We start from the raw sequence: 55,938 nt of genomic DNA, 5'->3' as shown, positions 1-55,938 counted from the left end.
GGCGTCTGGTGCCTGGCATTCGCACGCTGATCTCAGTGCCGGCCGGCATTGAAATGATGCGGATGGCGCCGTTCCTGGTCTGGACAACCGCCGGCAGCTTGATCTGGACTGTTCTGCTCACCGTGGCCGGCATGGTTCTCGGAGAGGGCTACAGCAACGTTGAGGTCTGGATTGACCCTGTCTCCAAAGCAGTGAAGGTGCTGCTGGTGGTGTCGGTGCTGGCTGGTGCGATTTGGTTGGGCCTGCGCATCTGGCGCCGGCGTCAGTCGTCCGACTGATTACCGGCGCTGGGGCCTCCCTCAGGTCTGGGGCTCAGAAGGGGATGTCCTCATCCGAGGCCTGGCCGCCAAAGCTGCCGGCGGCCTCCTGGCTGTCGCGTTTGGAGCCGAGCAGTTCGAGCCGGTCAACACGGACCACAGGCTTGCTGCGCTCTTCACCGCTGGCACGGTCGGTCCAGCGATCCAGCTTGAAGCTGCCGATGATGCCGAGCAGGGATCCCTTCTTCACGTAGTCCGCGGCGACCTGGGCCTGCTTGCCCCAGATCTCAAGGTTGAACCAGTCGGGCTCATCGTCGCGGCTGCGACGGTTCACCGCCATGGTGAGATTGGCCACCATGCTGCCTGATTCGAAGTAACGCACTTCGGGATCGCGGCCGGCACGGCCGACGAGGGTGACGGAATTAACGCCCATAGACAATTCATCTCCGGAATTTGGATTCATGATGCGGCACCGGTTGGGTGACTGCTTTTAAGGAGTTCCACCCAAGCCGCTGGGTGTAACAGGCAACTGTGGAGAACGCCCCTATGATCCGGCGGTCTTGACTGCGGTGTCTGTGTTCTTTCGTCGTTTCCAGCTGTCGCGCGACATCGGCATCGACCTGGGCACCGCCAACACCCTGATCTACGTTTCAGGCCGCGGCATCGTGCTGCAGGAGCCCTCCGTGGTGGCTCTTGACCTCGAGCGAGGCACAACCATGGCCGTGGGCGATGAAGCCAAGTTGATGCTTGGGCGTACCCCCGGAAATATCCGGGCCGTCCGTCCGCTGCGCGACGGGGTGATTGCCGATTTTGATGCCGCTGAGCAGATGCTCAAAACCTTCATCACCAAAGGCAATGAGGGGCGCGGCATCATGGCGCCCCGTCTGGTGGTGGGCATTCCCAGTGGCGTGACTGGCGTGGAGCGGCGCGCTGTGCGGGAAGCAGGTATGGCTGGTGCCCGTGAGGTACACCTGATCGATGAACCGGTGGCAGCCGCCATTGGCGCGGGCCTTCCGGTCACCGAGCCCGTCGGAACAATGATTGTCGACATCGGTGGCGGCACCACCGAGGTGGCGGTGTTGAGCCTTGGCGGAACGGTGTTGAGTGAATCCGTGCGTGTTGCCGGCGATGAAATCAGCGACTCCATCGGTGTGTACCTCAAAAAGGTGCACAACATGGTGGTGGGCGAGCGGACTGCCGAGGAGATCAAGATCCGCATTGGCTCCGCCTTCCCGGACGACGAATTCGATCAGCAGTCCATGGATGTGCGGGGTCTGCATCTACTTTCCGGTTTGCCCCGCACCATCAATCTCAAGGCTGGTGACCTGCGCGAAGCGATCGCCGAACCGCTCAACGTGATCGTCGAAGCGGTGAAGCGAACGCTGGAGCGCACCCCCCCCGAGCTGGCAGCCGACATAGTGGATCGCGGCATAATGCTGGCCGGTGGTGGTGCATTGGTGCGGGGCATCAGCGACCTGATCAGCCACGAGACCGGCATCTTTGTGCACATCGCCGAAGATCCACTGCTCTGCGTGGTGAATGGTTGCGGCCAGGTACTGGAAGACTGGAAGCGTCTGCAGCGGGTGGTCGACACCCCGGAATTCGTCCGCTCCGCCGCAGGCGCCTGAAGCCATGGCCCCAACGCTCCGTCCCGGCAAGAGCCGCTGGCGTGGATTGGGGCAACTCACCCCCTGGCTGCTGTTGGTGGTGGGACTGTTGTTGGTGCGCTTGAGCAAGGGCGCTGGTTTCAGCGATGCCTACGCCCTTCTCAGCCGACCCTTCTGGCCTGGCTCTGCCCAGCGGGAATGGGTCACGGCCGCGGCGGATCTGGAGGAGCGCTCCCGTCTGCAGCTTTTGGCAGACGACAACCGCCGCTTGCGCGGTCTGCTGGAGCTTCAGCAAAAGGGATCGGCCGAGGGCGAGGTGCCAGCTGCTGTGATTTCCCGCTCACCGCGGGGATGGTGGCAGCAACTGGAGTTGGGCAAGGGTTCGCTGCAGGGGTTGGGCCAGGGCGATGCTGTTCTGGGCCCTGGAGGCTTGGTGGGTCGTATCGCCAGCGTCACCCCGGCGACGGCTCGGGTGAAGTTGCTCACCGCGCCCGGCCACGAGATCGGCGTTTGGCTGCCCCGCAGCCGTCGCCATGGATTGCTGGTGGGCCGCGGCAGCAGTCGCCTCTCGCTCCGTTTCATTGATAAAGACCCCGACGTGCGCCCGGGTGACTTAGTCGCTACTTCGCCGGCCAGCACCCTGTTGCCCCCCAACGTGCCGGTGGGCGTCATCCAGTCAGTGGATGAGCAAGCTGTTCCCGCACCCACAGCGGTGGTGCAGTTGATCGCAGCACCGGAAGCGATCGACTGGGTGCAAGTGCAAACCCGCTGACATGGCTCGTCTGCACCGACAACCGATGTGTGTGGCTTCAGCCCTGGTTGTGCCGTTGCTGGCCTTGGCATCGCCGCCTTGGTTGGCCATTGATGGGGTCGGTCCTGCCTGGGCCGTGCTTTGGCTGTTGCCCTGGGCTCTCGTGGATGGTCCGGTGTCGGGGGCGTTGGCGGGTGTGACTTTGGGGCTGGTGCTGGATGGTCTCAACCTCGGAGGTTTGAGTCAGGTGCCGGCGTTGCTGCTTCTGGGTCTGTGGTGGGGAAGGCTGGGGCGGCGTGCAGCACCGATTCAACGCAGCCTGAATCTGGGCTTGTTGGCCTGGCTTGGCTCGGTGGGTCTTGGTTTGTCGTTGATCCTTCAGCTTTGGTTGCGTCAAGGTGGCGCATTGGATCCCCTCACCCAGAGCTGGGGTCTGCAGACCCTTTGGTGCCAGGCCCTGGTGACGGGTTTGTTGGCACCGCTGTTGGTGTCGTTGCAGTTGTTGCTTTGGCGAAGGAGGGTTCCCTCATGAGGCTCACCCGACGGGATCTGCTGCTAGGGGCAGCGGCCCTAGGACTTGCGGCCTGCGGTCCCAAGAACCCACAGGCCAGGGCCATGGAGTTGTGGACCCTGCAATTGGCACCCAAGTTCAATCCCTATTTCGCGGATGTTCTGGGGGACTGGAGCCGCCTCCATCCGGGCGCACCTGTGCGCTGGACGGATTTGCCCTGGGGGTCGGTGGAACGCAAGTTGCTGGCGGCGGTGTTTGCCCGCACGGCTCCAGATGTGGTGAACCTCAATCCGCCCTTCGCAGCCAATCTGGCCAGCAAGGGTGGCTTGGCCGACTTAACTCCGCTGCTGCCGGCTGCCGCTGCTGGCCGCTATCTGCCATCCGTGTGGCAGGCCTGCCAAGATCCCGATGCCGGGCAGATTGCCGTGCCCTGGTATCTCACGGTGCGGCTGAGTCTGGTCAACCGGGCCCTGTTGGATCAAGCCGGCATCCCAGCGCCGCCCACCCGCTGGGATCAGGTTCCGGCCTTTGCCCGTCGCATTCGCGAGCGCACGGGCCGCTATGGCCTGTTCCTCACCACCGTTCCGGATGACTCGGCCGAGCTCCTGGAAACCCTGGTGCAGATGGGGGTGACCCTGTTGGATTCCCGACGCCGGGCTGTTTTCGATAGCCCTGCGGGTCGTCGGGCCTTCCGCTTCTGGAGTGATCTCTACCGGGAGGGGCTGTTGCCCCGCGAGGTGGTGAGCCAGGGGCAACGCCGGGCGATCGAGTTGTTCCAGAGCGGCGATCTGGCCCTGGCGGCCACGGGGGCGGAGTTCCTGCGCAGCATTCAAACCAATGCGCCAGGGGTGGCCGCGGTGACGGAGTCCCATCCCCCGGTGACCGGTGCTGATGGCAATGCCAATGTGGCCTTGATGACCTTGGCGGTGCCGCGTCAGAGCCAGCGCGCCCAAGAGGCCGTGGATCTTGCGCTGTTTCTGACCAATGCTGATCAGCAGGCGCGCTTTGCCGCCGAGGCCCGGGTGTTGCCGTCGTCACTGGAGGCCCTGGCCCGGGTGCGTGCCGCGTTGGAGCAGGAGGTTCCCGGTTCAGCCGCGGAGCGTCAGATTCGCCAGGCCCGTTTGTTGTCGGCTAGCACGTTGGAGCGGGCGCGGGTGTTGGTACCGGCGCTGCCGGGTATCAAGCGCCTGCAGAAGATCCTCTATACCCAGATGCAGCGGGCGATGTTGGCCCAGGTCAGCCCTGAGCAGGCATTAACAGCTGCGGCGTCGGAATGGAACAGATATGCCCATTCTCGTTGGCCTGAGGTCGCCGGCAATTCTTAAGATAATCGGTAAACCAGCTGCGCGCCAGGGTGTTTGCGTCGATCTCCATGTCCTGACAGGTAAGGTTGCAGCTCGTTAAGGGTTTGATTCGGATGACGGGCAACCTGCCCTCACAACCGAAAGCCACCATTCTTGTCGTTGATGACGAGGCAGCTGTAAGGCGTGTTCTGGTGATGCGCCTCCAGTTGTCGGGTTACCGCGTCGTCTGCGCTGAGGATGGTGAGCAAGCCCTGGAGATGTTCCACAACGAGTCGCCCGATCTGGTGGTGCTCGATGTGATGTTGCCCAAGCTTGATGGCTTTGCGGTGTGTCGCCGCTTGCGGGCTGAATCATGCGTGCCGATCATTTTCCTTTCTGCCGTTGAAGCGATCTCCGAGCGAGTCGCTGGATTGGATCTGGGCGCTGATGACTATTTGCCCAAACCTTTCAGCCCCAAGGAACTCGAAGCTCGTATTTCAACAATTTTGCGTCGGGTGGGCCGGGGTAATGCTGTCGTTGAAAGCCGTGAATTGCCCACGGGGCAAGGAGTTTTGCGGCTCGGCGATCTGGTGGTGGACACCAACAGACGCCAAGTCACTCGCGGGTCTGAGCGAATCAACCTCACTTATACGGAATTCAGCCTTTTGGAGTTGCTTTTCCGCGATCCCGGCCACGTTGTGCCGCGGGCGGAAATTCTTGAGCAGCTTTGGGGCTATCCGCCCCGTCGAGCGGCAGATCTTCGCGTGGTGGATGTCTACGTGGCGCGGTTGCGCGGAAAACTGGAGCCTGATCCCCGTAATCCCGAGTTGATCCTGACGGTCCGGGGCATTGGCTACGCCTCTCAACGTATGGGCGAGGCCTCTGCTGCCGGTTGATCAACCCGCGAGCGGGCAGGATGGCGCCCGACCGACCTGCTGCTGTGTCTGAGCTGCGCGACACCCGTCTGGAAAAGGCGAAGACATTGGAGGAGCTGGGGCAGGGTCCCTATGCCCTCACCTTCAGTCCCAGCCACCGCATGGCTGAACTGCAGGAGACCCATGCGGATCTGCCCAAGGGGGAAGAGCGGGACGTGAGTGTTTCCGTGGCGGGACGGGTGATGACCCGCCGGGTGATGGGAAAGCTGGCTTTTTTCACCCTGGCCGATGAGACGGGATCCATCCAGCTGTTCCTTGAGAAAGCGGGTCTGGAGGCCCAGCAGGAGGGCTGGTTCAAACAGATCACCTCGCTGGTCGACAGCGGCGACTGGTTGGGGGTGAGCGGAACCCTGCGCCGCACCGACCGCGGTGAACTGTCGGTAAAGGTGAACGACTGGCGCATGCTCACCAAGGCGCTGCAGCCTCTGCCGGACAAGTGGCATGGTCTGGCTGACGTGGAGAAGCGCTACCGCCAGCGTTACTTGGATCTGGTGGTGTCTCCCGACAGCCGGGAGACGTTCCGGCGCCGTGCTCGCTTGGTGAGTGGTATTCGCCGTTGGCTCGATCAGCGCGATTTCCTCGAGATCGAGACCCCGGTGCTTCAGAGCGAACCTGGTGGTGCTGACGCTCGACCGTTCGAGACCCATCACAATGCCCTCGACCTGCCCCTCACCCTGCGGATTGCCACCGAGTTGCACCTGAAGCGCTTGGTGGTCGGTGGCTTTGAGCGGGTGTATGAACTGGGCCGGATTTTCCGCAATGAAGGGGTCAGCACGCGCCACAACCCTGAGTTCACCTCGGTGGAGGTTTACCAGGCCTACAGCGATTACCTCGGAATGATGGAGCTCACCGAGCAGATGGTCAGCGCGGTGTGCCAGGAGGTCTGCGGCACGACCACCATCACCTACCAGGGCACCGCGATCGATCTGGCACCGCCGTGGCGGCGCGCCACGATGCACGAGCTCGTGCAGGACGCGACGGGGCTTGATTTCAACAGTTTCAGCAGTCGGGAGGAGGCAGCTGCGGCGATGACCGCTAAGGGTTTGCATGCTCCTGAACTGGCCGACTCGGTGGGCCGTCTGCTCAATGAAGCCTTCGAGCAGGCGGTGGAGACGACCCTGATTCAGCCCACCTTCGTCACCGATTACCCGGTGGAGATTTCGCCCCTGGCCAGGCCCCATCGCAGCAAGCCTGGCCTGGTGGAACGCTTCGAGTTGTTCATCGTCGGCCGCGAGCACGCCAATGCCTTCAGTGAACTCACTGATCCTGTGGATCAACGCCAGCGCCTCGAGGCTCAGCAGGAGCGCAAGGCGGCGGGTGATCTTGAGGCCCAGGGCTTGGACGAGGATTTCGTCACGGCCCTGGAGGTGGGCATGCCCCCCACGGGCGGTCTCGGCATCGGTATCGACCGGTTGGTGATGCTGCTCACCGACAGCCCCTCGATTCGGGATGTGATCGCCTTCCCGCTGCTGCGGCCGGAGTCCCGCAAGGGAGAGCCACCCTCAGTGGAATAATGGGAGTAGTGGCATGGTCCTATCCCCATGAGTGGAGAACGCGTCGGGTTTCGCTTCAAGCACGCTGATGCCGTGGTCAAGCGGAATCCCCAGGGCCGTTCCCGCCGGGGATGGGTGATGGAGCCGGTGGAGCAGACCACCAGTCGCGGTACCAAGATGCCCGCCTATCGCATTCGCTGGCGCGACAGTGAGCGTCCTGAAATCGTGCTTCAGCACATGCTGATCGCTGATCCTGACCCCACCCCTCCGCCCGAGGGTGTCAGCCTGGAGCCCCCCGCTCCCAAGGCCTGATCTAACTCAGCCCTGCGTTGCGGCGCAGCTGTTCCAATTCCTGTTCCGCTTCAAACAACGCCCAGTCCTTTTCCAGTGTTGAGGGGCTGGGCGTTTGCTGTTGCTGGTGAAGCTCCTGCAGCTGTCGCTCCACCTCGTTAAAGCGGCGTCCCAGATCCTCCAGGTCGGTCCAGAGGGCACGTCCCTGGTTCATCAGGCTGTTGAGATGTTGTTCGGCACGGGCGGTCAGATCAGTTGCTCCGGCTGCTCCGGCGCGGTCCACCCGGCTTCGCCAAGCCCGCACGTCCTCAGCCAGTCGCAGCAGCTGTTGGCGTTGCTGCTTCGCTTCGCTTTGCAGTTGCTCGCGTTGCCGTTGCAGGGCAACGGCCCGATCCTTGAGGTGCTGCTCGCTGAACAGGTTGTCCTGGACGGGGTTGTTGCGCAGAAAAGCAGAGAGCCTGGCGTCCAGCTCCCGCTCCAACTGCTCCAGCCAGCTGTTCATGCTTCGCCGGGGGTGGTGATCACCGGTTTTTCGATCTCTTTTTCCAAGGGCTCGATCGCAGCTGTTTTGGAGTTGAGGATCATCTGGGTGAGCTGCGCGGCTTTTACTTCGCCCACTTCACCTTCCAGTTCCCCCAGCCGATCGAAGGCCGCCATGTACACCGCTTCCAGGTCTTGGATTAGCTGCTCACGCTGCCGCTTGATCGCCTGACGCCGTTCGTCTGTTTTCATGCCGCCTGAGCTCCTGGGCTCCGTCTATGGGCTCAGTTTGCCGGCAAAAGCAGATGCAGAGCCATTTGCTGGTGCGGATCGGTCCAGCGGCGTTCGATCCGCCAGCCGGCCTTGGCCGCGAGGGCGGCTGCGGCGTCTGGGGAGTATTTGACGCTGTGTTCGGTGATCCAGGCTTCGTCCTGGCGGAAGAACCAGGCCTCGCCGCCCAGGAGCACGGTTTGGTCCTGCCTGCTCACCAGCGCCATTTCGATGCGCTGCTGCGCCGCCTGCCAGTGGGCCCTGTAGCGGAACTGCGTCGGATCGGCATCACCCTGGAGGTCGCGGTTGAGCCGCTGCAGCAGGTTGCGGGCGAAGGCGGCGGACACGCCGGCGGCATCGTCGTAGGCGGCCTCCATCAGGGCCGGCTCGCGGGGTTGATCCAGACCCAGCAGCAGCGGCCCGCCGGCCAGCAGCTGCCGGGCATTGCGCAGAAAGTCCACAGCCTCCTCTGGGGTGAAGTTGCCCAGGGAGCTTCCGGGGAAGAAGCCGATGCGCCGTTGTCTCTCCAGGGCTGGATGTTGAGGCAGCTGCTCCAGGCGGGTGTGGTCACAGCAGATGCCCACCATGGCGGTGTTGGGGTGCCGGGTGGCGAGGCCAGAGAGGGCCTCCTCCAGGGCGCTGAGGCTGATGTCCAAGGCTGCGAAGACGCTGCTGCCGAGGGCTGTGAGTAGCGGATCGACTTTGCGGGCGTTGCCAATACCGAATTCCACCACCAGCCCGGGGCCCGTGGCGGCGGCGATGGCGGGTGCGTTGTCTTCCAACAGAGCGATTTCCCGTTGGGTGAGGGTGTATTCCGGTTGCCGACAGATCTCGGCGAACAGTCGTGATCCCTCGGCGTCGTAGAGCATCCAGGCCGGCAGCTGGCGAGGGCTGCGCCGCAAGCCATCCCTCACCAGGCGCTGAAGGTCCGCTGGGGCTGGGTGGAGGTTGAGCAGGGTGATGCTCATCGGGCCAGACGGATGCCAGCGGCCATCCAGCGGCTCGCTGGCGCAAAGAAGTTGCGGTAGCTGTCGCGTTCGTGGCCCGAGGGTGTGAGCCAACTGCTTCCGCGGAGCACCATCTGGGAGCTCATAAATTTGCCGTTGTATTCGCCGATGGCCCCCTCCACCGGCCGAAACCCGGGATAGGGGCTGTAGGCACTGGCGGTCCACTGCCACAGCACCCGGTGGGCGTGCTGCATGGCGCTGCCATGCATGCCACAGGCGTGCTCCCATTCCGCTTCGGTGGGGAGCCGGGCCCCGCTCCAGCGGGCATAGGCATCCGCCTCGAACCAGCTCAGATGCCGCACCGGTAACTGGGGGTTGAGCTTGCGGCGGCCCGCCAGGGTGAATTCCTCGTTGTCTTCCCGCCAGTAGCGCGGTGCCTGCCAATGGTGCTTTTGCACCAGCGCCCAGCCTTCACTCATCCACAGCTCGGGGCGCTCATAGCCCCCGTCAGCGATGAAGGAGGCGTAGGCGGCGTTGCTCACCAGGCTGCTGCTCAGCTCAAACGGCTCTAACCACACCCGGTGCCGCGGCGTCTCGTTGTCGAAGTGAAAACCCTCGCCCTGGTGGCCGATCTCCGTCAACCCGCCGGAACAGGCCAGCCACTGCTCCTCCTCCAGGGTCAGGGTCAGCTCGGCCTCGGAGTTGTAGATCGGTTCCAGCGGCTGGTGATGGAAGCCATCCAAGAGGTCCATCAGCAGCAGTTCCTGGTGCTGTTGCTCGTGCTGCAGGCCGAGTTGCACCAGGGCCTCAACTCCCTCAGGCGGATCCTGCAGCAGCGCTTCCAGCCCAGCATCCACCCGTTGCCGCCAGGCCAGCACGTCGGCGATGGCCGGGCGGCTGAGCAGGCCCCGCTGCGGCCGGGGATGTCGTGCGCCGACGGCCTCGTAATAGGAGTTGAACTGATAGCTCCAGAGCGGGTCGCAGGCCTGGTGCTCAGGCGCGTGGGGCTGCAGGACGAAGGTGTCGAAGAACCATGTGGTGTGGCCCAGATGCCATTTGGGTGGGCTGGCATCGGCCATCCCTTGGAGCATCAGGTCTTCCGGTACCAGTGGTCCGATCAGGGCTTCGCTGTGGCTCCGCACCGCCAGCAGAGTGTCCACCAGCACAGGCTCTGTCCATACTTTGCGGACCCTAGGGGGGCTGGATGCCATTGTGGCGAAGACTTATTAACGTGGGTTAGTTGCTTTTGCTAGGGCTGTATCTGCAGCTAGAGATGATTCGCTTGACCTATTAAATTGTTTGTTCTTGTTAAATATTTTTTGGAGAGAGAGTTTGTATTTTTGAGTGCATTTTTGGTAGTTGGAGTCTCGTTGGCGACGTAAGCTTGCATGGATGAATATTGCTCAAGGCTAAAGAAAGACTTTTTATGTGCTTGCTAGTTTTTGTGTCTCTTCGCAGGCTTAAACTATGTTTCTAGAATCTTATTAGCAGAAATTCATCGACTTTGGATTGCAATACTCTGCTTTAGGTCATTTGTGAAAAATAGTGTTGCTCGAAACACTGTTTGGATAGATGAGCAAAAAATAAAACGTTGCCTCAGATCGCTAAGACTGTCGGTGCCTTGCATGGATTGTTGTATCAAGCTTTTAGCCGCATGATGCTAATTGCTATCTTTTTATTACAGTAATTCTAAGGTGCTTTGCTTTTCTAGATAGAGGACATGTCTTGAATGGCATTTCTCCATTTTTTGAGATTCTCTGCAGGAGAAAATCTGCTCAAGAGTGTTTCTCTATGGCGAGAGTGTTTGGTACTAATTCTTTTGTAATCTGACATTAATTCGTAAATTGCTTGAGGAAAGTCATGAGTAATGATGCATACTTTGCTTAACTCTTGATAGCTTTCCATTGGGCTGGCTATCGGCACGCAGCCTGACTTAATCGAATCTACAAGGCGATTATGACTGACACCCATTTTGACAGGATCCTTAGGGTCTGAGGGAATTAACACCACGTCGGCTTGCCGTAGTGCATTTTCAAATTGGTGAGGTTGCAAGTCATTTCTCCAGTTCACTAAATTGAAGGTTAGATTGCCATTTTTTTGATTGCTAAGATATCTATCGAGCTCAGATCTTACTTCGTCCAATTTGTTAGATAAAATAGTAAGATTAGCGCCTCTTCCGGGATATCTTTTTTCTGCAATACCTGGAAGAATTCGAAAAAGATATTTTAAATTTTTTGCTTGTCCGAACCATAAAAGTTCGAACTTGTCGTCGGCATTTTTAAAGTTGTATGGTAAATAGTCTTTTACTTGCCATGGATCTTCGATTATGTATTTCTTGGTATCATTTGAAATTGCATTATCGGCCATGGCCGCTAGCTTTTTAGTTGGAAAAACCACTCCATCGGCAATTTTAAATAGATCAAGGTGCAAATTACGAATTCGTTCAACACGATGTATCAAGTGATGGTCACTGTAAACAGCTAAAATCGGTATTTTTTTATTCTTAAGTCGAGTTAGGGCTGCTAAGTTTGCCATGGCCATGCTTCGTTGGAGCTTGATTGTTGGCGCAGAAAGTTTCCCTACGATGCACAGCTTTGCGTCTTGCATTTCTTCAAGATGCTCTGGAAATTCACTATGAAGGCTCCATATTTCAGGGTTAATGCCTAGGGATCGTGCGGCTTCTAGTGCTGGAAATTGTTGCAGCCTGCAAGAAGCAAGACTTGAATATGACATGTTTTCCGATGTGCCAAGTATTTTTTCGGTTTCATTGCCTGCAACGTTTGCATAGAAGTTAAGATTAATAAGTCTATTTGTACTCATAGTGCTGAGTTGCTATTGAAGATCGAGCATGGTTGACTCATACTTTAACTGATGGGGATTCAAGGTGCTGTCTGTATACGAGTTTTGGGTTGCATTTGTGCTCTAATCTGGCCACGTCTTTTCCTTTGCAGTTTCTTTGCTTCTATTCGTGTGAATCAAATGTTGTTCAATTTTTAGTATTTACTTGCTACGTATCATCAGGGTCGTAAGGTTTGTTGCATTGGTCTGTTGAGAAATTTGTAAATACGGTGATGCTGTGTCCCGTGAGCATGTAACAGGTAGAGGCCGTCGTGGGCCAAGGACTAGGTTTATTTAATTGAATAAGCCATCGTTGAAAGTTATTTGTTCTGGAATTTTATGGATTTAATGTCTATGCTGTTTTTACATTTTCGGTCAGTGTGTGGTGATACCGAGGCTTAAAAATATCGTTATCGGCTGCTGGAAGCCATCGGTACCATCGGCCCATCGATACGGCTGAGTCCTTTGAGCGGTTCCGGCACGATTCTGGTGGAGCGTTATCGCTTGGAGGAGCGGCTGAGCGGCCCGGATCCGGTGCAGGGATCCCTATGGCGTGGCGTTGATGTGATGGCAGGTGATCTGCCGGTGGCCATTCGTCAACTTGAGACCACGGCCGCCCAGGAACAACTCCAGGCGGTCTGGCCGCAGTTGCAGTCGCTGCTGCATTCGCAGCTGCCCCGCTGCGGAGAGCTGTTGGAGCTGGATGGCGCGTTCTGGTCCGTGCGCGATTGGCAGGACGGCGTCATTTATGACGTGCTGCTGCGGCTGCGGGCTGCGCGCCCGATGCCTTTCGCCGCTGCCGAGGTGCTGTTGTTGCTGCGCCAGATCCTGCCGGCGCTGGCGGCGATGCACGGCTGCGGGTTGGTGCATGGCGATGTGAATCCCCGTCATCTGCTGCGCCGCAGCAGCGATGGCCTGCCGATGCTGCTGGAGGGTGGCCGGGTGCAGCGGGTGGGCGTCACCCCAACTGATGCACCCTGGAGGGACCTGCATGACCTGGGGGTCACCGCCCTGCTGTTGCTCAGCGGCAAGGCAGGCGAGAGCGGTAGTTGGCCGGAGGGTCTGGAGCTGGAGCCGTCATTTCGCCAGGTGCTGGAGCGCCTGCTTTTAGAGGCACCGGAGTGCCGCTTCAGCTCGGCCTCCGAGGTGCTGAAGGCCCTGGAGTCGGTCGCATTGCCTGCATCAGAGCTGGAGTCCACCGTGGTGTCCCGAACCAGCCGGGCCATGGCCCGCGATAAGGGAGCGGAAGGTCGTCTCTGGCCTGTCGTGATCGCTCTGGCCCTGTCGGCTCTTGTGGGTTCGGCTATCGGTTGGCTCTTGCTTCCGCGCATGTCCACTGCAGACAGGGCCCTACGCCCCAGCAGGGATGAGGCATCACCCGCCGTCAGCTTGCTGCCGGAGGAGCTTGATCAACGCCAGCAGCTGTTCAGCCGACTGCGGGCTCTTCAGGTGGATCGTGGATGGTTCATCAATCTGGTGGATGCCAGCCAGCTCAGCTCGGAATCGCTGGAGGATGCGCTACTGCGAAGGGTCTGGACCGAGCTGGCGGAGGAGTGGCTGGCACGGATCGAGCAGCTGCCGCCGATGATTCGGACCCAGTTGGGGCGTCTGAGGGAAGGGGACTGGCAGCAGCCGCGTGAGGCGCTGTTGAAACAGGGCGTTCATCCGCGGGTCGTGGAGCATCTGGTGAGCGCTGGCGCCCAGGATCTACTGCCGGTAGCAATGCGGGGCCGCAAACCCGCCAAACCCTTTCGTCAGCTCTGGATTGCAGCGGCGATGCAGAGCCTTGATGACGTCGAGATCGTGCGGTTCAAGGCGCGCCCCCTGAAACCCACCAAAACTTCCTTGCGTATTCCTGCCGGTGTTGCGCGTTTGGTGCTTGTAGAGGTTGCGGCGGGTGATGCTGTGGCCCTGGGCATCAACGGCACACCGCTGATGCAGATGATGGTGTTCGGTGCGAATGGAATGGTCGTGGAGCAGCTGGGCCCTCTGCGGGTGGTCCGGATTGCGGCTGCGGCGAGCTCGCCCTTGCAGGTGGTGGTTACCAACGAGGGGGTCTCCTCTGGTGTTCTCACCCTGTCCTGCCAGGCAGACCAGCTCGATCAGTAGCGAGCTATCGCCGCCTTCACCTCTTTCTTGGATTGCTTCTCCTTTTCAGCAGCCCGCTTGTCGTGAAGCTTTCGGCCTTTGCCCAGCCCAATGGTGAGCTTGATCCACGAACCCTTGAGCTGGAGGCTCAGCGGGATCAGCGTCAGCCCTTTCTGATCCACCAGGCCGCGAAACTTGTCGATCTCACGGCGATGGGCCAGCAATTTGCGGGTGCGCAGCGGGTCGTGGTTGAAGTAGCTACCGGCGTGGGTGTGGGGTGAGATGTGCACGTTGTGCAACTGCAGTTCTCCATTGCGGATCAGGCAGAAGCCATCGCGCAGGTTGGCTTTGCCGTTGCGGATCGACTTCACCTCAGTACCCACCAACTCGATGCCGGTTTCGAGGGTTTCGAGTATCTCGTACTGGTGCCGGGCCTGACGGTTGTCCGCCAGCATCCGATTGGCGGCGGCCCGTGCGGCGGCTGCGGCTGCTTTTTTTGCTCCTCCCTTGGCCATGGCTGCGGCTGCGTCTTCCGACCTTATCCAGGGCTGGGTACCCTGCCCGCATGGCGATTGTCTCCTCCAGTTCCGGTCGCAAGCCACCACTCCGCCCTGAAGCGCTGGTGGATCCCCAGCCGGCCCCTGACGAGGTGGTCAGTCGGCCGGAAGACACGCTGCGGCCCCAGCGCCTGGACGACTACATCGGTCAGAGCGAGCTGAAGCAGGTGCTGGGCATTGCCGTGGAGGCAGCCCTCGGCCGCGGCGATGCCCTGGATCATGTGCTGCTGTATGGCCCACCGGGCCTGGGCAAAACCACCATGGCCATGGTGCTGGCCGAAGAAATGGGGGTGCAGTGCAAGGTCACCAGTGCACCGGCCCTGGAACGCCCGCGCGACATCGTTGGCCTGCTGGTCAACCTGCAGCCTCGCGATCTGCTGTTCATTGACGAGATTCACCGCCTCAGCCGGGTGGCGGAGGAGTTGCTCTATCCGGCGATGGAAGACCGTCGCCTCGATCTCACGGTCGGCAAGGGCAGCACCGCGCGGACCCGTTCCCTTGACCTGCCGCCGTTCACCCTGGTGGGGGCCACCACCCGCGCCGGATCACTGAGTTCCCCGCTGCGGGACCGTTTCGGACTGATTCAGCGCTTGGAGTTCTACGGCCAGGACGACCTAGAGGCGATTGTGTCGCGCACTGCAAGGTTGATCGGGGTGACCCTAACGCCGGAGGCCTGCAGCAGCATTGCGGCCTCCTGCCGCGGCACGCCCAGGATCGCCAACCGCCTGCTGCGCCGGGTGCGGGATGTGGCCAGCGTCCGCGGCATGGGCGGAAGCGATGACTCCATTGATCAGGCCCTGGTGGGCGAAGCCCTCAGCCTGCACCGTGTCGACCATCGCGGCCTCGATGCCAGCGATCGGCGCTTGCTGCAGCTGCTGATCGATCACCACGGCGGTGGACCGGTGGGCCTGGAGACCCTGGCGGCGGCCCTCGGCGATGACCCCGTCACCCTGGAGACCGTGGTGGAACCGTTTCTGCTGCAGCAGGGATTGCTGATGCGCACCCCCCGCGGTCGGATGGTCACGGACGCGGCCCGCAGCCATCTGGCGGAGGCGGCATGAATCGGCTCCTGGTGCTGCTGCTGAGTCTTGTGCTGGTGTTGCCGGCGCAGGCGCTTGATCTTCAGGGGCTCTACGAGCAGGCCCTGACGGCGAGCCGTCAGGGGGATTTTGTGAAGGCGCTGCCCCTCTGGGACCGTTTCCTGGAGCAGGCTCCAGAGGATGCGGCTGCTTTGAGCAACCGCGGCAATGTGCGTTTGGCCCTTGGTGATCCTTCTGGAGCGATAGAAGACCAGACGGCTTCGATTGTTCTTGCTCCGGAGGAAAGCGACTCGCACTTGAACCGCGGCACGGCGGAGGAGGCCCTTCAGGACTGGTCCGCTGCCGCGGAAGACTATCTCTGGATCCTGGAGCGGGATCCAGACGATGCCTCAGCCCTCTACAACTTGGCCAACGTGCGCGGTTCGCAAGGGGACTGGCCTGAGGCCCGTGCGCTTTACGGCCAGGCCGCCCTTGCCCGCCCGGGCTTTGCCATGGCCCGCTCCAGCGAGGCCCTGGCGGCCTGGCAAGCGGGAGATCTTGAGTGGGCGGAGGCGGAATTGCGCAAGCTGATTCGCCGCTATCCCTTGTTTGCTGACGCTCGGGCAGCTCTTAGTGGTCTGCTTTGGCGTGAGGGATCAAGTGGCGAAGCCGAAAGCCACTGGGCCGCGGCGGCAGGGTTGGACCAGCGCTATCGCCAGGCGGACTGGTTGCAGCAGATGCGCCGTTGGCCGCCGCAGCCGACGGCGGATCTGATGGCGTTCTTGGCCTTGGAGGCGTCCTGAGATGACTCAAGCCCAGGCCCTCTCTGATCGACTCAGCCGTGAGCTGCCTGAGCTGCTTGAGCTGCGCCGGCATTTGCATGCCCACCCTGAACTCAGCGGTGAAGAACACCAGACGGCTGCTCTTGTGGCGGGCGAGTTGCGCCAGTTAGGTTGGCGTGTGCGCGAGGGGGTCGGCCGCACGGGGGTGGTGGCCGAACTGGGCCCGAATCATGGCCCTACGGTGGGTTTACGGGTGGACATGGATGCCCTACCGGTGGAGGAGCGCACCGGTTTGCCCTATGCCTCCACCTGTCAGGGCCTGATGCATGCCTGCGGCCATGACCTGCACACTTGCATAGGCTTGGGGATGGCTCGTTTGCTGGCCCAGGAACCCTCTTTAGGGGCTCGCGTGCGGCTGCTGTTTCAACCCGCCGAAGAGTTGGCCCAGGGGGCGGTGTGGATGCGTGACGCGGGGGCTGTGGAGGGCCTCGATGCCTTGTATGGAGTGCATGTGGTGCCGAATCTGCCGGTGGGCACGGTGGGCATCCGGAGGGGCTGTCTCACCGCGGCGGCCGGCGAGCTGGAGATTCACGTACAGGGCGAAGGTGGCCATGGGGCCCGCCCCCATCAGTCAGTGGATGCTGTTTGGCTGGCGGCTCGGGTGATCACGGAGCTGCAGCAGACGATCGCCCGTCGCTTGGATGCGTTGCAGCCTGTGGTGATCAGCTTCGGCAAAGTGGAAGGGGGGCGTGCTTTCAACGTGATTGCCGATCAAGTGCGTTTGCTGGGCACGGTGCGTTGCCTGGATCTTCAGCAACACGCCCAGCTGCCGGCCTGGATCGACGAGACGGTGCAGGGCATCTGTGCCAGCGGCGGAGGCACGGCGGTGGTGGATTACCGCTGCATTGCCCCGCCGGTGCACAACGACCCGCAGCTCACGGATCTGTTGGAGCGTTGCGCGGTGGAGTGTCTGGGCCGCGACAAGGTGCTGCCGGTGGAGCAACCTTCCCTGGGGGCGGAAGACTTTGCTGAGCTGCTTCGGGATGTGCCCGGAATGATGGTGCGGCTTGGGGTGGCTGGGCCGGAAGGGTGTGCGCCGTTGCACAACGGGGCCTTCGCCCTCGAGGAAGATGCCCTGGGCGTTGGTATTGCAGTGCTCACGGTCACCGTGCTGGCGTGGGTTGCGGAGAACGCGTCGGAATGAATCAACGTCGCGCTGTGATCTGGGTTTCCCTTGGGGCACCGCTGTTGATCCTGCTGGCCCTGGTCGCCACCCAGCAGCGGCAGGGCAAAGATCGGGTTCAGGTGCTGCCCGCCGTGCTGGTGGGTTCGGGTCTCATCATCAGCAGCGCTCTCGGTCGGCAGCGCCGCCGCGCCAGGCTGTTGGCCGATCTTCAGCGGGCGCGCACCCCCGGCAGCAACCCATGAGTGACACCGATTCGCAAAGGCCTGATCTTGAGGCGGTGCGTCAGGCCATCGCCAGCGGTGATCCAGTCAGGGCGATGCCGGCGATTACCCAGCTTCGTCACTGCACGGATACGGAGGCGGTGCCGTTGTTGGTGTTGGGCACGCAGCAAAAGCCCTTTTTGGTGCGCTCCTTGAGTTGCAGCGGACTGGGCTACAAGCGCACTGAGCAGGGCTGGGAGGTGTTGAGTGCGCTGGTCACAGCCGATGAAGACCCCAATGTGCGGGCTGAAGCGTCCAATGCACTGGCCAGTTATGGGGTCGAGCGGGCTTGGCCGCTGCTGCGATCGGCTTTTCAAGCCGATGCCGCCTGGTTGGTGCGCTGCAGCATTCTTTCCGCCTTGGCGGAGCAGCCCGAAATCGATCTCACTTGGCTTCTGGAGTTGGCAACCATGGCGATTGCTGATTCCGATGGCACGGTGCGGGTGAGTGGAGCAGAGATCCTCAGCAGGGTTATCCGGGATGGGACTCAGCAGCTGATTGGTGAGAAGGCCAGGGCTTTGCTTCAGCCGCTTCAGCAGGACAGCGATCACCGGGTGGTAGCGGCGGCACTGAACGGGTTGCAGCAGGCTTGAGCGTCCCACCTGCGGGACTCTTGCTAGCGTTTGCTCATCACTAGGGGTGTCCGGGTCTCCAATCAAGGCCTGGACTGAGATCACACCCTCCGAACCTGTTTCCGGGTCATGCCGGCGAAGGGAAGTGTTTGAGCGTGATCTGCGGCTACTCGGTCGACCTCTGGGTACTCCGTTGCTTCTCAGATCATGCGCGCTAGCTGGGTTGAATCTCGCAAGGGCAAGGCGAACGTTTCTCAGATGTATTACGCCCGTCAGGGCGTAGTTACTGAAGAGATGGCCCATGTGGCCAAGCGCGAGAACCTGCCGGAATCGCTCATCATGGAAGAGGTGGCCCGGGGCCGCATGATCATTCCGGCCAACATCAATCACGCCAACCTTGAGCCGATGGCGATCGGCATCGCCAGCAAGTGCAAGGTGAACGCCAACATCGGCGCCTCTCCCAATGCCTCGGACGCTGCCGAAGAGGTGAAGAAGCTGAAGCTGGCTGTGAAGTATGGCGCAGACACGGTGATGGATCTTTCCACCGGTGGCGTCAATCTTGATGAGGTGCGCATGGCAATCATTAATGCCTCACCAGTGCCAATCGGCACCGTGCCTGTGTACCAGGCTCTCGAGAGCGTGCATGGCTCAATCGAGAAGCTGGATGAAGACGACTTCCTCCACATCATCGAGAAACACTGCCAGCAGGGTGTGGACTACCAGACCATCCACGCTGGTCTTCTGATTGAGCACCTGCCCAAGGTGAAGGGTCGGATCACCGGCATTGTGAGCCGCGGCGGTGGGATCCTGGCCCAGTGGATGCTGTATCACCACCGGCAGAACCCTCTCTACACGCGTTTCGACGACATCTGCGAAATCTTCAAGCGTTACGACTGCACTTTCTCCTTAGGGGACTCGTTACGTCCTGGTTGCCAACACGATGCTTCAGATGCTGCTCAGCTGGCTGAACTGCACACCTTGGGAGAACTCACCCGACGTGCCTGGAAGCACGACGTGCAGGTGATGGTCGAGGGCCCAGGTCACGTGCCCCTCGACCAGATTGAGTTCAATGTGAGGAAGCAGATGGAGGAGTGCAACGAAGCTCCTTTCTATGTTCTTGGTCCGCTGGTGACGGACATTGCCCCTGGTTATGACCACATCACCTCCGCGATTGGTGCGGCCATGGCTGGTTGGCATGGCACAGCGATGCTCTGTTACGTAACCCCGAAGGAGCACCTTGGTCTGCCCAATGCCGAGGACGTGCGCGAAGGTCTGATCGCTTACAAGATCGCCGCTCACGCTGCTGACATCGCTCGTCACCGCCCCGGTGCCCGTGATCGTGATGATGAGCTCAGTCGGGCCCGTTATGCCTTCGACTGGAACAAGCAGTTTGAGCTGTCCTTGGATCCCGAGCGGGCCAAGGAGTATCACGATGAAACCCTACCGGCTGATATCTACAAGCAGGCTGAGTTCTGTTCGATGTGCGGACCAAAGCACTGCCCGATGCAGACCAAGATCACCGATCAAGATTTAGCCGACCTTGAGTTAAAGCTCAAGAAAAACTTGCACGTATGACATAAATTGATTTTTTCAGATTTGACGTGACCAAGAATCTTACGCCGTTTGGAAATGCCTTGGCCAATGCGATTCAGCTAAGGCACCCTTCTTTTTCAACCAAGACACGTGATTGGCTTCAGATCTATCAAGAAAATATCAATACATTGAAATCCATTCAGTCATTAATTAGGCAAAAAAATACTGTTTTGGTTGTAGGTGCAGGATATGAATCTAAAATGAGCTCTATATCAAAATCAACGAAAAATTGGTTTAAGTCTGGGGTGCATTGGACAAATTTCCATAGAGAATTGAAGGTTGATTTAATTACATCGACGCATGCTTGTACGCTGGAGGCTGCTATTCACCATTCTAAAAACCGACCAAGTTTTTTGATTCATGGTGTTTACAGCAAAGTTCCTCCAGTTTTCATGAATTCAGCCACAATTATGTGGTCTGATCCATATATTGACAATGGCATGAAAGATTTACCAACTGTACAGGATTATGATGATATTATAAATAAAAGAAGCAAGGGGGCTATACCTTATCTTCCTTCTGTGCGCAATACTTTATTTTTAAATACGATGATAATGATTTGGTTGGGGGCAAAAAATATCGTTTTTACTGCTGTTGATCCCCATAATCCAGATTACTTTTTTTCTGATGATGATGAGTTGACGCTTGATATAGTACGTTGTCTTTCTATGTGCAATCCATGGCTTGCTGAGTGGGATGGACGGAACGAACGTATCTCGCTTCTGCATCGAAATACTTCCCATCGGATACAAAAATTCATAGAAAATCTTCTCTCTCAGAAAAAGTCTGCAGTTGGAGAGCAAAGCTACATCGAAGAATTTGACCGAGGATTTACTTTCTTGAAAGATTTTGCTCTGCATAGAGGTTTAAATCTTGGCTATTTGGGTGATAGTGAATACATGAAAACGACAGGGATTAAGAAATTGGATTAATTGTTAATTCACTTTTTCTTGCGCTATTTTATAGTCGCTGTGCCTTCCAATGTCGAGCCAGCTTTCATGCAATGGAAAGACATTGAGATTTAATTTTTTTTCTATTCCCAAAGAGAATAGGTCCGTCATATCGCAGTAGCTATTCCGTTTGATTAATGAAATGAGTTTGGGTTTCAGAGCATAAATTCCAGCATTAACTTGATGGCGATAGGTTGGTTTTTCTTCTAAGCCAATTAGCCGTGTTCCTTCGCTATGAACAACTCCAAAAGGATTTTGCCATTCTTGTAGTCGTATTGCCATTATGCCATCACTTTCGTTGCTATAAAGTGAGGAAAGCAGATCCGAATAACTTACATTGGTTAATACATCGCCATTGGTAACAATGATTGGGTGTTTTACGGTCTCTTTACTTAGAAGAGAAAGCGATCCTGCTGTGCCAAGAGGTTTATTTTCATGGATATAATTTATTTGGACGTCAAAGCGGGATCCATCCTGGAAGTGATTGATGATTTGATCTGAAAGATAGTTTACGGAAATAACAATTTTTGAGAATCCATCTGCTTTCGCTCTGTCAATAAGATGCTCTAAAATTGGCTTTCCATTTATTGGCAACATTGGTTTAGGACATGTATCGGTTAAAGGTATTAAACGTTTGCCTCGACCGCCAGCCATGATGACAAGCGTTTCGTTTCGCTGCGATATACTTTGAAGCTGTTCCGCAACATGCAGGCCAACAAGATGGCCCTGATCATTGACAACTGGAAGATGGAAGAAATGATTGACCAGCATCAGTTGATGCGCTTCATTCTCGCCAAGATCTGGAGAGACAATGAGTGGAGACTTATTCATAATCTTTTCCACAGAAGCATCGAGATCTATACCTTTTAAGAGGGCTTTTCTGATATCGCTATCGGTCACCATCCCCAATAGGGAGCCCGTTGAATTGCGGACCAGACAAAGTTGATAACCACCTTCGTTGATTACTTCTAGGGCCTGAGAAAATTGACTGTCAAGATCAATGGTGATGGACTGCCAGTCGTGGATAAGTGTATGAATTGTCATCAGTTTAAAAGCTCTAGAATTGTTGTAGTTAAAAGGGTTAAACCATTCTCACCACTGCGCTCTGGATGGAATTGAAATCCAACTACGTTTTTATACTGAATGCTCGCTACGATCTGCTCACTTCCATAGTTTGATGAATGTAAGATGACTGATTGATCGATGCCTTTTGCTGCATAACTATGCACAAAATATTGGTCGAATTCGGTGCTTTCGGCTTTTGATGAATTTTCTATATTGAGTCGATTCCATCCCATATGTGGTAGCGGCAGAGTACCTATCACTTCATGTGAACTTGGATTTAATTTTTTTACTGTACCACGCAATAAGCCGAGTCCTTCAGTTATTTCAAACTCCTCTCCTCTTTCAAATAACATTTGCATTCCCAGGCAAATGCCAATGATTGGCTTGCCTCTATTCGCCCAATCGATTAGAGGCATAATCAAATTTCTCTCTTGAAGCTTTTTGATTCCCTCGGGGAAAGAGCCTACTCCTGGCAGCATGATCAAATCGTATTTTTTTAGCTCGTCCCATTGATCACTAAGGAGTACCTTGCTTCCAAGATATTGAAGGGCGTTGATCAGGCTTTGCTGATTTCCCATGCCGTAATCAACGACGGCGATATTGCACCTCATTAGTGGCTTGTCATTTGTTGATGTTTCAGATTTATGAGTTCGTATCCTAATTTTTTCGCTCTTGAGTTTGTTCTTGCAAGTAGCAATCCCAATCTTCTTTTTGTGAAAAGCTGCGCCAATGGCTATGCCGCTAACAAGATTTTGTTGGAATGTCTGGCTGATTTCGCTGTGGGTTGAAAATCCTCCGCAAACCACGAGTGGAATCGAGAGATCAGCGGCTGCCTTATTGATTAATTCATGATCTGGGCCTTGGCAAGTTCCGTCTTGGTCAATCGATGTTAAAAGGATTTCACCAGCTCCCCGCTCTTGTACCTCTTGCATCCAAGTCAATACATTTTTCCCACTTCGCTCTCGACCTGCTTCACCCATCGCTTCCCACGTTAAAGGCTTCACTTGGCGTGCCTGGATCGATGCCACAACACATTGACTGCCAAATTCCCTGGCCAATTCAGTGATCAGTTCTGGACGCTTGAGGGATTCAGTATTAAGAGCAATTTTGTCCGCTCCTGATGCGAGAAGCTTTGCTGCATCTTCAACACTTCTGACGCCTCCGCCAGCCGTAATTGGAACAAAGACCTCTCGTGTGGTTTGTCTGAGAATCTCTGTGAGGCTGTTTCTTCCGTAAAGGCTTGCTACAGCATCAATGAATAGCATTTCATCAATTCCCTCATGGGCATATTGATACGCTGCCTCAACGGGATCTCCTAGAACGCGTAAACCTTCAAAACGAATCCCTTTGATTAACTTGTTCCCCTTGACATCCAGCCTTGCGATGAGGCGCTTGCATAAACTCATCGTTACTTGGCAGGATTCCCTTGCCAGCCAGCAGCTGTCGCTTCTTGCTGGACAGCATTTTCATCCCAGGAATTATGACGCAACGTCCACCCTTTGCTGTCGTTCCAATGCCAAAGATGGGGGGAGCGAAATTTATCGCAAAGTCGTTCGTAGTACTCGCGATCAAAGTCCGCTCGTTCAAACGCGAGACTCGCGATGGGGAATTCACTCGTTGGAAGGCTGAGGTAGTCGAAGATTTCTTTGGCCCATCGTTCAGGGAATTCTCCGTCATACTTTTTCACGAGTGCCAAGCCTTCTTCTCGTGTTAAGTCTCCTGAACGGATTTCCTGTGAAGCGTCGTATGTGGCTCTTCCAATGCCAAATTTAATCCACGTTGTGTGGTAGTGAAAATCATCAATTTTATCGTCAATAGAGTTGTATGTGCTGTATGTTCCTGCTGTTCTCTCGGGCGAGCTTTGAAAACCCCCATTGTCTACAGAATAGTAGTAGGCGCTTTGAGGGTGCCATTTCTCGTAGTATCCCAAGTAATGCACTTCGATATTTTTGCTTTCAATGGTTTGTGGATCGATGGGAAGGTACGGTTCCCAATCAATCTTTTCAAGCCCAAGTTCCCGTAGCTGCGAAAGAGGAGCTCCTCCAAGAAAAATCTCATCTTCAGATGAAGCAGTGAAATAGTCCCAACTTCGCTTGGACGACTGCATGTCTGCTTTTGGATTTCCATATTCAGCTTCGTTTTCGCCATAGAAAATTAATGGGATTTCGTAAAGAGAAGCTATTTTTGGGGCGAGATTCTTTTGGCCCAACATGAAGGGCTGAAATGGGTGAAATAGATTTTCTACTGCTAGTCGAGTGATCAATCGGTGAACACGACCATTCGGAGTAAAAAGAATATTGTCGAATCCTGCGTGAACCCATGCTTGATGGTTTTTCCATCCCCAGTCGGTGTATATATGCGGTGCCCAGGTGCATGTAAGTGGATGCATTCCATATTTGTATTTCAGTAGGTGAGCTTGCATGAAGCTGTCTTTGCCGCCGCTCCCTGGTACTAAGCAGTCATACCGTCCATCAGTCCTTCGATGACGGTTGCATAGCTCTCGTAGTTCCTGTTCTCGTTGTTGCCAATTGATGGTCGTTTTCTGCTCTTTGACCCGGCATGCATCACATATACCTTGATCATCAAAGTGGATGGCTTGCTTTGGTGCCTTGCCATCATTTTTGAATTCAGCCGTGCTCGAAGGCCGCTGGTTGCTGATCACGCATGATCGGCAGAACTTGGTCTCTAGGGGTAGGCCATACAGCGCTTGGCTGGGCTCGGTTAAACGAAATGGAGTTTTGTCGACGGGCTGGGGATACCAATAACGCACCATGCCGGCGACGAAGTTTCGTCGAATCTTATCGTTAGCCTCTCGACCGCAACCAGTTCAGAATCACTGTTGTTGGCGCCGAATCGGGCTGGGGTCGTGGACGTGGCCAGCTTGTGCGTATTCCTGCTCGGAGAACCGCTCTCAGACCCTCTGTTATGGCTTGGAGATTGGCTTCGGCATCCCAAACACAGGCATAGCGCAAGCGTCCGGCCTGGCGGGCACCGATGTTGAGAACAGGTATGCCTACAAGTGGAGCTTCGATGACGCCGCTCGAGGAGTTGCCGGCCATGGCTTCAAACAGTTGTAGGGCTGCCAGGTAGCGCTTCTGCCCCAAGGAGGGCACAGCCCAGCTTCTCTGCGGATGTTTTTGCACAAAAGCCTCTAGTCGTGACAACAGTTGATCTCTCCCCGCATCGGCGTTGGGATGCGTGAACAGCACATTGCAGGGAGTCTCTTCTAGTGCCAGTAGCAGTGCTTCGAAGCCTGTCAGCCCCCGGTCCGGCAGCAGGGTTTCTGGGTGGTGTGTGATCAACACGTTGCATTCGCCAAAGCGAAAGCCTGTGCTCTCTTCAAAAGCTTTCCGGTTGGCGGTTGACATCGCAACCAGGCCGTCTTTCACCATTGGCCCGACATTGAAGACGTGATCAGGGGGATGGCCCATGGCGATCACGCTTTGGCGGTATGGCTCGGCGGCAGTGAAGTGCCAGGTACTGAGTTGCGTGATCGCATGGCGAAGGCGATCGTCTACAGCTCCCTTCGTCGTTTCTCCCCCATGAAGGTGCACCAAGTCGATCCCAAGAAGATGAGCAGCGGCGGCGGCGGCGAAGGCCTCGTAGCGGTCGCCCAGCAGGATGAGTAGTTCGGGTTGTAGCTCTTCCAGTGCGTTTGCGACGCCAGCCATAGCCTCAGCACTCAAAACTGCCATGGAATGGGCAGGCTTCTGATCAAGCGACAGGGTTACCTGAGCCGCCGCCTGATGGCCATCGGCTTCAATTTCTGTGAGGGTGTTGCCATGAAAGGCACTGAGATGGCTTCCACTGACGATTAGCTGAAGTTTCAGGGAGGGTTCAGTGGCGATTCCAGCGATTAGGTGCCTTAGCAGGCCGTATTCCGCTCGGCTACCGGTGAAGACGGCAATGCGCCGCTGATCTGGTGCATTAACCATCGATAGTCTCACCAGGCTGATAGTTCCGGTCAGCCCGGCGGCCAAGCAACTTCGGGAAGAGCATCGGACTCAGTCCATTACCAGGGCGTTGGCAGACCAAATCGTCTGGCTGGAAGGTCTGGCCGGCTGGGATGAAACGTGCTGCCCGCAGGCTGCGGCGGGCAACCAGGCGGGTGTTCAGTTCGGCCGCTTGGGGCTGTTTTCGGCCATCGCCGAGCATGCGTTCGCAGCTGCGGATGGCGGCCACCATGGCGGCAAAGGCCTTGGGTTCGAGGCTGGCACGGTGGTCTGGGCCAGGAAGATTCACATCCAGCGTGAGATGTTTTTCAATCACTACCGCCCCTAAGGCCACGGCTGCTAATGGGGCGGTGAGCCCCAGGGTGTGATCGGAGTATCCGACTGGACAGCCAAAAGCGCTGGCCAGAGTGCGCAGGGTTTGCAGATTGATCTGGTCTTCTGGTGCGGGGTAGGCACTGAGGCAGTGCAACACCGTGACGGCATCCCGTGTTAGGCCTGCTTCAAGAAAAATCTGGAGAGCTGCCTCCACCTCTCCGAGCGTGCTCATGCCGGTGGAGAGATACACCGGTAAGTGGGAGCTTGCTGCGGCCGTGGCCATAGCCTCCAGCAAGGGACGATGGGTGATCTCACCGGAGGGCACCTTTATCGCGCTGATCCCAAGATCCAGCAGCAGCTTCAGCTCGCTCAGCCCAAAAGCGGTGGAGAGAAAAGCAATCCCGCACTCCCGGCAGTAGGCAGCCAGCTTGTGGTGCTGGGCCGGGCTCAGCTCCAAGCGTGCCAGCATGTCGCGCTGGCTGCCGGCGCCGTCGTTGCTGGTTTGATATGCGGCCTTGGGTGCTGCCGCTGTGGCCAGGTCGGCTGCTGTGAAGGTTTGGAATTTCACCGCATCAGCCCCTGCTGTTGCCGCCGCATGTACAAGTTGCTTGGCCAGGGCAAGATCGCCGTTGTGGTTCACCCCGGCTTCAGCGATTACAACAGTGGCCATCCCATTACCCGTTTGCCAGCACTGATAACGGTGCCTGCAGGCAGCTGCAAACCCTCCCGCAGCATCGCACCGCTGCCGATGAAGCACCCTGTTCCTAGTTGCACACCGCCATTCACCAGCGCGCCGGTACTCACATGGCAGTGATCTCCCACCTGGGCATCATGCTCAATCAGAGCAAGGGTGTTCACGGTGCAGTGCAGCCCCACGGCAGCTCCGGCATTCACAATCGCCCCGTGGCCAACAACTGAGCCTTCACCAAGGGTGGCGTGGCGGCTTACGACAGCATGGGGGGAAATCACCACCGGACAGAGGAAGCCGAGATGCTTCAGCTGAGATGCAAGCTGCTGACGTGGTGCCGGATCCGGTAGCTGTCCAATGGCCAACAGCGCAGCTGGACAGGTGGATCGCAGAGTCGGCAAGTCATCATCAGTACCGAGAACGCGATAGCTAAGCACCGTTGAACCCACCTGTTCGGGCAGTCCAATCAATCCGTGGATGTGCCACTCGCCCTGCGTTTCAATTAGATCAATTAGGGAGCAAGCATGGCCACCTGCTCCAATGAGAAGCAAGGGTTTCATCGGTTCCACCCCTCTAACAACTGGGGGCTGCTGGGCAGGTTCAACAGGCGCGAGGCCTCGTCTTCGGCCGTCGCAAGATTCCCTCGCGGGGCCTGGGAATACATCGGAAGCTGACTGAGTAGTTTCCAGACCGGGCGAAGCAGCAAGCCCTCGGCATGGGCTGCTTCCAAGACCTGCAGCCTCTGTGCTTGGGCTTCGGAGGGATTTTCGTCGAGAAATCGCAGACTCATCAGCCAGTGGTTGCTGCGACACCCCTGCGGTTCATCTACGAGTTCTACGCCAGGCAGGTCTTCGAAGGCTGCTGCATAGCAGTCAGCCAGCTTCCGCTTTGCCGTAAGGCGACGCCCAAGGTCTTCCAGTTGGGCCACACCGAGGGCTGCGTTGAGGTTGGGCAGGCGGTCGTTCCAGCCGACCGCATCGTGCTCAAACTCCCAGGGATGAGGGAGCTTGGCTGTCGTGGAGAGATGACGGGCGCCTTGGGCTAACTCGGCAGAGTTGGTCAGAAGCGCCCCGCCTCCGCCAGTGGTGATCAGCTTGTTGCCGTTGAAGCTCAAGGTGCCTACGTCGCCAAACAAGCCGCAGTGGGTTCCGTTGCGCCAACTCGCGAGCGCCTCAGTGGCATCCTCGATGAGTGGCAGTTCCCAAGCTTCTGCCACTGCACGCAATTCTTCGATCAGCGCTGGATGACCGAATACATGCACAGGCAGTACAGCTGCCAGCCTTCGTCCTGTAACGCGGTTGGAAAGGACGCCATCGCGTTGTTCAGCAACGGACTCAAGCCGCTCCGCCAGCGCCTTGGGATCCATCCCGAGGCAACCTGCTTCGATATCCACAAAGTGGGGAATCGCCCCAAGATGAGCCACGGCATTGGCCGTGGCTACAAAACTCAGGGGCGGCAACAACACCTCATCGCCTGCTTGGACGCCTACAAGATGAAGAGCCAGGCGCAGCGCCACGGTGCCGTTGGTTACGGCGATCGTGTGAGCGGCGCCTGTAAGGGCACACAGCTCTTGCTCAAATCGGCTGACCCATTGCCCCGCTGTGCTCACCCAGCCGCTGTCGAGGCAGTCGTGCACGTATTCCCAGGCCTGGGTGCCCCCGAAATTTGGTTCGTGCAGGGAGATCGGCTTGTCCGGTGAGGTGCTGCCGCACACCTGTTCAAGAGCTTTGAGAATTGCTTGGGCTTGATTCATACGGCGTAGCTGCCAGGCCGATAACGCGCCAGATTGGCCGGGTCCGAAAACCATTCGGCGGTGTTCTGCAACCCCTGGCGGAAACCGCCCAATCCACCAAAGGCCGGCTGCCAACCGGTGAGCTCACGCAAGCGACTGTTGTCACCAAACAGCCTGTTCACTTCAGATGCTTCAGGTCTGAGTCTCTGTTCGTCGGTGATGATCTCCACCTCGGCATTCATCACGTCGGCGATTAATTCAGCGGTATCGCCAATGGAGATTTCAAACTGGCTGGCTGCATTGATTACTTGCCCAAGAGCAACATCGCTGGCGGCTACCGCTAGAAAGGCGGCGCAGGTATCGGAGACGTAATTGAAATCACGGGTGGGTGAGAGGGCACCTAGTGAAATTTGGTGTTGGCCTGCAGCGATTTGGCTGATGATTGTGGGGATGACAGCCCGGGTGCTCTGGCGTGGGCCATAGGTGTTGAATGGACGCAAAACTGCCACGGGCGTCTCAAAGCTGCGCCAGTAGCTCAGGGCGATTTGATCCGCTCCAATTTTGCTGGCGGCGTAGGGCGATTGCCCCACCAGTGGATGCGCTTCCGTGATGGGCACAAATTGAGCTGTGCCATAGGTTTCGGAGGTTGAGGTGTGAACCACGCGGTTAACTTCCAGGTCTCTGGCCGCTTGCACCACGTTGAGGGTTCCGTGGATGTTGGTGTCGATGTAACTGGCAGGAGCGATGTAGCTGTAAGGGATGGCAATCAGAGCAGCCAGGTGGAACACCTGATCACATCCACGCATGGCTTCGCGTACGCACAGTGGGTCACGGATGTCTCCCAACACCACCTCCAGTTCAGCCTTTGCAGCAGGAGGAAGGCTGTCCAGCCACCCCCAGCTGCCGAGCGAGTTGTAAAGACAGAAGGCACGCACTTGATGACCTGCTTTAAGCAGGGCCTCGACTAGGTGGGAGCCAATGAAGCCATCAGCTCCCGTCACCAACACACGATTCATGAGGTCTCTCCCTGGTGTTGGTAGAGCGTTTCAGCCCAGAGCCAGTCGAGGGGGGTGTCGATGTCCACAGAGCGCTCGGGAGGCATGGGATAGCCCAGGGTGTCTGGGCCGATAAAGCTGCCGTGATTCTGCAGCCAGGTGCGGTCACATAGATACATCGCACCGTTGAGGGCATAGGCCGGCTCGAGCTGTTGGCGGCAGCTTGCGGGAGCAGGCGTGACGAATGGGCTCAGTTTCCCCGAGGTTCCTAAGCGATAACTCCACTGGGGGTGTTTGCCGGTTTCGCAGACGGACACCACAGAAGGGCATTGATGCTTGCGCTGAAACGCAAGGATTCCATCAATATCCCTTTTGCTGCGAAGCGGAGATGTGGGCTGTAGCAACAGCACTTGGCTCACCTCGGCCAACTGCTCGAGGGCATGGAGAACTGGCGCAATCCCCGGTGTGTCGTCCGCAGCCAGCTCCGGCGGACGCAGAAAGGGCACCTCTGCACCCCATCGTTGGGCAACCTCAGCAATAGCTGGATCATCGGTGCTCACAACCACCCGTTTAAGGGCAGGGATGGCCAAGGCCGCCTGAATGGTGTGGGCGATCAGAGGTTTGTCGACCAGTTGACGGATGTTCTTGCCTGGGATTCCCTTGGAGCCGCCACGGGCTGGGATGAGCGCCAGAAGTGTCATTCCATTCCGTAGATCGACGCCACCAATGCCATGCTGCGGTTGGCTTCCTTTAGGCTGGGCAGCATGGTGGATTGGCCTTTGGCGGCTTGGATTGCCGCCTGGGCCTGCCGCAACAATCCGGGTTTGAACTGCTGATCGAGTGGATCTCTGGCTTGGAGCTCTGGCTGGCGTGAACCGGCTCTTTGCAGATTGAGTTGCTCGATGGGCCGAAGCTCTGCTCGCAGGGGTGTTGTAGATACGGCCACACTCCACGGACCAGGGGCATTCCATACGGCTTGATAGAGGCCGATGTCGCCCGAACTGAATTGGAGATGGGCGATGACTGGGCCAGGCTTGTTTGGTTTCCAGGGCGTAAGAATCTCCGTGCCAATGTGGTCTCCGCGACAGAGCTGGGCGAAGTAATCGATCAGGTGGATCGAGTTGGCATACATCCAGTTGTGCACGACCTCTGCTGGTTGGCCTGCGGCCAGGGCACTCTCCGCATCCTCTTGGTCGAGGATTGTCACGACTCGCTGCCCCTCAGTGCTTTGAAGCGCGTTCTGCAACTGAAGGGTTGATCCGTAGAAGCGCCGGTTTAGCGCCACGTAGGCCTTTGCCCCAAGGGCAGCAGCCGTCCGCTCGATTTGGCGCGCCTGCGTCAGCGTGTATCCAACTGGTTTCTCGATCAGTAGTGTCCAGGGATGCTTAAAGGCCTGTTCGCAGATGGTTTGACAGGCCAATTCCGGCACCGCGATCACCACAAGATCAGCATTGGTCTGGCTGTGGAGGGACTCAATGGTGGGAAAAACTTCCAGCCCTGGGTTGAGCGTTGATAGGGCTTCGGCGCGGTGAGTGCTGCGGCTGTGAATACCCACCAACTCGACGTCAGGGCAGGAAGCGAAGGCATATATGTGTTCCGAGGCCATGTACCCGGCGCCCACAAAAGCCACGCGCAAAGCGGAGGTTGAACCCATCAGGCCAGCATCAAGAGAGAGAGCTGCGCCTCTTGCTCATGGCAGGGCAGGCGCTCGCCGCTCATGGTGACACGACCTGCATGATTGGCTTGGATCCAAGCAGTAGATAGCCAGTTGGTGTAGGGATCTGCCGCAAAAGCATGCAGATCCATGGGCCAGAGCAAAGGTCCTGTCTCGATCTGCCAACCAGATGGATTGCTCCGGTGGTTCCAGTGGCGCAGAGGTGCCTGAAGGCGCAATAGCCCTCCGTTGAGCTCCAACTCGACAAAAATGTTCAGCGTGGGGAGGGGATGAGGAATAGCTGCCAGGGTTTCGGGCCGTAATGGTTTGGCCAGGCAAGTGCTCAGCTCCCAGCGGAGAGTTTTGAACGTGTGATTGTGCGGTTGAGTGTTGTCACTCGGAACATTGGGCTGGTCACGATCCAAAGCCCGTCGCTGGATGGTGTGTTCCAGATGCCCAGCGATTAGCTGAAAGCTGTAAGGCGGCTGCTTGAGTAGGGGGCCGTCTGTTGCATACATGCGGCCGGCTGGGACAGCTGCTGCCAGAACGTATGACATGCCATTCGCATCGCCTGGCGGATACCAGTCCAAAACGGCATCAAGTTGAAAACAACCATGACTAGCCTCCGTTTGGGTAATCCAGTGCAAATAACTTGATGCGAAATGAATGCCATTTGGCACTTTCATAGATCTGATCACGCCCAGGGAAACACCTCTGGATCATCGTCAGGAATGCCGGCTAACTTCACAGATATGCCACCTTTGCGATAGGAGTGATAGGCGGCTACTAAGGTTTTTACAGCGAGAGTGGCGTCTTGTAGCGTCGGATAATTTTCGCCTTTAATAAGGGCCTCCAAGACAGCTTTGGTCGAATCGACAAGCTCCACAGGTTTGATTTTTTGCTCCTCAATGAAAACCGGCATTCCGTAGCGACTAGTGGGAGCTTCGTGATGCTCAGGCTGTCGAACAATGGTGGCCATTGTTCCTGTGAGTTCGTCAATGGTGATTCGTCCATTTCGGCTCATATATGTCACCTGTACGCCGTGTCCTTGGTCAGAAGAGGCGTCGATGTAAAGCCGTTTCCCTGACTCAGTAGTGACTCGGATGCAACCAGACATGTCTTCAAATTGTGATCCGCGAGGATTCGCAAGGGTTTCCGAATCAAACCAAGCGGAAACCTCTTTTGGAGCTTCATCAGCCATAAAGCGAAAAGCCTCTAGGTAATGTGTACCATTCATGGCCAATCCGAAATTTCCTGCTGTCACTGTCATGGCTTTGAAGCCTCCATAGGCTGCTGAAGTCGATAACATTTTAGGCAACTGATATTGCGGCAGATATCGCATTTGGTGGTTTACTGCAATTTTTGCCTGATTCTTTCTACAGGCTTCGTGAATTGTTATGCAGTCACATAAAGATGTCGCAACTGGTTTCTCAAGTAGAATATAAGGTACTCCAGCATATATCGCTTGAAGCGCCTGCTTTGCATGGCAGTTTGCTGTTGTCGCGATAACGATAAGATCAGGTATATGGTTTTCTAGTAAGCTTTCGAGAGTGTTATATGATTCTGGTGCATTCAATCCTTGCCATTCATTTATAACTTGCTTGCATCGAGCCTCTGAAATGTCTACAATGGCGGATAATTTTAATCCGAGACTTTCAATTACTTGAGCATGTCTTTGCCCCATTCGACCACAGCCGACAATGCAGGCATCTAGGTGTTTGGCTGAGGGCATAATCGACATCGGCTTCACTTATTTTATCTTATTACAAAAATGTTGATTTAGTTGTCCTGTGGGCATTGAAAGATATAGATATTCAAGATATTTTATTCTCTTATCCTTGAAAGTCATCTACTTAAGAAGTTGACTATATAATCGTATTGACTTCCTATTAACGCCTTGCTTTCAAGATATTCTGATTTACGAGCCGGATGAGCTTTGTTTTCATAAACAATATAATGTCTTATTTTACTGTCTTTTCTCACGTTTGCAGGCACCATTTCTTCTACCTTCGGAAAAGTTCTATATATTTTTCTTGTTTTCATACATTCTTCTGCATAACCCTTGCTGACATAGAATATCTTTTCATAAAATCGGTATGCTGAGTACAGTATTGTAGAAAGGCCTGAAAGTATGAATTTGCACTGATTCATATCACTTTCCAGTGTTATTTTATTTGGCATGCTTAGTAATATGTTGATCTCATGCTTGATACTCTTGGATATTAGTCTTTTGAGCTCTTTTATTATGTTGATTATTTGTTTAGTGTTGCCTGGATGAGGCCTTACTCTTAAAATAGTTATATTATGTTCTTTAATTACCCAGACTATATCATTAATCAAATAGTTATAACCTTTACCGCTACAGCCAATATCAAGTGCGATCAACAAGGTTTTATCGTAATTGACGATACTTTTCTTGAATTTAGGATATGACAATACATCTTGGTCGTAATATATTGTTGAGTCGAAATATCTTGTATAGTGATTGGTCCATTCTATTGTTGGGCAATAAATTCTATCCAATTTAGATAACTCGAAATCATTATTGAACTCATCAGGTGATTGCAATAATATATTATACCATTGATTAAAGTCATAATACATTCGTCTATTTATACCTTTTGGCCGAAGCGTGCTTCTTTGATCATAGTGTTGATATTCCATAAACGATGGTCTTGTTAATGAGTAACCTATTTTTATTGCCTCGCATTTAAGATTATTTAATAAATTAATAATGAATCGTTGCTTATGTCCATGTGTACAGCTCACAATTAAGGCACATTTTTTAATTATTTGGAGAATCTGTAAAAGCTCATTTAATTCTTCTACTTTATCTAGGCAAAGTATTTTTAGTTTGCATTGGGGAAGAAAAGAATCTCTAATTTTTAATATTAATTCTGATCTATCTTCTTCTTTTATTAACACTATCACGTCAAATAAAGTGCTCAGCTTTAGCAGAATATGTACTGGATATATATCTAGAAAAGAATTATAATTTTCTACGCAGACAACTATTGTATTTTGCTGTTTACTCATGATTCTTTCCACCTATATATTATATTTTTTGTGTAAGCAATACAAATCGCCATAATTAATCCTCGAAGCAGTTGCAAGTTGTTTTTAAGTTCTGACACCCCAAGCCTGCTATTACCGTATAACCTTTTTTCGCAGTTAATCTCTATATTCTTTATATCTAGATTGTCAATATAGTAATCAAAGATATGCACTAATCCAAAGCAATTGTCATGGGCTTCTATTTTTTCGTAAGGATAATCTGTCAGCTTAAAACCTTTCATCCCACAATAAACATCATGAATTCCAAAAAATATATTACATATGTGGGAGGATAATTTTTCAATCGGTCTTTGAATCATATTCCCTCGATCTCCTACTGCCGCACTGTATCCACCCTTTAATGAAGAAATAAAGTCAGGTATACTCTCTGTCGGATGTTGTCCATCACCATCAATAAATAATAGTATTTCATATTTTTGTTTATGAGCGTATTTAACTGCTTCATCAATAGTTAGGCTGTAACCAACATTTCTTTCACCTTTAATAATTTCACATGCTTCTTCTTCACAAATCTCTTGGGTCTGGTCACTTGAACAATCATTCAATACCAGGACATCTCCATATTCAAAACAATTTCTTATTACAGACCTAATACTTTTTTCTTCATTATACGCTGGAATGGCTATTAGAATATCTTTCATTTTTCAAGATTACATTCGTGAATACTTTCTCCTTCTTCAATATCAGTGACAAGACTTTTCCCTATTACTTTCTTTACTTCGCTTGGACTAAGTGAACCTTCTGGACATGGCCTTAAATAATCTAGATCTTCCAATGTAATTACTTGACCTTTTTTAAGCGGCTTATTACTTCTGATGCTTCTTCTTTGTACTATTTTGGAAGAGAGCTCATTGTTTTCCACTTTCTTTTCAAAGCTTCCCATATTACTTTCCAATTCATTGACCAATTTTACCATCTCTATCCATTTTGTAGGAGTTAAGGAGAATGAATGATCTGGCCCTTCAAGACTATTGTCCAATGTAAAATGCTTTTCTATAATTTTTGCCCCTAAAGCAACTGCACCAAGTACAGAAGTATGAGTCTTAGTGTGATCACTTAGACCCAATATCAGTCCTGGAAATATCTTTCTATATGTTCTTAGGACGTTTAAATTTATATAATTCATATTCTCCTCCGCTCCAGTATAATTAGTGTTGCACTGCAGCAATGCAACATTTTTATTGTGCTTAGTTGCCACTTCAACGGCAATTTCAACCTCATCCATATTTGAGGCTCCAGTGGCCATAATAACTGGCTTATTTTTCTTTGCGATATATGCAATTAACTGAGTCCATGTTATGTCCCCAGATCCTATTTTATATGCGGGCACAAATTCATCAATATGGTCAACTAATTCAAATGAATATGGACTTGAGAAAAAACTAATTCCTGCTTTTTTGCAGGTATCACTTAGTATTTTTGTCCATTCAGTTGAAATTGAGGCATCTTCATATACTTCATAAACAGTCTTTTTCCATTTTGATTGGTGTGCCAGTTTTCCTGCAAGATCCTTAAAACCCTTATTACTCACTATTGTCTTTGCATTGAAATGTTGGAATTTTGCAGCGTGTGCACCTGCCTCTTTAGCTGAGTAAATTAAGTCGATTGCTTTATTTAAGTTTCCGTCGTGATTTGCTGCAATATCGGCTATGAAGTATGTATTACTATTCTGATTTATCTCAAATCCATCAATAACTATGGATTGAGCTCCCTCAGCTAAATTTATATTCATTGGCGCAAAGCTGAATGTTTTGCTCAAGGCTCATTAATTCTACACCAGATGCTTCTACTAGCTTACGTCCATCTAAAGACATATCAGTTGGTCTTTTGATTGGGGAATTTTGCTGTTCGTATTTAGTAACTATAATCGTTTTGGTACTTACCCCTACTGTTTCTGCGAAGTGTACCGCAAAGTCTAATTTACTCAATTTTGTAGTTGATCCCACATTAAATACTCCTGTCATGCATTTCTCCATTGCCACGATCACTATCTTTGCTAATTCATTCATGTGTATTGGTGTAAATAATACATTTTCGTGCAGACAAATATTTTCTTTCGCTTTTAATTTGTTGAAGATCCAATCTGTGTAGCTTATTTTCTTATCGCTCTTTGATCTGCCAAAAAAGTTAGTTCTTAGTATGATTGTATGATTTATATCAAGATAACTTTCGCCCAGCAACTTAGTTTTTCCGTAGTGATTAAGAGGTTTTGGATCCATTCCCTCATCATACCAACTTGATCCAGAGTATATCTGGTCCGTAGATATATGTATGGTATATATAGTCTTTCCACACAGCTTTTGTGCTGCTTGGATTACTGCAGGTACTAGAGAGTTCAATTTGTACGCAAGATTGATATTATGCTCACATCCGTCTACATTGGTGTAGCCATATGTATTGATAATTGTTTTGGGATTTTCATTTTTAAAAATCTTGATCCAATCTTGTATTGACAAGACATCGAATACAATTTCATTGTCTTCTGACTTTCCTGCGCTTATTGGCTGCCACTTATGACTTAATGAATTTATTAAATGACTTCCAAGAAGCCCCTTTCCCCCTAAAACTATTATTTTCTCTTTGCTCATAGCGAACCTAATGTCTTTTTTAATATCTTTGCTTGCGCTTGTGCTTTATGCGTAGATTTTTCCCAGTAATTTGTCTTAAACTGAAATAATCTTGGCTGTAAACTTTCTGCAATTGGACAAGAACCCTTTTTATATGTTTTTTGCGCTTCTTTAGTAAGTAAGTTTTCTCTTCCCAGTAGTTTGTTGTTTTGGAACATAGGCTCTAGATATGTTAGTTCCCATGCAGCGTATACAGGGTCTCCGCCAAACTCAATAAATGTGTTTCTTATGTCGTACCAGCTCAAGTCTTCTCTCTCGTTAACACATGCCCATGTCCAATATGAATGTTCACAGTTTTTTGGCACTGATTGTGGACGAAACCAATTATGGTATTGCTCTGTTTCATTTAAATATATATTTGCTACATCTACTCTTCGTTGTACTAGCTCTTCCATCCTCTCAACTTGGCCAAGGGCTACAGCACTACAAAGTTCCGGCATTCTATAATTCCATCCCATACTTACATGTCGTTTATATTTTGGGTCTTGTATATCTATCTTTGAAATTTTGCTTTTTTTTGCACTCACCCCAGCATAACCTAATGATTGAATTTGCCTAATTTTTTCAGCTAATTGATCATTATCTGTTGTCACCATGCCACCTTCACCACTAGTTAAGTGCTTAGAGCTTTGAAAACTATAACTGGCACAATCTCCTATTTTCCCAGCCCAATCGTTGTCATACTTACCATAAAAGCACTCAGCATTATCCTCTATTACTGCTATATTGTGTTCGTCCGCAATTCTTTTTATCTCCTTCATTTCAGCGCTTAATCCATATAATGAAACGGTTATTATTGCCTTTGTTCTATTAGTAATTCTCTTTTTTATGGATTCCGGATCAATATTAAATGTTGCCTCTAGTACATCTGCAAATATCGGCGTAGCATTGGCTTGAAGTACTGCAAACGTGGTCGCTGACATTGTCAGTGGTGGCACTATAACTTCATCACCTACTCCAATCCCCAGTGCTTCTAAAGCACAATGCATAGTAGCTGTTCCATTTACAAATGAGATTGCGTGCTTTACTCGATATTTTAGACAAAATAAATCTTCTAGCTTTTTCATGTAATACGCACCGCTAGAGGACCTGAATTCTTTATTAAGAACATCTAATACATATTTTTCTTCGTTTTTGGAAATTCGTCCAGCCATGACTCTTGCACTCACTTCTGGCATTCTAATAAGTCAGGTTCTTATCGCGGCCATTTTGTTGGATTTATCAGGTCTTCATCAACTTTAAAATGTGGGTATTTTTTTTGCCTTGTTGCACTTAGTCTTTCAAGAGCAACAATTAATTCTTTTAGCTGACGGCTTGTTTCTATGCCGATAACAAAACTTTCAATATTTTGATCCAGAATATAAGAAAGTGCTAATTCTTTTCTAGTCATATTTCTTTCTTTGGCTTCGTCTTCAAGCTGCTCAAATATGTCTTGCCACTTCTCAAAGTGACTTCCTAACTTGTCTAAATCTTTGAGCAATAAACCCTGCAGAAAAACTGATCTTGCTTGTATAATTTTCTTGTTTTTTATCGCATGTTCTATAAAGCCTGCCATTTCGAAACTTCTGTCTAAGATATTTATGGGAACTTGAAAAACATCTAATTGCTTATCTTCTGCCGCTTTGATGATATCATTCGGTCGATACATTGACACCCCGAATTGATAAACTTTCCCAGAATTTTTAAGCTCACCTATGGCTTCTTGTATTGCTTCTTTATGTATATTGTAGTCTTTATGATTATGAAGGAATATTCTATGTATAGAGTCTATTCTTAGTTCGGCAAGAGTTCTTTCTACATTATTTATTACAAAAGTTCTGATTTCTTTCTTGGTATCTCCTTCTACTCTTGGTATCTTTGAGCCAATTTCAAAGTCTTGCACACCTGCTTTTCCAAGTTTTATGTGCGCATCTCCGTAAGACATTGCAGTGTCAATTTTTTTTATATTATTGCCTCTGGCTATGTCTAAAATTCTCCTTATTTCATCTAAGTCGGGTATCCCATTTTTGTTATTTACTCCATAGTTTAATCCAAATTGTGCTGTTCCGATCCCAAGTTTCATGCTTGTATGTTGTTAGTGATCCATAATTTGAGATCAGAAATACTCATCCAATGATCATTTGCTGAGCTTTCGTATCTAAAGTCTTCGTCAACTTTTACACCACCTTTTATTCTATCTATATTATCTCCCCACTGTGGCATATGTGGAAGAATTTTGTAGTAATCCCTATATTCATAGACAAAATCAGCATCATGAGCACTGATCATCTCTTCATGGAGTTTTTCTCCTGCGCGCTTGCCAATTATCTTGATATCGGCATCAGGAGCTATGGCTTTTGCTATATCCATTATTGACATAGAGGGAATCTTTTTCACATACGTTTCGCCTCCTTCGCAGTCTTCTAATGCATGCAGAACTAAACTGATACCTTGTTCAAGCGTGATCATAAATCGTGTCATGTCTGGATGTGTTATCGGTAGCACACCCTGATTTTTTATCTTATGAAAAAATGGTATTACCGAACCTCTAGATCCCATCACATTTCCATATCGGACAACGCTAAAGATAGTGTTATTTTCACCACTATAACTATTAGCTGCTATAAACGTTTTATCCGAGGCTAGTTTTGTTGCTCCGTATAAGTTAATTGGACTTGATGCCTTATCCGTCGAGAGTGCTATTACTTTTTTGACGTTATTGTCAATTGCACAGTCAATAACGTTCATCGCTCCATTTATATTCGTTTTAATACACTCAAATGGATTATATTCTGCCGTTGGAACAATCTTCTGGGCTGCGGCATGTATGACAAAATCAACATCGCTTAGGGCTCTATTTAGTCTTTCTTTGTCGCGAACGTCTCCTAAAAAAAATCGTATATTACTGTATTCTTTGAATTCCTGGGCCATATTCCATTGCTTCATTTCGTCCCTTGAGAAAATTATTAGTTTTTTTATACTTGTCTTTTCTAATATATATTTGCTGAATTTCTTGCCAAATGATCCCGTTCCACCTGTAACAAGAACTACTGCATCATCGACTATGCTTCTCACCTAAGTTGTCTCTTCTTCGTCCCATCCTACTATACGAACCGACACGTCTACCGTTGGCTCTTTATGGAATTCAGTCAGTCTGTCTTAGCGGTAGTTCAGGCTCGATTATCTTCACGACGCTTCCCTTCAAAAGTTTTATATCCGATATATGACAATATACCTCTTATACATATGATATTAAAGCGTATTTCAAGTTCCCGTCATATTGATAATATAGTTGTTGCTACTACATGTGATTTAAGTGATGATCAATTGGTCAACTGGCTTAAGGCCAATGACTATAACTATTTTCGCGGTTCTGTCTCGAATGTACTTGAGAGATTCTATTTAGCCTCTACTCCCTTTAGTCCATCTATCATAGTAAGGATAACTGCTGATGATCCATTCAAGGATTCGGATATTATTGATTTAGCAATACAGACTATTCTTTCAGAACCTAAATATGATTATGTATCGAATACTATTATCCCTACTTTTCCCGAAGGCTTGGATATTGAAGTATTTACATTTAATGCCCTACAGCATGCCTACCAAAATGCTCGTCTTGCTTCTGATCTAGAGCACGTGACTCCTTATATTTGGACCAAACCAAATATATTTAATCTATTTAATTTTACAAATGCTCTAGACCTTAGTGCATATCGATTGACTATAGATTATCCAGTCGACCTTGCCACTACTTATAAAATTCTGAATTATTTTGATGGTGATATATACGTCCCGGCACAGAATATCTTGCGCGAGATCTCTACAGGCTCACTGCTACTTGATCAAACTTGCGTCATCAGAAATGAAGGTTATATCAATTCTCTCCAGAGTGATGTGCCTAATTAAACTTTCACTAATTTGTTGATAGCTTGTATGAAGCCCTTGTTGTTCAATCTTTTTATTCGCTCCTTCATTAATACATCTTTCTTCTCCTTTTGAATGCCTATCTTGGAGCTAAAGTAATTTGTATATCCAAGAAGTCTCAGCGCTAAAGCTGCACTCATAAATGACTGACTTAGTTGGTCATCGTAACCCAGGCTCTTTGCATATATCAATAAATTTTCCTTGTATTCATTCAGATTTGGGAATCGATGCCATTCATGATCCGCCTGGTTGTTCGGACGCACATGGCCTGTTCCTCTCATCAAGTAGTATTCATCTACTTTAATATGTTTTGCTTCTAGGCATAAGGCTAGAGATGATGCCAATTCTTCCATGTTGGGATTTCCAATTCTTGTATAATTTTCATTAAATACTTTTTTCCACAAGGACATCGGTGTAATGCAGAATTGAAAAACTCTGTAGTTTTTGATCATTTCAAGGATCTTTTCTTCTCTACTCCCACTGATTATTTCCAGCTGGAGATGTAATTTATGTCGAAACATTATGTTCTTCATGTTTTTTGTCATTCCAACAGGTCTGCTTCCTGCCAATAAGTCAGGATAGTGAATCCATAAGGCATTACCGAATCCTATACTCTCTAAGGGGCTTTGTTTTAGTTTACCAATTGCTTTCTCGCATCCATCTGGAAGTGCAAAATCATCGTCTCCTAAATACATTATGTAGTCGGTTTTGGCTTTAATCCCTGCGAGAACAAATGACTCCGCCATGGTAATTTTTGGCTTCCAGTAATAATCAACAAAATCATATTGTGATGCGACCTTGTTCTGTTTATCGCTACCATCCACCAGAATAAATCTTCCTTCAAAATTTATGGAATCTAGGTATTCGCACGTAATTTGAATGTTGCTTTCTCTATTCATCGTCGGCGTAAATATGCTCAGCTGACTCGTCATTTTAGTTGATTTTTTTAATTTTATTAATTTTAGCATGTCACGTTCTATATTCGAGCTCTCTTCCTCTGTCAACTAAGATTCCGTATTCGTTTCACCAATTATGTATTTATCCTTCTAAAAAGCATGTCGTAGCCGAATCAGGCTTCATCAACTATCCTCTTGATCTGCTCTAATTGATCTTCAATTGAGTAATGATGATTTCCTATGAAGAGTCCATTCTCATGTATCAGGTCAGCATTCTTCAGTTCACCAGAGATTTCATAATTGAAGAATTTTATCGCACTATGCCTGGTGAAATTGCCTGCTACTATCGGCCTGGTATCGATATCTTTCATTTTGAGCTCTCTTACTATGTCCTTTCTTTCTATATTGCTTTCTTTTCTGATTACTAGGCTAAATCCGAACCAGCTGCTTAAGCCAACTTCCTTTTGAATCATTACTTTGTCGTGATCACTAAATAGCTGTTTAAATCTTTTTGCATTACATCTTCTAGTCGAAAGGAAATTAGGCAATTTTTTTAATTGCTCTTTTCCAATTGCACCTGACATTTCGAGAGGTCTGACATTAAATCCTGGCAGTACAAAGTTGAAGCTTTCGGTGAATGAATCTTTGCTCTTTCTCCCTGTTACTAGATTTGTGTTGGGCAAATGCCTTGTCCATCCATGTGACCTGATGCTTAATAATATATGGTATAACTCTTCATCGCTTGTGCAAATTATCCCTCCTTCCATTGTGGACATGTGATGGCTAAAGTATGTACTAAATGTTCCCACGATGCCAAATGTGCCTGTGAACTTATCTTTATATATTGCTCCCATTGATTCGCAATTGTCTTCTATGATTCTAATGTCTCTTCCATTGATTATTTTTTTAATTTCATCGTACGAATTTGAGTTTCCTAGCAGATTTACTGCTAACAATGCTTTCGTGTTATCGGATATTGCCTTTTCCAGAGCATTTAGGTCATAGTTTAAAGTTTCTTGGTCAATGTCTACGAACTTTATCTTCATTCCAAACTGTTGGAACGGAAAGTATGATGTGCTCCACGATACTGCTGGGGCGATTATTTCATCTCCTGCTTTTAGCCTCTTCTCTTTATCTCTTACATACATTAAGCTCGCTGCTGCCAATAGATTTGCTGATGAACCTGAGTTGACCATCACAGCGTGCTTACTTCCAATGTATTCTGCAAAATTAGATTCGAATTCTTCTACCTCTTGCCCCATGCTGTACCTATTCGAATCTATTACTCTGTTGATTGCTTCTATTTCCTTCTCATCCCAAGTGCTTGACGCTAGTTGAAGCATTGTATTTTGGCTATATAAGTCAATATACACCCTTGGCGAGAGTGTGGGAGTATGCGGTTTTGTTCAGGGCTTACGGTTTTATGTCTCTCTTTGACCTGATTAAGTTCTTATCAGCTAGTAAGTTTGCTTTGATCGACTCTGGCAGGCACGAGTTCTCTAGAAACAATGTTTTCTGCTGGGTTTGATCTATATACTCCCCTTCGTAGCATAGCTGATACAAATAAGTTGATTCTTGTTTGCTGTGATAGCCATGATAAAAATCCTTCGGTATGTACAGTGTTTGAGCTTTTTCTGCGACGAGTCGAAAATTCCAGTAATTTAAGTTTTTGGGACAAATAATGAATACATCTGTCTCCCCAGATATGCAGGATGTATATTTTTCTGTTTTCGCGTCTCCGTGAAATCCCCTGAACGTATCTTGGTGATTTGTTGTCACCTTTATGTGGTTTAATTTTGTCGATTTTGATGAAAAAGTGGTCCAGATCTTTCCTCGTTCGTCCTCGAAATAACCGCCGTTTTCGATTATTTGTGGTTGCATTGTGATCTTTGCAATTGCGCCATTTGAGATCTGCTCAAGGGCGGATATTTACCGCCCTGAACAGATTCTTTTTTTAGTTCAGGAGCTTCTTGGCTCTCTCAACAACATTCTCAACTGTAAATCCGAATTCCTTGAGGCAGGTTCCGCCTGGGGCGGAAGCACCGAAGCGGTTCATGGTGACGCTGTCGCCATCTAGGCCGATGAAACGGTGCCAGCCGAAGGATTCAGCGGCTTCAACCACCATGCGCTTGCGAACGGCGTTCGGAAGCACTTCTTCCTTGTAGGCATCGCTCTGTTCATCGAACAGCTCGACGCAGGGCATGGAGACAACGCGCACCATCTTGCCTTCAGCAGTGAGCTGCTTGGCGGCTTGGACGCAGAGGTCAAGCTCGGTGCCGGTGCCGATCAGGATCAGATCAGGGGTGCCCGAGCAGTCTTCGAGCACGTAGCCGCCCAGGGCCACCTTGTCGATCGAGGAGTTGGCCTGGTTGGCCATGCCCTGGCGGCTCAGGCAGAGGGAGCTGGGGCGATTGCGGTTTTGGATCGCCACCTTGTAGGCACCACTGGTCTCGTTGCCGTCGCCAGGGCGGAATACCAACATGCCTGGCATTGCGCGGAGAGATGGGATGGTTTCTATCGGCTGGTGTGTGGGGCCGTCTTCGCCGACGCCGATTGAGTCGTGGGTGAGCACGTAGATCACACCCAGCATGCTCAGTGCAGACAGGCGCATCGAGCCACGCATGTAGTCGGCGAACACCAGGAAGGTGCCGCCGTAGGGGATCAAACCACTGTTGTGATATGCGATGCCGTTGAGGATGGCTGCCATCGCGTGCTCGCGTACACCGAAATGCAGATAGCGCTTTTCGGGGCTGCTGGCCTGATAGGAGCCGGTCTCGCCCTTGATATCCGTGTAATTGGAATGGGTGAGGTCAGCTGAGCCTCCGATCAGTTCTGGCAGGTTGGGACCCAGGGAACCTAGGCAGATCTGGGAGTGCTTGCGGGTGGCCAATCCACCATCTTCCGGGGTGTAGGTGGGCAGGTCCTTGTCCCAGCCCTCGGGCAACTCACCTCGCAGCATCCGCTCGAACTCGGCGGCTTCCGACGGGTACTTGCTGCGGTAAGCAGCAAGGGTTTGGTTCCACTCGGCCTCGAGGCTTGCGCCACGGTCGATGGCCTTGCGGAACTGGTCGTAGGCGTCCTGGGGGATTTCGAAGGGTGAGTAGTCCCAACCCAGCTGCTGACGGGTCAGAGCTGCCTCCTCTTCACCCAGCGCAGCACCGTGGACGCCGGCGGTGTCGGCTTTGTTCGGGGAGCCGAAGCCGATGGTGGTGGTCACCTTGATGATCGACGGCTTGTCGGTCACGGCCTTGGCGGCTTCAATCGCCTTGGCGATGGCATCCACATCGGTGTTGCCCTCTGCGACGTGCTGCACATGCCAGCCATAGGCTTCGTAGCGCTTCAGCACGTCCTCTGTGAAGGACACATCGGTGCGGCCGTCGATGGTGATGCTGTTGTCGTCGTAGAGGGCGATTAGCTTGCCCAGCTTCAGGTGACCAGCCAGGGAAGCAGCTTCAGAAGACACGCCTTCTTGGTTACACCCGTCACCCATCACCACGTAGGTGTAGTGATCCACCACTGTGGCGTCGGCCTTGTTGAACTTGGCGGCCAGGTGAGATTCAGCGATGGCCAGGCCCACAGCGTTGGAGATGCCGGCACCCAGGGGGCCTGTGGTCACTTCAACCCCGGGGGTTTCAAACGTTTCGGGGTGCCCTGGGGTCTTGGAGCCCCACTGGCGGAACTGCTTGATGTCCTCGATCGTCACCGAGTCGTAACCGGTGAGGTGCAGCAGCGCATAAAGCAGCATGCAGCCGTGGCCAGCAGACAACACGAAGCGGTCGCGGTTGAACCACTTGGGGTTCTTGGGGTTGTGCTTGAGGAACTTGTCCCAAAGCGCGTAACCCATGGGTGCGCAGCCCATAGGCAGGCCGGGGTGGCCGCTGTTGGACTTGTTGATGGCGTCGACAGCCAGCATCCGAATGCTGTTGATGCAGAGCGTGTCGAGTGACGCGGGCGCAGCGACCATGGTGTTAAAAGGGAAGGTTGGAGCGATTTTGACGCACGGTGTGAGCGAGAAGGCTCAGCTGGCGTGTTTGAAAGCCAGGCAGACGTTGTGGCCGCCGAAGCCGAAGGAGTTGGACAGGACGGTTCCCAGTGTCTGATCCCGCGCCTGATTGGGCACGACATCCAGATCACAGTCGGGATCCGGGGTGGTGTGGTTGATCGTGGGGGGGACGACGCCATGTTGCAGCGCCAGCACGCAGGCCACGGCCTCGATGCCACCGGAACCACCCAGCAGGTGACCGGTCATTGATTTGGTGGAGCTCACCGGAATCTGAAGCGCCCGATCACCCAGGGCGCTTTTGATGGCCGAGGTTTCGTTCTTGTCGTTCGCCGGGGTGCTGGTGCCGTGGGCGTTGACGTAGTCGATCTCGGACGGCTCAATACCGCCATCGGCCAGGGCAAGGCGCATCGCCTCGGCGCCACCGACGCCGCCCGGCGTGGGTGAAGTGATGTGGTGTGCATCGCAGGTCATGCCGTAACCCACCACTTCGCCGAGAATTGTGGCGCCACGGGCCTGGGCGTGCTCGAGGGTTTCGAGCACCAGCACACCGGCGCCTTCTCCGATCACAAAGCCATCCCGCTCCTTATCGAACGGACGGCTGGCCGTGGCCGGGTCGTCGTTGCGGAACGACAGGGCCTTGGCACTGGCGAAGCCGGCCACCCCCAGGGGGGTAATAGCCGACTCGGCGCCACCGCAGACCATTGCGTCTGCTTTGCCCAGTTGCAGCAGCCGGAAGGCATCGCCAACGGCATTGGAGCCGGCAGCGCAGGCCGTGGCCACTGCAGAGCTGGGGCCTTTGGTGCCCAGGGCAATCGCCGCTAAGCCTGTGGCCATGTTGGGGATCATCATTGGCACCGTGAACGGGCTCACCCGTCCAGGACCGCGACCCTCAAGCACGTGGGCCTGCGTTTCCATCGTCAGCAGACCGCCGACGCCGGAACCGATGATTGTGCCGATCCGATCCGCATTGGCGTCGTTGATATCAAGGCCGGCATGGGCCACAGCCTGTTTGGCCGCTACCACCCCGAACTTGCAGAACCGATCCCAGCGCTTGGCTTCTTTCGGTTCGATGAAACCGGACGGATCGAAATCCTTCACCTCCGCCGCAAAGCGACAGGCGTGCTCGGATGCATCGAACAGGGTGATGGCCTCCACTCCGTTCCTGCCGGAGGTAAGGCCGTTCCAGTAGTCCTGAACCGTGTTGCCGATCGGTGTGACCGCGCCGAGGCCGGTAATGACGACGCGATGGAGACCATCCACCATTGCGTTGCTCAGGCCTGCTTGTCTTCGATGTACTTGACGGCGTCGCCAACGGTGGTGATGCCTTCAGCTGCTTCGTCAGGGATCTCGATGTCGAAAGCCTCTTCCAGGGCCATCACGAGTTCCACGGTGTCCAGAGAATCAGCACCCAGATCGTTCTGGAAGTTGGATTCGGGTTTCACTTCGCCGGAGTCAACGCTCAGTTGCTCCGCAACGATCGAGCGCACCTTTTCGAGAATCGCTTCCTGAGACATAGCCGTGGCAACGGGACGCTGCATCTTACGGGCACGCCTTCAGCCTTCCTCAAGAACGACTGCGCCGTTAACAACGGTGACGGCCTGGCCATGGACGCCAGAGGGACGGGTACGTTTGCTCCAAGCCTTCGTATGCATCGGGCACATGTCCCACGCCGTCAAGATCTACGACACCTGCATCGGCTGCACCCAGTGTGTGCGTGCCTGCCCTCTCGACGTGCTTGAGATGGTGCCCTGGGACGGATGCAAGGCCGGCCAGATTGCGTCCTCCCCTCGCACCGAAGACTGTGTTGGTTGCAAGCGCTGTGAAACGGCCTGCCCCACCGACTTCCTCAGCATTCGCGTTTACCTGGGCGATGAGACCACCCGTTCTATGGGTCTGGCTTACTGATTTGCCTCGTCTCACCTCATAAGCTCAGCCCGGCTTCAGCCGGGCTTTTTTTGTATGTGCGGAATCGTTGCCCTGGTCGGCTCCCGAGAAGCGGCGCCTCAGCTCTTGGAGGGCCTGCGGCAGTTGGAGTACCGCGGTTATGACTCAGCTGGGATTGCCACGGTGGCCGCCCAGGGGCAGCTGACCTGCCTGCGGGCCAAAGGGAAGCTGCGCAACCTCACCGCTTGTTTTGACACAGAAGGTGCTCCCGGCCAATGCGGCATCGGCCACACCCGCTGGGCCACCCATGGCAAGCCGGAAGAGCGCAATGCCCACCCGCACCGCAGCGGCGATGGTGCGGTAGCTGTGGTCCAGAACGGAATCATTGAGAACCACCGTGCCCTGCGGGAGCAGCTGGAGGCTGCAGGGGTGGTCTTCCAGTCTGAGACTGACACCGAGGTGATTCCCCACCTGCTTGCGGCGGAATTGCGGCAGTTGCAAGCAGGGGGCGCCACTCCAGGCGGTGGCTTGTTGCTGGAGGCCCTACAGCGGGTCTTGCCTCAGCTGCAGGGGGCCTATGCCCTGGCGGTGATTTGGGATCAGGCGCCGGGGGCGTTGGTGGTAGCCCGTAGGGCGGCCCCCCTGTTGATCGGTTTGGGGGAAGGTGAATTCCTCTGTGCCAGCGACACACCGGCCTTGGCGGGCTTTACCCGCACGATTCTGCCGATGGAAGACGGAGAGGTGGCCCTGCTCTCACCTCTGGGGGTGGAGCTCTACGACGCCGCAGGCTTGCGGCAGCAACGCATGCCCACCCAGCTCAGCGGCGTGGACCACGTGGCGGACAAGCGTGAGTTCCGTCACTTCATGCTCAAGGAAATCCACGAGCAACCGGAGACCGCAGAGCTGTGGGTGACCCGTCATCTGCCCCAGGGATTGCCGGCTGAACAGCCCGTGGCGCTGCCGCTGGACGATGCTTTTTACGCCGGCATTGAGCGGATTCAGATCCTGGCCTGCGGCACCAGCCGTCACGCTGCGCTGGTGGGGGCTTATTTGCTGGAGCAGTTCGCCGGGATTTCCACCTCGGTGCACTACGCCAGTGAATTCCGCTATTCCCCGCCCCCGCTGGCCCCCCACACCCTCACGATCGGGGTAACCCAGTCCGGTGAAACGGCAGACACCCTTGCCGCCCTGGCCATGGAGGCGGAGCGGCGTCTGGCCCATGGGGATCCGGCCTTTGCGCCCCGCCAATTGGGGGTGACCAACCGACCGGAAAGCTCCCTCTCGCGCCAGGTGCCTCACATCCTCGACATCGGGGCTGGTATTGAGGTCGGCGTGGCCGCCACCAAGACGTTCCTCGGTCAGCTCTTGGCCTTCTATGGCCTAGCAATGGCCTTTGCCGCCCGGCGTGGCGCTCGCCCCGCGGCGGAGATCAAGGCCCTGGCGGATGAACTGCGCAGCTTGCCCTTGCAGCTGCGCCAGTTGGTGGATCTGCACGACCAGCGCTCCGAGGCCCTGGCCCATCGTTTTGCCGATACACAGGACGTGATTTTCCTTGGTCGGGGAATCAACTACCCGATCGCCCTTGAGGGTGCCTTAAAGCTCAAGGAGATCAGCTACATCCATGCCGAGGGCTACCCGGCCGGTGAGATGAAGCATGGTCCGATCGCCCTGCTCGATTCCCGGGTGCCGGTGGTGTCCATCGCCGTTCCCGGTGTGGTGTTTGAGAAGGTGCTCAGCAACGCCCAGGAAGCCAAGGCCCGCGATGCCCAGCTGATCGGCGTGGCTCCTCAGGGGCCCGATACTGGTTTATTCGATGAACTTCTGCCGGTGCCCCCTGTAAGTGAGTGGGTCAGCCCCTTGCTTACGGTGGTGCCGATGCAGTTGCTCAGCTATCACATCGCGGCACATCGCGGCCTTGATGTCGATCAACCCCGCAACTTGGCCAAGAGTGTCACGGTGGAATAAGAAGAAGGATTCTTTTTAAAAGAGAAGTCGAATTGCTTTAGCTCGTCCGTGATGAGTGTTGTTTTTCCTGAGCTGTTTAGATCTTGTACGAAAGGTTTAATTCAAGTTTTGTCGGAGACTCTGGGCTAGCCCGTATGAATTGGAGGGAGGAGATTTTTGGATTTCATCTTTTATGTCTTTTTGGTACCTAGAGAATCTGGCTGGTTGGTTCGGGCGCAAGTCTGTTCTATTCGCGTGGTCCTATAATTTCAAATCCTTTTTTTAGTAACACGGCTTCTTTTTCGGCTTCTAGTTGATCATGCGTAATCATTTCTTCCACTAGTTGCTCTAGGGTTGTTCGAGGGCTCCACCCCAAGATTTCTCTTGCTTTGCTGGGATCTCCCAGCAAAGTAGATACCTCTGCAGGGCGGAAATATCGCGGATCGATGCGTATAACAATTTCTCCGGTATCTGCGCGACGCCCAACCTCGTCCATGCCTTTGCCTTCCCATACAATTGAACGATTATTTTTCCTCCAATTAAGTTGATCTGCCGCAAGCTCGATGAATCGTCTAACTGACTCTTGCCTTCCAGTTGCAATCACAAAATCATCTGGTCTTTCTTGTTGAAGCATTAGCCATTGCATTTCGACGTAATCTCGCGCATGCTCCCAATCTCGTAGAGAGTCCAGGTTTCCCATGTATATGCATTCCTCAAGTCCGGCATTGATGCGTGCCAGTCCTCTTGTGATTTTTCTCGTCACAAATGTTTCCCCCCTTCGAGGTGATTCATGATTGAATAAAATTCCGTTGCATGCGTACATTCCATAGGATTCTCTATAATTTACGGTAATCCAGTAAGCGTAAAGCTTGGCTACGCCGTACGGACTCCTTGGGTAAAATGGAGTTGTTTCTCTTTGTGGAGTTTCTTGGACCATTCCGTAGAGCTCTGATGTTGAGGCTTGATATATTTTGATTTTGTTGGACAATCCTAAAAGCCTTGCTGCTTCTAGAATTCTTAGAGTGCCTAGGGCATCTGAATTTGCTGTATATTCAGGTGACTCGAAGCTGACAGCCACATGGCTTTGGGCTCCAAGATTATAAATCTCATCAGGCTGAATTTTTTGAATAATCTTCACTAGATTGCTGCCATCTGTCAGGTCTCCGTAGTGAAGTATTAGTTTGCGGTTTTTTTCGTGTGGGTCTTGAAATATATGGTCTATGCGGCTCGTGTTGAAGCTACTTGACCGTCGCTTTATTCCATGAACGATATAGCCTTTGTTGATAAGGAACTCGGCAAGGTAGCTACCATCTTGGCCTGTTATCCCTGTGATTAATGCAACAGGTTGCTTGTTGTTTGGCATTTAAATTGTATTGAGTGAGATTCCGCGTCCGTATAGGTCCTCAAAGCGAACGATGTCGTCTTCGCCGAGGTACTCCCCGCTTTGAACTTCTATCAGCTCCAATGGGATTTTGCCGGGATTGCTGAGCCGGTGTTTGCAACCCATGGGGATGTAAGTGCTCTGGTTCTCCCCCAGTAGTTGTTCCTCGCCGTCGCGTACCACGATTGCCGTTCCGCGTACCACGATCCAGTGTTCGGCACGGTGGTGGTGCATTTGCAGAGAGAGGCTGGCGCCGGGTTTTACTGAGATCCGTTTCACTTGCCAGCGGGTTCCCTCGGTGACGCCCGTGTAATGGCCCCAGGGGCGATAGATCTTGCGGTGGGCCTTGCCCTCGGGGCTGCCGGCAGCCTCCAGCTGCTTCACCACCGTTTTGATCTCCTGGGCCTTCGAGCGATCCGCAATCAACACGGCGTCGTCAGTTTCCACCACCACGAGGTTGTCGACCCCCAGCCCCACCACCAAGCGATGTTCGCTGCGCAGGTAGCAGTTGCGGCTGCCTTCGGCGATCACGTGGCCCTGCACCACATTCCCTTGGGAATCGCGGTTCTCAGAGGTTTCCCAGAGAGCACTCCAGCTGCCCACATCGCTCCAGCCCGCATCCAGCGGCAGCACACTGCCCAGTTCCGTTTTCTCCATCACGGCCACATCAATGGCCACGTTGGGGCATTTGGCAAAGGCCTCCCGCTCCAGCCGATGGAATTCCAGATCAGCAGTGTCCTGCTCCAGGGCTGCTCGGCAGCAGCTCACCACCTCTGGGGCCAAACGCTCCAGTTCCGCCAGCATGGCGCTGGCGCGGAACAGGAACATGCCGCTGTTCCAGGTAAAACGTCCGGTGGCCAGGAACTGCTCTGCTGTGGCCTGGTCGGGTTTCTCCACAAAGCGCTTGATCGGCACATGGGCCGGTCGGCCGAGGGAGAAGGGTGCGCTGGCCTCGATGTAGCCGTAGCCGGTCTCCGGGGCCGTCGGCACGATGCCGAAGGTCACCAGGCGCCCCTCTTCGGCGGGCTTGCGGCCGGCGTCGATGGCCTGGCGGAATTGTGCAGCATCGCGGATCAGGTGATCCGCCGCCAGCACCAGCAGCAGCGGGTCGTTGCCGTTGGCCGTGGCTTGTAGTGCGGCCACCGTCACGGCGGGGGCAGTGTTGCGGCCCATTGGCTCCAGAAGGATCGCGTTCGGCTCCACACCGATCTGGCGCATCTGCTCGGCCACGATGAATCGGTGATCTTCGTTGCACAGCAACAGCGGAGCCGCGAGGGCCTCCAGGCCATTGAGGCGTTGCTGGGTCTGTTGCAGCAGCGTCGCTTCGCCGTCACCACTTAACGGCCAGTACTGCTTGGGGTAACTCGCCCGCGATAGAGGCCACAGCCGTGTGCCGGTTCCTCCGCAAAGGATCACAGGAATCAGCGGTGTGGAGGCCATCACGTCCTGAAGGCGGTGACCCAGATTCGCTCGCCCAAGGGGCTTCTGTCGATGCCCGCGAGAGATTTGTCAGAGCTCCAGCAGGCCCGGTGGCGGCGTGAGTAGCAGCCAGCCATCTTCGAGCTGCACCTTCGGCACGATCGCTTCCACAAAGGGAATCAGCAGCTTGCGGCCATCGCTGGTGGTGATCTCCAGCAGATCGTTGCCGCCACTGATCAGGTCGCTCACCGTGCCGATGGCGGGGCCATCGGCATTGAGCCGTGCCTCCAGCCCCATCAGATCGAGCAGGTGGAACTCACCTTCTTCAAGTTCGGGCCGATCGTCCGCCGACACCAGCAGTTCTTGCCCCACCAGGGTTTCGGCGGCGCTGCGGTTGTCGATTCCCTCGAAGCGCACGACAAACAATGACTTGCCCGGCAGTTGCCGCCCCTTGATGAGCTGGATTTCCGTAGTTCCACCACCTTTGCGGCTCCGCAGCCAGCGGGGCCCGGGTGCCGTGAAGCGCTCGGGGAAATCACTGGCGGGGTTCACCCGTAGTTCCCCTTGGAGCCCTTGGACTCCCACGATCTTGCCGACGCTGAGCCAGTCGTCGCTCTCCGCCATGCCATCCGCCGCACACTCTGCCGATAATGGCGCCAGATCTGTCCGCAAACGAGCCATGGCGTCTGCACCCGCTCCGATCCTTCCCGGCTCGACCGTGACCGTGGCTGATGCCACCTCGATCTACAACGGTTACACCGGCTTCGTGCAGCGGATCAGCGGCGACCGTGCGGCCGTTCTGTTTGAAGGCGGTAACTGGGACAAGTTGGTGACCCTGCGCTTGAAAGACCTCCAGCCGGCCTGAGGCAATGGACACGGACCGCAGCCTGCGACAACGCCTGCAGGCCACGGTGCTGGAAGCCAACACACCTGCGGGTAAGGCCTACAACGCCGTCATCTTCGGGTCGATTCTCCTGAGTGTTCTGGCCCTGCTGCTGGAGCCTGACCCCTTGGGTAACTCGGCCCTGCGCCAGACCAATGTGCTCTGGATTGATCTGGTGCAGAACCTCTGCTTGGCGGTGTTCGCGGCGGATTTCGTTCTGCATCTGGCTTTGGTGCAAAAGCCCCGCCGCTACCTGTTCAGCTTCACCGGATTGATCGACGCTTCAGCGGTGCTCTTCTTCTTCGTGCCGCAGGTGCGCAGTGAGTTGCTGCTGTGGGTGTTCAAGTTCGGCCGCATCCTGCGGGTGTTCAAGCTGCTCAAGTTCATAGACGAGGCCCGCGTGCTGGTGCGGGCGCTGCGGGGCAGTGCCCGCACCATCGGTGTGTTTTTGTTCTTCGTCTTTCTGCTGCAGGTGGTGCTCGGTTACAGCATTTTTGTGATTGAAAGTGCCCGGCCTGATTCCCAGTTCCAGACGGTGGCGAGTGGTGTCTACTGGGCGATCGTGACCATGACCACCGTGGGTTACGGCGATGTGGTGCCCCAGACGGAGCTGGGGCGGTTGCTGGCCTCGGTGGTGATGATGCTCGGTTTCGGGATCATTGCCATCCCCACCGGCATCCTGACGGTGTCAGGGGTGCGGCATCACAAGCTGCGCGGGGTAGAGCTGACCTGCAGCAGTTGCGGGCGCCAGGGCCATCGCAAGGACGCCCTTCACTGCGATGTCTGCGGCGCATCGCTGCCCTCAAGGGCCTGAAGAGCAGCGGCAGCGGCGTTCTGTTCAGCCTCCTTACGGGAGCGGCCCTTGGCCTCAGCCAGCTCCCGCTCCTGGATGCTTACCCGGCAGGTGAAGCGCTCGGGGTCGCCGTGCTGGTTGCTGCATTCCTCGGTGGCGTAGTCGGGCAGTCCCAGTCCTTGGCCCTGGCTCCACTCCTGCAGGGCTGTTTTGCCGTTGAATTGATGGGGGGTGGCCAGCATCGCTTGGGCTGTGGCGCGCCAGTGGGGGGTGAGCCAGCGGTGAATCGCTTCAAAGTCGCCAAGGGCCGTGTACAAGGCACCGATGAGCGCTTCGGTGGCATCGGCCCGCAGCCTGGATTGGGCGGAACGATCCCCCTGGGCGTGCCGTCCCAGCAGCAGGTGTTGATCGATGGCAAGCCCTGCCCCCACATCCGCCAGCCAGCGGTCGCTGACCAGTTGGGCCCGCAGGTTGGAGCAGGCACCCACGGCGAGATCGGCGTGGTGGCGGTCAATGAATTCAGTGGCGGCGAGTCGCAGCACCGCATCCCCGAGGAACTCCAGCCGTTCCAGGTTGCGGGCCCGGCCGGTGGATAAGTGGGTGAGGGCCTGATCCACCTGGGCCAGAAGCTCCAGGTCGATCTTGATCTCAGCGTCCAGGCGCTGGATCAGGTTGGTGAGCTCTGCGGCGCGGGATGGATCCACAGGGACTCCTGAGCAATGCTGACAAGAGGGTGAAAGCAGGTCTTTAAAGGAATTTTATTCGCGATTGGCGTCATGCTTGAGGTGATAATGAATTTTTTGTCGCTTCAGGCTCAAGGTATGCATTGTCGAAAGGGGGTAGTTGCAAAAACGGTTTGTAGATTGCCCTCGCTGATGCCTTTCTCAGTTGGTTGCGTGGAAAAGGTTTCAGGGGGGGCATGAACTCCTAAAACTGAAGGTTGGCTGTTGTAAGATCTGATAGTGAAAAGCTTTGCTGTAAACATGAGTAGCGAAAGTCTCTCAGAAATTTTTTTAAAAAATACATTTCGCGAGTGCCACAAATGGGCCCATTATCTATCTGTTTATGATAAACATTTGTCGTGCTATAGGGGGAAGGCGCCTGTGGTGTTGGAGATTGGGGTAAGAGAGGGTGGATCTCTTGGTCTTTGGAGAAATTACTTTGGGCCGGAGGCGACGATCATCGGTGTTGACATAAAGCAATCTTGTGAGAAGCTTTCCGGGGATGGGTTTGATATATATATTGGAGATCAGTCTGATTTGGCTTTTCTGGAGCACATTCTGAATCAGCACTCTTGCATTGATATAGTTATAGATGACGGCAGTCACGTTGCTGCTGACATGATAAAAACATTTGAGTTTCTCTATTCTAGAATTAATAGTGAGGCGATTTACATCGTCGAAGACATTGTGCCTTCAATTGCTGGATCAAGAGATTCTGATTCGCCCTCTTTTCTTGATTATGCAAATGAGCTGCTGCTTCAGCTCAACCTTGGCTTTGGTGAAGAATCAATTGCTCAAAGGGCTGATAAGCACGTAGCCGAGGCAGTCGCTGCATCAGGAAAAGATAGAAGCAGTGTGTTGGTATCGTCGCCTTCAGGGCTTTCTTCGGTGACTGAGTTTACGGCTTCTACTGAAAGTATTTGTTTTTATCCGAACATGGTTGTTTTTGAAAAAGCTCCTCAATCTGCCCGAAGTGCTATTAAGTCGTCTGGTATGACGCCTGGTCAATTCATGATGTACAGCACGTATTTGCTTAAGAGAAGAGGTTGAGATAAGTCCTAAGTCTGCGTTTTATTTGTTTGCTAAAAGATGAAATTAAGGGCGGATTTTGGCCTCGATTTTGCTTGGCTTAAGATATAGAATTTGATGCTTTGAGCTTCCCGTTGTGTTGGACTATTTTTGATTGATTTTTGGGTACACTTGTATTGTTTAATATTTGTTGATTTGTCCATTTTGGCCGCCCTAGATTAAAGATTGTTGATGTCTGAAGAGGTTGATCCTTGATTGGCTCGGCACGCGACTGCTCCGAGACGAGTACAAATTATTTTCGTTT

58 protein-coding genes and 1 riboswitch (1 of these 59 running past the window's edge) are annotated in these 55,938 nt (G+C 53.4%); of the genes, 22 read left to right on the top strand and 36 right to left on the bottom strand.

Translation table 11 applies throughout. The features are described 5' to 3' along the window. Positions 1–278, top strand: partial view of a DedA family protein gene (locus Q3Y53_RS01140; RefSeq protein WP_303531910.1) — the 3' end only. Its footprint begins 382 nt before the window's first position; only the last 278 of its 660 coding nucleotides appear in the window; its start codon lies off the left edge, out of view; its stop codon occupies positions 276–278. 34 nt (positions 279–312) lie between these two features. On the opposite strand, the gene Q3Y53_RS01135 is transcribed toward Q3Y53_RS01140, so the two are convergent. Further along, positions 313–690 (bottom strand): single-stranded DNA-binding protein, encoded by a 378-nt coding sequence (locus Q3Y53_RS01135; protein WP_226412916.1) that lies wholly within the window; start codon positions 688–690, stop codon positions 313–315. A gap of 142 nt (positions 691–832) precedes the next feature. On the opposite strand from Q3Y53_RS01135, the gene Q3Y53_RS01130 reads away from it, so the two are divergent. The 7 genes from Q3Y53_RS01130 to Q3Y53_RS01100 all read left to right on the top strand — a co-directional run bounded on the left by Q3Y53_RS01130 (position 833) and on the right by Q3Y53_RS01100 (position 7,149). Continuing rightward, positions 833–1,885, top strand: a complete 1,053-nt coding sequence (locus tag Q3Y53_RS01130) for a rod shape-determining protein (RefSeq protein WP_011363141.1) — start codon at positions 833–835, stop codon at positions 1,883–1,885. 4 nt (positions 1,886–1,889) lie between these two features. After that, a complete protein-coding gene (mreC, locus tag Q3Y53_RS01125) occupies positions 1,890–2,636 on the top strand; it encodes a rod shape-determining protein MreC (RefSeq protein ID WP_303531907.1) in 747 nt (248 codons plus the stop codon). Between the two features lies 1 nt (position 2,637). After that, positions 2,638–3,147, top strand: a complete 510-nt coding sequence (locus tag Q3Y53_RS01120; protein WP_303531904.1) for a rod shape-determining protein MreD — start codon at positions 2,638–2,640, stop codon at positions 3,145–3,147. Next, positions 3,144–4,451 carry a sugar ABC transporter substrate-binding protein gene (locus tag Q3Y53_RS01115; RefSeq protein WP_303531901.1) on the top strand — a complete coding sequence of 436 codons (1,308 nt, stop codon included), beginning with the start codon at positions 3,144–3,146 and terminating at the stop codon, positions 4,449–4,451. Before Q3Y53_RS01120 ends, Q3Y53_RS01115 begins: the two co-directional genes overlap by 4 nt. A 92-nt stretch (positions 4,452–4,543) precedes the next feature. Further along, entirely contained in the window at positions 4,544–5,305 is a 762-nt protein-coding gene (gene rpaB / locus Q3Y53_RS01110; RefSeq protein ID WP_303531898.1) for a response regulator transcription factor RpaB, read from the top strand. Between the two features lie 44 nt (positions 5,306–5,349). Next, the gene (lysS, locus tag Q3Y53_RS01105) at positions 5,350–6,858 is read left to right on the top strand and encodes a lysine--tRNA ligase (protein ID WP_303532737.1); all 1,509 of its coding nucleotides are present in this window, start codon (positions 5,350–5,352) and stop codon (positions 6,856–6,858) included. A gap of 27 nt (positions 6,859–6,885) precedes the next feature. After that, a complete protein-coding gene (locus Q3Y53_RS01100) occupies positions 6,886–7,149 on the top strand; it encodes a hypothetical protein (protein ID WP_006851112.1) in 264 nt (87 codons plus the stop codon). A 1-nt stretch (position 7,150) separates the two neighbouring features. On the opposite strand, the gene Q3Y53_RS01095 is transcribed toward Q3Y53_RS01100, so the two are convergent. From Q3Y53_RS01095 to Q3Y53_RS01075, 5 genes are all read right to left on the bottom strand, one after another. Continuing rightward, a complete protein-coding gene (locus tag Q3Y53_RS01095) occupies positions 7,151–7,630 on the bottom strand; it encodes a hercynine metabolism protein (protein WP_303531878.1) in 480 nt (159 codons plus the stop codon). Next, positions 7,627–7,860, bottom strand: coding sequence for a hercynine metabolism small protein (locus Q3Y53_RS01090; protein WP_038551723.1), 234 nt, complete (start codon positions 7,858–7,860; stop codon positions 7,627–7,629). Before Q3Y53_RS01090 ends, Q3Y53_RS01095 begins: the two co-directional genes overlap by 4 nt. A gap of 32 nt (positions 7,861–7,892) precedes the next feature. Then, on the bottom strand, positions 7,893–8,846 hold the full coding sequence (gene egtD, locus Q3Y53_RS01085) for an L-histidine N(alpha)-methyltransferase (protein WP_303531875.1): 954 nt from the start codon (positions 8,844–8,846) through the stop codon (positions 7,893–7,895). Further along, complete coding sequence (egtB, locus tag Q3Y53_RS01080; protein WP_303531873.1) at positions 8,843–10,036, bottom strand: ergothioneine biosynthesis protein EgtB; 1,194 nt, start codon at positions 10,034–10,036, stop codon at positions 8,843–8,845. Before egtB ends, egtD begins: the two co-directional genes overlap by 4 nt. 496 nt (positions 10,037–10,532) lie before the next feature. After that, positions 10,533–11,645, bottom strand: coding sequence for a hypothetical protein (locus tag Q3Y53_RS01075; RefSeq protein ID WP_303531871.1), 1,113 nt, complete (start codon positions 11,643–11,645; stop codon positions 10,533–10,535). Positions 11,646–12,128: 483 nt separating this feature from the next. Between Q3Y53_RS01075 and Q3Y53_RS01070 the strand changes: the two genes are divergently transcribed. After that, positions 12,129–13,772: a serine/threonine protein kinase gene (locus Q3Y53_RS01070; protein ID WP_303531869.1), complete on the top strand. Its 1,644-nt coding sequence runs from the start codon at positions 12,129–12,131 to the stop codon at positions 13,770–13,772. Here Q3Y53_RS01070 and smpB read toward each other — a convergent pair. Then, a complete protein-coding gene (gene smpB / locus Q3Y53_RS01065) occupies positions 13,766–14,266 on the bottom strand; it encodes an SsrA-binding protein SmpB (RefSeq protein ID WP_186571143.1) in 501 nt (166 codons plus the stop codon). The genes Q3Y53_RS01070 and smpB overlap by 7 nt on opposite strands. Before the next feature lie 50 nt (positions 14,267–14,316). Here smpB and ruvB point away from each other — a divergent pair, with 50 nt between their 5' ends. From ruvB to Q3Y53_RS01030, 7 genes are all read left to right on the top strand, one after another. Continuing rightward, positions 14,317–15,369, top strand: coding sequence for a Holliday junction branch migration DNA helicase RuvB (gene ruvB / locus Q3Y53_RS01060; RefSeq protein ID WP_303531867.1), 1,053 nt, complete (start codon positions 14,317–14,319; stop codon positions 15,367–15,369). Beyond that, a complete protein-coding gene (locus tag Q3Y53_RS01055; RefSeq protein ID WP_303531865.1) occupies positions 15,366–16,130 on the top strand; it encodes a tetratricopeptide repeat protein in 765 nt (254 codons plus the stop codon). Before ruvB ends, Q3Y53_RS01055 begins: the two co-directional genes overlap by 4 nt. 1 nt (position 16,131) lies before the next feature. Further along, the gene (locus Q3Y53_RS01050; RefSeq protein ID WP_303531863.1) at positions 16,132–17,313 is read left to right on the top strand and encodes an amidohydrolase; all 1,182 of its coding nucleotides are present in this window, start codon (positions 16,132–16,134) and stop codon (positions 17,311–17,313) included. Then, a complete protein-coding gene (locus tag Q3Y53_RS01045) occupies positions 17,310–17,537 on the top strand; it encodes a DUF3188 domain-containing protein (protein ID WP_303531861.1) in 228 nt (75 codons plus the stop codon). The genes Q3Y53_RS01050 and Q3Y53_RS01045 overlap by 4 nt, the downstream gene beginning before the upstream one ends. Continuing rightward, positions 17,534–18,148 (top strand): HEAT repeat domain-containing protein, encoded by a 615-nt coding sequence (locus Q3Y53_RS01040; protein ID WP_303531856.1) that lies wholly within the window; start codon positions 17,534–17,536, stop codon positions 18,146–18,148. Before Q3Y53_RS01045 ends, Q3Y53_RS01040 begins: the two co-directional genes overlap by 4 nt. Positions 18,149–18,180: 32 nt before the next feature. After that, positions 18,181–18,288, top strand: a riboswitch (TPP riboswitch). Between the two features lie 46 nt (positions 18,289–18,334). After that, entirely contained in the window at positions 18,335–19,702 is a 1,368-nt protein-coding gene (gene thiC, locus Q3Y53_RS01035) for a phosphomethylpyrimidine synthase ThiC (RefSeq protein WP_303531853.1), read from the top strand. Between the two features lie 26 nt (positions 19,703–19,728). Then, complete coding sequence (locus Q3Y53_RS01030; protein WP_303531850.1) at positions 19,729–20,652, top strand: hypothetical protein; 924 nt, start codon at positions 19,729–19,731, stop codon at positions 20,650–20,652. A 3-nt stretch (positions 20,653–20,655) separates the two neighbouring features. Here Q3Y53_RS01030 and Q3Y53_RS01025 read toward each other — a convergent pair whose 3' ends face one another. The 19 genes from Q3Y53_RS01025 to pseB all read right to left on the bottom strand — a co-directional run bounded on the left by Q3Y53_RS01025 (position 20,656) and on the right by pseB (position 39,828). Continuing rightward, positions 20,656–21,714 carry a nucleotidyltransferase family protein gene (locus Q3Y53_RS01025; RefSeq protein WP_303531847.1) on the bottom strand — a complete coding sequence of 353 codons (1,059 nt, stop codon included), beginning with the start codon at positions 21,712–21,714 and terminating at the stop codon, positions 20,656–20,658. After that, positions 21,714–23,141, bottom strand: a complete 1,428-nt coding sequence (gene hisH / locus Q3Y53_RS01020) for an imidazole glycerol phosphate synthase subunit HisH (RefSeq protein WP_303531845.1) — start codon at positions 23,139–23,141, stop codon at positions 21,714–21,716. The genes Q3Y53_RS01025 and hisH overlap by 1 nt, the downstream gene beginning before the upstream one ends. Before the next feature lie 2 nt (positions 23,142–23,143). Beyond that, complete coding sequence (locus Q3Y53_RS01015; RefSeq protein ID WP_303531841.1) at positions 23,144–24,508, bottom strand: N-acetyl sugar amidotransferase; 1,365 nt, start codon at positions 24,506–24,508, stop codon at positions 23,144–23,146. A 31-nt stretch (positions 24,509–24,539) separates the two neighbouring features. Then, positions 24,540–25,670, bottom strand: coding sequence for a UDP-N-acetylglucosamine 2-epimerase (gene neuC / locus Q3Y53_RS01010; RefSeq protein ID WP_303531837.1), 1,131 nt, complete (start codon positions 25,668–25,670; stop codon positions 24,540–24,542). After that, positions 25,663–26,673 carry an N-acetylneuraminate synthase gene (gene neuB, locus Q3Y53_RS01005; RefSeq protein ID WP_303531835.1) on the bottom strand — a complete coding sequence of 337 codons (1,011 nt, stop codon included), beginning with the start codon at positions 26,671–26,673 and terminating at the stop codon, positions 25,663–25,665. Before neuB ends, neuC begins: the two co-directional genes overlap by 8 nt. After that, the gene (locus Q3Y53_RS01000; RefSeq protein WP_303531833.1) at positions 26,658–27,251 is read right to left on the bottom strand and encodes a NeuD/PglB/VioB family sugar acetyltransferase; all 594 of its coding nucleotides are present in this window, start codon (positions 27,249–27,251) and stop codon (positions 26,658–26,660) included. The genes neuB and Q3Y53_RS01000 overlap by 16 nt, the downstream gene beginning before the upstream one ends. Continuing rightward, positions 27,248–28,444 (bottom strand): LegC family aminotransferase, encoded by a 1,197-nt coding sequence (locus Q3Y53_RS00995; protein WP_303531831.1) that lies wholly within the window; start codon positions 28,442–28,444, stop codon positions 27,248–27,250. The genes Q3Y53_RS01000 and Q3Y53_RS00995 overlap by 4 nt, the downstream gene beginning before the upstream one ends. After that, positions 28,441–29,439, bottom strand: a complete 999-nt coding sequence (locus tag Q3Y53_RS00990; protein WP_303531828.1) for an NAD-dependent 4,6-dehydratase LegB — start codon at positions 29,437–29,439, stop codon at positions 28,441–28,443. The genes Q3Y53_RS00995 and Q3Y53_RS00990 overlap by 4 nt, the downstream gene beginning before the upstream one ends. Further along, entirely contained in the window at positions 29,436–30,119 is a 684-nt protein-coding gene (locus tag Q3Y53_RS00985; protein WP_303531826.1) for an acylneuraminate cytidylyltransferase family protein, read from the bottom strand. Before Q3Y53_RS00985 ends, Q3Y53_RS00990 begins: the two co-directional genes overlap by 4 nt. Next, complete coding sequence (locus tag Q3Y53_RS00980; RefSeq protein WP_303531823.1) at positions 30,116–31,072, bottom strand: Gfo/Idh/MocA family protein; 957 nt, start codon at positions 31,070–31,072, stop codon at positions 30,116–30,118. The genes Q3Y53_RS00985 and Q3Y53_RS00980 overlap by 4 nt, the downstream gene beginning before the upstream one ends. Next, on the bottom strand, positions 31,072–31,629 hold the full coding sequence (locus Q3Y53_RS00975) for a hypothetical protein (protein ID WP_303531820.1): 558 nt from the start codon (positions 31,627–31,629) through the stop codon (positions 31,072–31,074). Before Q3Y53_RS00975 ends, Q3Y53_RS00980 begins: the two co-directional genes overlap by 1 nt. Positions 31,630–31,766: 137 nt before the next feature. Continuing rightward, positions 31,767–32,813, bottom strand: a complete 1,047-nt coding sequence (locus Q3Y53_RS00970; protein WP_303532735.1) for a Gfo/Idh/MocA family protein — start codon at positions 32,811–32,813, stop codon at positions 31,767–31,769. Positions 32,814–32,917: 104 nt separating this feature from the next. Next, entirely contained in the window at positions 32,918–34,108 is a 1,191-nt protein-coding gene (locus Q3Y53_RS00965) for a hypothetical protein (RefSeq protein ID WP_303531819.1), read from the bottom strand. Continuing rightward, positions 34,105–34,788, bottom strand: coding sequence for a glycosyltransferase (locus Q3Y53_RS00960; RefSeq protein ID WP_303531817.1), 684 nt, complete (start codon positions 34,786–34,788; stop codon positions 34,105–34,107). The genes Q3Y53_RS00965 and Q3Y53_RS00960 overlap by 4 nt, the downstream gene beginning before the upstream one ends. After that, positions 34,785–35,906 (bottom strand): N-acetylneuraminate synthase family protein, encoded by a 1,122-nt coding sequence (locus tag Q3Y53_RS00955; RefSeq protein WP_303531816.1) that lies wholly within the window; start codon positions 35,904–35,906, stop codon positions 34,785–34,787. Before Q3Y53_RS00955 ends, Q3Y53_RS00960 begins: the two co-directional genes overlap by 4 nt. After that, positions 35,860–36,735, bottom strand: a complete 876-nt coding sequence (locus Q3Y53_RS00950; RefSeq protein ID WP_303531814.1) for a sugar nucleotide-binding protein — start codon at positions 36,733–36,735, stop codon at positions 35,860–35,862. Before Q3Y53_RS00950 ends, Q3Y53_RS00955 begins: the two co-directional genes overlap by 47 nt. Beyond that, positions 36,732–37,928, bottom strand: a complete 1,197-nt coding sequence (locus Q3Y53_RS00945; protein ID WP_303531812.1) for a DegT/DnrJ/EryC1/StrS aminotransferase family protein — start codon at positions 37,926–37,928, stop codon at positions 36,732–36,734. Before Q3Y53_RS00945 ends, Q3Y53_RS00950 begins: the two co-directional genes overlap by 4 nt. 41 nt (positions 37,929–37,969) lie before the next feature. Further along, positions 37,970–38,836 (bottom strand): aldo/keto reductase, encoded by an 867-nt coding sequence (locus tag Q3Y53_RS00940; protein WP_303531810.1) that lies wholly within the window; start codon positions 38,834–38,836, stop codon positions 37,970–37,972. Next, on the bottom strand, positions 38,833–39,828 hold the full coding sequence (gene pseB, locus Q3Y53_RS00935; RefSeq protein ID WP_303531808.1) for a UDP-N-acetylglucosamine 4,6-dehydratase (inverting): 996 nt from the start codon (positions 39,826–39,828) through the stop codon (positions 38,833–38,835). Before pseB ends, Q3Y53_RS00940 begins: the two co-directional genes overlap by 4 nt. Before the next feature lie 63 nt (positions 39,829–39,891). On the opposite strand from pseB, the gene Q3Y53_RS00930 reads away from it, so the two are divergent. After that, positions 39,892–40,662 carry a hypothetical protein gene (locus Q3Y53_RS00930; protein ID WP_303531806.1) on the top strand — a complete coding sequence of 257 codons (771 nt, stop codon included), beginning with the start codon at positions 39,892–39,894 and terminating at the stop codon, positions 40,660–40,662. On the opposite strand, the gene Q3Y53_RS00925 is transcribed toward Q3Y53_RS00930, so the two are convergent. From Q3Y53_RS00925 to acpP, 6 genes are all read right to left on the bottom strand, one after another. Next, entirely contained in the window at positions 40,659–41,684 is a 1,026-nt protein-coding gene (locus Q3Y53_RS00925) for a hypothetical protein (RefSeq protein ID WP_303531805.1), read from the bottom strand. The two genes, Q3Y53_RS00930 and Q3Y53_RS00925, sit on opposite strands and share 4 nt — an antisense overlap. Before the next feature lie 65 nt (positions 41,685–41,749). Then, complete coding sequence (locus Q3Y53_RS00920) at positions 41,750–42,919, bottom strand: DegT/DnrJ/EryC1/StrS aminotransferase family protein (protein ID WP_303531801.1); 1,170 nt, start codon at positions 42,917–42,919, stop codon at positions 41,750–41,752. A 70-nt stretch (positions 42,920–42,989) separates the two neighbouring features. Beyond that, positions 42,990–43,457: a dTDP-4-dehydrorhamnose 3,5-epimerase family protein gene (locus Q3Y53_RS13095; protein WP_368506426.1), complete on the bottom strand. Its 468-nt coding sequence runs from the start codon at positions 43,455–43,457 to the stop codon at positions 42,990–42,992. Between the two features lie 73 nt (positions 43,458–43,530). After that, the gene (gene tkt, locus Q3Y53_RS00915) at positions 43,531–45,540 is read right to left on the bottom strand and encodes a transketolase (RefSeq protein ID WP_303531798.1); all 2,010 of its coding nucleotides are present in this window, start codon (positions 45,538–45,540) and stop codon (positions 43,531–43,533) included. 54 nt (positions 45,541–45,594) lie between these two features. Next, positions 45,595–46,842 carry a beta-ketoacyl-ACP synthase II gene (gene fabF / locus Q3Y53_RS00910; RefSeq protein WP_303531795.1) on the bottom strand — a complete coding sequence of 416 codons (1,248 nt, stop codon included), beginning with the start codon at positions 46,840–46,842 and terminating at the stop codon, positions 45,595–45,597. Positions 46,843–46,850: 8 nt separating this feature from the next. Next, positions 46,851–47,093 carry an acyl carrier protein gene (gene acpP / locus Q3Y53_RS00905; RefSeq protein WP_011363161.1) on the bottom strand — a complete coding sequence of 81 codons (243 nt, stop codon included), beginning with the start codon at positions 47,091–47,093 and terminating at the stop codon, positions 46,851–46,853. Between the two features lie 145 nt (positions 47,094–47,238). Here acpP and psaC point away from each other — a divergent pair, with 145 nt between their 5' ends. Both psaC and glmS read left to right on the top strand, forming a co-directional pair. Next, positions 47,239–47,484 carry a photosystem I iron-sulfur center protein PsaC gene (gene psaC, locus Q3Y53_RS00900; RefSeq protein WP_006850103.1) on the top strand — a complete coding sequence of 82 codons (246 nt, stop codon included), beginning with the start codon at positions 47,239–47,241 and terminating at the stop codon, positions 47,482–47,484. A gap of 54 nt (positions 47,485–47,538) precedes the next feature. Next, entirely contained in the window at positions 47,539–49,428 is a 1,890-nt protein-coding gene (glmS, locus tag Q3Y53_RS00895; protein WP_303531791.1) for a glutamine--fructose-6-phosphate transaminase (isomerizing), read from the top strand. Positions 49,429–49,654: 226 nt separating this feature from the next. Here glmS and gmd read toward each other — a convergent pair whose 3' ends face one another. The 3 genes from gmd to rimM form a co-directional block, all read right to left on the bottom strand. After that, positions 49,655–50,770 (bottom strand): GDP-mannose 4,6-dehydratase, encoded by a 1,116-nt coding sequence (gene gmd, locus Q3Y53_RS00890; RefSeq protein WP_303531789.1) that lies wholly within the window; start codon positions 50,768–50,770, stop codon positions 49,655–49,657. Then, positions 50,771–52,228, bottom strand: a complete 1,458-nt coding sequence (locus tag Q3Y53_RS00885) for a mannose-1-phosphate guanylyltransferase/mannose-6-phosphate isomerase (protein ID WP_303531786.1) — start codon at positions 52,226–52,228, stop codon at positions 50,771–50,773. It lies immediately after the preceding gene. A 69-nt stretch (positions 52,229–52,297) separates the two neighbouring features. After that, complete coding sequence (gene rimM / locus Q3Y53_RS00880) at positions 52,298–52,831, bottom strand: ribosome maturation factor RimM (RefSeq protein ID WP_303532732.1); 534 nt, start codon at positions 52,829–52,831, stop codon at positions 52,298–52,300. A gap of 55 nt (positions 52,832–52,886) precedes the next feature. Here rimM and Q3Y53_RS00875 point away from each other — a divergent pair, with 55 nt between their 5' ends. Continuing rightward, a complete protein-coding gene (locus Q3Y53_RS00875) occupies positions 52,887–53,072 on the top strand; it encodes an NAD(P)H dehydrogenase subunit NdhS (protein ID WP_115024823.1) in 186 nt (61 codons plus the stop codon). 4 nt (positions 53,073–53,076) lie between these two features. Continuing rightward, positions 53,077–53,904 carry an ion transporter gene (locus Q3Y53_RS00870; RefSeq protein WP_303531780.1) on the top strand — a complete coding sequence of 276 codons (828 nt, stop codon included), beginning with the start codon at positions 53,077–53,079 and terminating at the stop codon, positions 53,902–53,904. Here the strand turns inward: Q3Y53_RS00870 and rnc are convergent. Beyond that, positions 53,862–54,587: a ribonuclease III gene (rnc, locus tag Q3Y53_RS00865; RefSeq protein WP_303531778.1), complete on the bottom strand. Its 726-nt coding sequence runs from the start codon at positions 54,585–54,587 to the stop codon at positions 53,862–53,864. The two genes, Q3Y53_RS00870 and rnc, sit on opposite strands and share 43 nt — an antisense overlap. A gap of 258 nt (positions 54,588–54,845) precedes the next feature. On the opposite strand from rnc, the gene Q3Y53_RS00860 reads away from it, so the two are divergent. Continuing rightward, positions 54,846–55,655, top strand: coding sequence for a hypothetical protein (locus Q3Y53_RS00860; protein ID WP_303531776.1), 810 nt, complete (start codon positions 54,846–54,848; stop codon positions 55,653–55,655). Positions 55,656–55,938: the final 283 nt, after the last annotated feature.

Origin of the sequence: Synechococcus sp. YX-04-1, assembly GCF_030546365.1 — a bacterium.
Classification (GTDB): domain Bacteria; phylum Cyanobacteriota; class Cyanobacteriia; order PCC-6307; family Cyanobiaceae; genus Parasynechococcus.
Note: the sequence above shows the minus strand (reverse complement) of the source record. Positions and strands in the feature narration are given on the sequence as shown.

Excerpts from the sequence above, each read along its gene's own strand:
- Q3Y53_RS01135 (WP_226412916.1), bottom strand. The coding sequence starts at position 690 with ATGGGCGTTAATTCCGTCACCCTCGTCGGCCGTGCCGGCCGCGATCCC.
- mreC (WP_303531907.1), top strand. The coding sequence starts at position 1,890 with ATGGCCCCAACGCTCCGTCCCGGCAAGAGCCGCTGGCGTGGATTGGGG.
- Q3Y53_RS01120 (WP_303531904.1), top strand. The coding sequence starts at position 2,638 with ATGGCTCGTCTGCACCGACAACCGATGTGTGTGGCTTCAGCCCTGGTT.
- Q3Y53_RS01115 (WP_303531901.1), top strand. The coding sequence starts at position 3,144 with ATGAGGCTCACCCGACGGGATCTGCTGCTAGGGGCAGCGGCCCTAGGA.
- rpaB (WP_303531898.1), top strand. The coding sequence starts at position 4,544 with ATGACGGGCAACCTGCCCTCACAACCGAAAGCCACCATTCTTGTCGTT.
- Q3Y53_RS01100 (WP_006851112.1), top strand. The coding sequence starts at position 6,886 with ATGAGTGGAGAACGCGTCGGGTTTCGCTTCAAGCACGCTGATGCCGTG.
- Q3Y53_RS01095 (WP_303531878.1), bottom strand. The coding sequence starts at position 7,630 with ATGAACAGCTGGCTGGAGCAGTTGGAGCGGGAGCTGGACGCCAGGCTC.
- Q3Y53_RS01090 (WP_038551723.1), bottom strand. The coding sequence starts at position 7,860 with ATGAAAACAGACGAACGGCGTCAGGCGATCAAGCGGCAGCGTGAGCAG.
- egtD (WP_303531875.1), bottom strand. The coding sequence starts at position 8,846 with ATGAGCATCACCCTGCTCAACCTCCACCCAGCCCCAGCGGACCTTCAG.
- egtB (WP_303531873.1), bottom strand. The coding sequence starts at position 10,036 with ATGGCATCCAGCCCCCCTAGGGTCCGCAAAGTATGGACAGAGCCTGTG.
- Q3Y53_RS01075 (WP_303531871.1), bottom strand. The coding sequence starts at position 11,645 with ATGAGTACAAATAGACTTATTAATCTTAACTTCTATGCAAACGTTGCA.
- smpB (WP_186571143.1), bottom strand. The coding sequence starts at position 14,266 with ATGGCCAAGGGAGGAGCAAAAAAAGCAGCCGCAGCCGCCGCACGGGCC.
- ruvB (WP_303531867.1), top strand. The coding sequence starts at position 14,317 with ATGGCGATTGTCTCCTCCAGTTCCGGTCGCAAGCCACCACTCCGCCCT.
- Q3Y53_RS01055 (WP_303531865.1), top strand. The coding sequence starts at position 15,366 with ATGAATCGGCTCCTGGTGCTGCTGCTGAGTCTTGTGCTGGTGTTGCCG.
- Q3Y53_RS01050 (WP_303531863.1), top strand. The coding sequence starts at position 16,132 with ATGACTCAAGCCCAGGCCCTCTCTGATCGACTCAGCCGTGAGCTGCCT.
- Q3Y53_RS01045 (WP_303531861.1), top strand. The coding sequence starts at position 17,310 with ATGAATCAACGTCGCGCTGTGATCTGGGTTTCCCTTGGGGCACCGCTG.
- Q3Y53_RS01040 (WP_303531856.1), top strand. The coding sequence starts at position 17,534 with ATGAGTGACACCGATTCGCAAAGGCCTGATCTTGAGGCGGTGCGTCAG.
- thiC (WP_303531853.1), top strand. The coding sequence starts at position 18,335 with ATGCGCGCTAGCTGGGTTGAATCTCGCAAGGGCAAGGCGAACGTTTCT.
- Q3Y53_RS01025 (WP_303531847.1), bottom strand. The coding sequence starts at position 21,714 with ATGACAATTCATACACTTATCCACGACTGGCAGTCCATCACCATTGAT.
- hisH (WP_303531845.1), bottom strand. The coding sequence starts at position 23,141 with ATGAGTTTATGCAAGCGCCTCATCGCAAGGCTGGATGTCAAGGGGAAC.
- Q3Y53_RS01015 (WP_303531841.1), bottom strand. The coding sequence starts at position 24,508 with ATGGTGCGTTATTGGTATCCCCAGCCCGTCGACAAAACTCCATTTCGT.
- neuC (WP_303531837.1), bottom strand. The coding sequence starts at position 25,670 with ATGGTTAATGCACCAGATCAGCGGCGCATTGCCGTCTTCACCGGTAGC.
- neuB (WP_303531835.1), bottom strand. The coding sequence starts at position 26,673 with ATGGCCACTGTTGTAATCGCTGAAGCCGGGGTGAACCACAACGGCGAT.
- Q3Y53_RS01000 (WP_303531833.1), bottom strand. The coding sequence starts at position 27,251 with ATGAAACCCTTGCTTCTCATTGGAGCAGGTGGCCATGCTTGCTCCCTA.
- Q3Y53_RS00995 (WP_303531831.1), bottom strand. The coding sequence starts at position 28,444 with ATGAATCAAGCCCAAGCAATTCTCAAAGCTCTTGAACAGGTGTGCGGC.
- Q3Y53_RS00990 (WP_303531828.1), bottom strand. The coding sequence starts at position 29,439 with ATGAATCGTGTGTTGGTGACGGGAGCTGATGGCTTCATTGGCTCCCAC.
- Q3Y53_RS00985 (WP_303531826.1), bottom strand. The coding sequence starts at position 30,119 with ATGACACTTCTGGCGCTCATCCCAGCCCGTGGCGGCTCCAAGGGAATC.
- Q3Y53_RS00980 (WP_303531823.1), bottom strand. The coding sequence starts at position 31,072 with ATGGGTTCAACCTCCGCTTTGCGCGTGGCTTTTGTGGGCGCCGGGTAC.
- Q3Y53_RS00975 (WP_303531820.1), bottom strand. The coding sequence starts at position 31,629 with ATGTCATACGTTCTGGCAGCAGCTGTCCCAGCCGGCCGCATGTATGCA.
- Q3Y53_RS00970 (WP_303532735.1), bottom strand. The coding sequence starts at position 32,813 with ATGTCGATTATGCCCTCAGCCAAACACCTAGATGCCTGCATTGTCGGC.
- Q3Y53_RS00965 (WP_303531819.1), bottom strand. The coding sequence starts at position 34,108 with ATGAGTAAACAGCAAAATACAATAGTTGTCTGCGTAGAAAATTATAAT.
- Q3Y53_RS00960 (WP_303531817.1), bottom strand. The coding sequence starts at position 34,788 with ATGAAAGATATTCTAATAGCCATTCCAGCGTATAATGAAGAAAAAAGT.
- Q3Y53_RS00950 (WP_303531814.1), bottom strand. The coding sequence starts at position 36,735 with ATGAGCAAAGAGAAAATAATAGTTTTAGGGGGAAAGGGGCTTCTTGGA.
- Q3Y53_RS00945 (WP_303531812.1), bottom strand. The coding sequence starts at position 37,928 with ATGGCTGGACGAATTTCCAAAAACGAAGAAAAATATGTATTAGATGTT.
- Q3Y53_RS00940 (WP_303531810.1), bottom strand. The coding sequence starts at position 38,836 with ATGAAACTTGGGATCGGAACAGCACAATTTGGATTAAACTATGGAGTA.
- Q3Y53_RS00930 (WP_303531806.1), top strand. The coding sequence starts at position 39,892 with ATGGAATTCAGTCAGTCTGTCTTAGCGGTAGTTCAGGCTCGATTATCT.
- Q3Y53_RS00920 (WP_303531801.1), bottom strand. The coding sequence starts at position 42,919 with ATGCTTCAACTAGCGTCAAGCACTTGGGATGAGAAGGAAATAGAAGCA.
- Q3Y53_RS13095 (WP_368506426.1), bottom strand. The coding sequence starts at position 43,457 with ATGCAACCACAAATAATCGAAAACGGCGGTTATTTCGAGGACGAACGA.
- tkt (WP_303531798.1), bottom strand. The coding sequence starts at position 45,540 with ATGGTCGCTGCGCCCGCGTCACTCGACACGCTCTGCATCAACAGCATT.
- fabF (WP_303531795.1), bottom strand. The coding sequence starts at position 46,842 with ATGGTGGATGGTCTCCATCGCGTCGTCATTACCGGCCTCGGCGCGGTC.
- acpP (WP_011363161.1), bottom strand. The coding sequence starts at position 47,093 with ATGTCTCAGGAAGCGATTCTCGAAAAGGTGCGCTCGATCGTTGCGGAG.
- psaC (WP_006850103.1), top strand. The coding sequence starts at position 47,239 with ATGTCCCACGCCGTCAAGATCTACGACACCTGCATCGGCTGCACCCAG.
- glmS (WP_303531791.1), top strand. The coding sequence starts at position 47,539 with ATGTGCGGAATCGTTGCCCTGGTCGGCTCCCGAGAAGCGGCGCCTCAG.
- gmd (WP_303531789.1), bottom strand. The coding sequence starts at position 50,770 with ATGCCAAACAACAAGCAACCTGTTGCATTAATCACAGGGATAACAGGC.
- Q3Y53_RS00885 (WP_303531786.1), bottom strand. The coding sequence starts at position 52,228 with ATGGCCTCCACACCGCTGATTCCTGTGATCCTTTGCGGAGGAACCGGC.
- rimM (WP_303532732.1), bottom strand. The coding sequence starts at position 52,831 with ATGGCGGAGAGCGACGACTGGCTCAGCGTCGGCAAGATCGTGGGAGTC.
- Q3Y53_RS00875 (WP_115024823.1), top strand. The coding sequence starts at position 52,887 with ATGGCGTCTGCACCCGCTCCGATCCTTCCCGGCTCGACCGTGACCGTG.
- Q3Y53_RS00870 (WP_303531780.1), top strand. The coding sequence starts at position 53,077 with ATGGACACGGACCGCAGCCTGCGACAACGCCTGCAGGCCACGGTGCTG.